The sequence below is a fragment of the Pseudomonas sp. NPDC099000 genome (assembly GCF_044759925.1).
In the GTDB taxonomy this organism is placed as follows: Bacteria; Pseudomonadota; Gammaproteobacteria; order Pseudomonadales; family Pseudomonadaceae; genus Aquipseudomonas.
The window spans coordinates 1-57,671 of sequence record NZ_JBIWAF010000027.1 but is presented as its reverse complement, the minus strand read 5'-3'; the positions used below and the strand labels follow the sequence as shown (position 1 = coordinate 57,671).

The 57,671-nt window shown below is 60.3% G+C and carries 47 protein-coding genes, 8 tRNA genes and 3 pseudogenes (1 of these 58 running past the window's edge); 13 read left to right on the top strand and 45 right to left on the bottom strand.

Annotation, left to right across the window (positions count from 1 at the left end; all coding sequences use genetic code 11):
- Together ACIQV9_RS24055 and ACIQV9_RS24050 are read right to left on the bottom strand one after the other, a co-directional pair.
- On the bottom strand, positions 1-842 hold the 5' portion of the coding sequence (locus ACIQV9_RS24055) for a sugar ABC transporter substrate-binding protein (RefSeq protein WP_403106805.1). Its footprint begins 115 nt before the window's first position; 842 of the gene's 957 nt are visible here — the first part of the coding sequence; its start codon is at positions 840-842; the stop codon falls past the left edge of the window.
- Between the two features lie 188 nt (positions 843-1,030).
- On the bottom strand, positions 1,031-1,468 hold the full coding sequence (locus ACIQV9_RS24050) for a hypothetical protein (protein WP_403106802.1): 438 nt from the start codon (positions 1,466-1,468) through the stop codon (positions 1,031-1,033).
- A 346-nt stretch (positions 1,469-1,814) separates the two neighbouring features.
- Between ACIQV9_RS24050 and ACIQV9_RS24045 the strand changes: the two genes are divergently transcribed.
- The 3 genes from ACIQV9_RS24045 to ACIQV9_RS24035 all read left to right on the top strand — a co-directional run bounded on the left by ACIQV9_RS24045 (position 1,815) and on the right by ACIQV9_RS24035 (position 4,056).
- Complete coding sequence (locus ACIQV9_RS24045; protein ID WP_403106799.1) at positions 1,815-2,903, top strand: asparaginase; 1,089 nt, start codon at positions 1,815-1,817, stop codon at positions 2,901-2,903.
- 168 nt (positions 2,904-3,071) lie between these two features.
- Complete coding sequence (locus tag ACIQV9_RS24040) at positions 3,072-3,362, top strand: DUF1654 domain-containing protein (RefSeq protein WP_403106796.1); 291 nt, start codon at positions 3,072-3,074, stop codon at positions 3,360-3,362.
- A 4-nt stretch (positions 3,363-3,366) separates the two neighbouring features.
- Positions 3,367-4,056, top strand: coding sequence for an endonuclease (locus ACIQV9_RS24035; protein WP_109633159.1), 690 nt, complete (start codon positions 3,367-3,369; stop codon positions 4,054-4,056).
- A gap of 58 nt (positions 4,057-4,114) precedes the next feature.
- On the opposite strand, the gene ACIQV9_RS24030 is transcribed toward ACIQV9_RS24035, so the two are convergent.
- Both ACIQV9_RS24030 and ACIQV9_RS24025 read right to left on the bottom strand, forming a co-directional pair.
- On the bottom strand, positions 4,115-5,026 hold the full coding sequence (locus tag ACIQV9_RS24030; protein WP_403106793.1) for a siderophore-interacting protein: 912 nt from the start codon (positions 5,024-5,026) through the stop codon (positions 4,115-4,117).
- 101 nt (positions 5,027-5,127) lie between these two features.
- On the bottom strand, positions 5,128-5,493 hold the full coding sequence (locus ACIQV9_RS24025) for an SPOR domain-containing protein (RefSeq protein ID WP_403106790.1): 366 nt from the start codon (positions 5,491-5,493) through the stop codon (positions 5,128-5,130).
- 250 nt (positions 5,494-5,743) lie between these two features.
- Between ACIQV9_RS24025 and csrA the strand changes: the two genes are divergently transcribed.
- The gene (gene csrA, locus ACIQV9_RS24020; RefSeq protein ID WP_007938114.1) at positions 5,744-5,938 is read left to right on the top strand and encodes a carbon storage regulator CsrA; all 195 of its coding nucleotides are present in this window, start codon (positions 5,744-5,746) and stop codon (positions 5,936-5,938) included.
- A 194-nt stretch (positions 5,939-6,132) separates the two neighbouring features.
- Here csrA and ACIQV9_RS24015 read toward each other — a convergent pair whose 3' ends face one another.
- From ACIQV9_RS24015 to ACIQV9_RS24000, 4 genes are all read right to left on the bottom strand, one after another.
- Positions 6,133-6,588 carry a DUF2214 family protein gene (locus tag ACIQV9_RS24015; protein WP_403106786.1) on the bottom strand — a complete coding sequence of 152 codons (456 nt, stop codon included), beginning with the start codon at positions 6,586-6,588 and terminating at the stop codon, positions 6,133-6,135.
- A 400-nt stretch (positions 6,589-6,988) separates the two neighbouring features.
- Entirely contained in the window at positions 6,989-7,183 is a 195-nt protein-coding gene (locus ACIQV9_RS24010; protein WP_403106784.1) for a hypothetical protein, read from the bottom strand.
- Between the two features lie 152 nt (positions 7,184-7,335).
- A complete protein-coding gene (locus ACIQV9_RS24005; protein ID WP_403106781.1) occupies positions 7,336-7,722 on the bottom strand; it encodes a hypothetical protein in 387 nt (128 codons plus the stop codon).
- A 169-nt stretch (positions 7,723-7,891) separates the two neighbouring features.
- Positions 7,892-7,968: transfer RNA gene (locus ACIQV9_RS24000), tRNA-Val, on the bottom strand.
- Between the two features lie 183 nt (positions 7,969-8,151).
- Between ACIQV9_RS24000 and ACIQV9_RS23995 the strand changes: the two genes are divergently transcribed.
- Entirely contained in the window at positions 8,152-9,435 is a 1,284-nt protein-coding gene (locus ACIQV9_RS23995; RefSeq protein WP_403106778.1) for an NAD(P)/FAD-dependent oxidoreductase, read from the top strand.
- A 118-nt stretch (positions 9,436-9,553) separates the two neighbouring features.
- Here the strand turns inward: ACIQV9_RS23995 and ACIQV9_RS23990 are convergent, their stop codons facing one another.
- From ACIQV9_RS23990 to ACIQV9_RS23970, 5 genes and pseudogenes are all read right to left on the bottom strand, one after another.
- Entirely contained in the window at positions 9,554-10,525 is a 972-nt protein-coding gene (locus tag ACIQV9_RS23990; RefSeq protein WP_403106775.1) for an XdhC family protein, read from the bottom strand.
- Between the two features lies 1 nt (position 10,526).
- Complete coding sequence (locus ACIQV9_RS23985) at positions 10,527-11,762, bottom strand: c-type cytochrome (RefSeq protein ID WP_403106772.1); 1,236 nt, start codon at positions 11,760-11,762, stop codon at positions 10,527-10,529.
- A 2-nt stretch (positions 11,763-11,764) separates the two neighbouring features.
- A complete protein-coding gene (locus ACIQV9_RS23980; protein ID WP_403106769.1) occupies positions 11,765-12,304 on the bottom strand; it encodes a (2Fe-2S)-binding protein in 540 nt (179 codons plus the stop codon).
- Positions 12,297-15,127: pseudogene (locus ACIQV9_RS23975) on the bottom strand (xanthine dehydrogenase family protein molybdopterin-binding subunit). Before ACIQV9_RS23975 ends, ACIQV9_RS23980 begins: the two are co-directional and overlap by 8 nt.
- 184 nt (positions 15,128-15,311) lie before the next feature.
- Positions 15,312-16,253: a LysR family transcriptional regulator gene (locus tag ACIQV9_RS23970; protein ID WP_403106766.1), complete on the bottom strand. Its 942-nt coding sequence runs from the start codon at positions 16,251-16,253 to the stop codon at positions 15,312-15,314.
- 125 nt (positions 16,254-16,378) lie between these two features.
- Here ACIQV9_RS23970 and ACIQV9_RS23965 point away from each other — a divergent pair, with 125 nt between their 5' ends.
- From ACIQV9_RS23965 to aldA, 4 genes are read left to right on the top strand one after another with little or no spacing between them, the layout of a single operon-like run.
- Entirely contained in the window at positions 16,379-17,674 is a 1,296-nt protein-coding gene (locus ACIQV9_RS23965) for an MFS transporter (protein ID WP_403106763.1), read from the top strand.
- Positions 17,675-17,690: 16 nt separating this feature from the next.
- Positions 17,691-18,875 (top strand): L-rhamnonate dehydratase, encoded by a 1,185-nt coding sequence (gene rhmD, locus ACIQV9_RS23960; protein ID WP_403106760.1) that lies wholly within the window; start codon positions 17,691-17,693, stop codon positions 18,873-18,875.
- Between the two features lie 14 nt (positions 18,876-18,889).
- Positions 18,890-19,690, top strand: coding sequence for an aldolase/citrate lyase family protein (locus tag ACIQV9_RS23955; protein WP_403106758.1), 801 nt, complete (start codon positions 18,890-18,892; stop codon positions 19,688-19,690).
- A gap of 19 nt (positions 19,691-19,709) precedes the next feature.
- Positions 19,710-21,143, top strand: a complete 1,434-nt coding sequence (aldA, locus tag ACIQV9_RS23950; RefSeq protein WP_403106755.1) for an aldehyde dehydrogenase — start codon at positions 19,710-19,712, stop codon at positions 21,141-21,143.
- A 142-nt stretch (positions 21,144-21,285) separates the two neighbouring features.
- On the opposite strand, the gene ACIQV9_RS23945 is transcribed toward aldA, so the two are convergent.
- The 22 genes from ACIQV9_RS23945 to leuC form a co-directional block, all read right to left on the bottom strand.
- A complete protein-coding gene (locus tag ACIQV9_RS23945) occupies positions 21,286-23,709 on the bottom strand; it encodes a TonB-dependent siderophore receptor (protein ID WP_403106752.1) in 2,424 nt (807 codons plus the stop codon).
- A gap of 67 nt (positions 23,710-23,776) precedes the next feature.
- Positions 23,777-24,727: a FecR domain-containing protein gene (locus tag ACIQV9_RS23940; protein WP_403106749.1), complete on the bottom strand. Its 951-nt coding sequence runs from the start codon at positions 24,725-24,727 to the stop codon at positions 23,777-23,779.
- Positions 24,724-25,233 (bottom strand): sigma-70 family RNA polymerase sigma factor, encoded by a 510-nt coding sequence (locus ACIQV9_RS23935; protein WP_403106746.1) that lies wholly within the window; start codon positions 25,231-25,233, stop codon positions 24,724-24,726. The genes ACIQV9_RS23940 and ACIQV9_RS23935 overlap by 4 nt, the downstream gene beginning before the upstream one ends.
- Before the next feature lie 248 nt (positions 25,234-25,481).
- A tRNA-Asp gene (locus ACIQV9_RS23930) sits at positions 25,482-25,558 on the bottom strand.
- Positions 25,559-25,651: 93 nt separating this feature from the next.
- Positions 25,652-25,728: transfer RNA gene (locus ACIQV9_RS23925), tRNA-Asp, on the bottom strand.
- A 55-nt stretch (positions 25,729-25,783) separates the two neighbouring features.
- A tRNA-Val gene (locus tag ACIQV9_RS23920) sits at positions 25,784-25,859 on the bottom strand.
- 184 nt (positions 25,860-26,043) lie between these two features.
- A complete protein-coding gene (locus ACIQV9_RS23915; protein WP_403106743.1) occupies positions 26,044-26,820 on the bottom strand; it encodes an SDR family oxidoreductase in 777 nt (258 codons plus the stop codon).
- Positions 26,817-28,028, bottom strand: a complete 1,212-nt coding sequence (locus tag ACIQV9_RS23910; RefSeq protein WP_403106740.1) for an O-succinylhomoserine sulfhydrylase — start codon at positions 28,026-28,028, stop codon at positions 26,817-26,819. Before ACIQV9_RS23910 ends, ACIQV9_RS23915 begins: the two co-directional genes overlap by 4 nt.
- 119 nt (positions 28,029-28,147) lie before the next feature.
- Positions 28,148-29,653 carry an amidophosphoribosyltransferase gene (gene purF, locus ACIQV9_RS23905; RefSeq protein ID WP_007905939.1) on the bottom strand — a complete coding sequence of 502 codons (1,506 nt, stop codon included), beginning with the start codon at positions 29,651-29,653 and terminating at the stop codon, positions 28,148-28,150.
- 41 nt (positions 29,654-29,694) lie between these two features.
- Entirely contained in the window at positions 29,695-30,255 is a 561-nt protein-coding gene (locus ACIQV9_RS23900; protein WP_403106736.1) for a CvpA family protein, read from the bottom strand.
- A gap of 98 nt (positions 30,256-30,353) precedes the next feature.
- Complete coding sequence (locus ACIQV9_RS23895) at positions 30,354-31,037, bottom strand: SPOR domain-containing protein (RefSeq protein ID WP_403106733.1); 684 nt, start codon at positions 31,035-31,037, stop codon at positions 30,354-30,356.
- The gene (folC, locus tag ACIQV9_RS23890; RefSeq protein WP_403106731.1) at positions 31,021-32,328 is read right to left on the bottom strand and encodes a bifunctional tetrahydrofolate synthase/dihydrofolate synthase; all 1,308 of its coding nucleotides are present in this window, start codon (positions 32,326-32,328) and stop codon (positions 31,021-31,023) included. The genes ACIQV9_RS23895 and folC overlap by 17 nt, the downstream gene beginning before the upstream one ends.
- Positions 32,325-33,245 carry an acetyl-CoA carboxylase, carboxyltransferase subunit beta gene (gene accD / locus ACIQV9_RS23885; protein ID WP_403106729.1) on the bottom strand — a complete coding sequence of 307 codons (921 nt, stop codon included), beginning with the start codon at positions 33,243-33,245 and terminating at the stop codon, positions 32,325-32,327. Before accD ends, folC begins: the two co-directional genes overlap by 4 nt.
- Positions 33,246-33,484: 239 nt before the next feature.
- A complete protein-coding gene (locus ACIQV9_RS23880) occupies positions 33,485-34,111 on the bottom strand; it encodes a phosphoribosylanthranilate isomerase (RefSeq protein ID WP_403106727.1) in 627 nt (208 codons plus the stop codon).
- A 63-nt stretch (positions 34,112-34,174) separates the two neighbouring features.
- A complete protein-coding gene (truA, locus tag ACIQV9_RS23875; RefSeq protein WP_403106832.1) occupies positions 34,175-34,999 on the bottom strand; it encodes a tRNA pseudouridine(38-40) synthase TruA in 825 nt (274 codons plus the stop codon).
- Between the two features lie 305 nt (positions 35,000-35,304).
- On the bottom strand, positions 35,305-37,935 hold the full coding sequence (locus ACIQV9_RS23870) for a FimV/HubP family polar landmark protein (protein ID WP_403106725.1): 2,631 nt from the start codon (positions 37,933-37,935) through the stop codon (positions 35,305-35,307).
- Between the two features lie 208 nt (positions 37,936-38,143).
- Positions 38,144-39,154, bottom strand: coding sequence for an aspartate-semialdehyde dehydrogenase (locus ACIQV9_RS23865; RefSeq protein WP_403106722.1), 1,011 nt, complete (start codon positions 39,152-39,154; stop codon positions 38,144-38,146).
- Positions 39,155-39,404: 250 nt separating this feature from the next.
- Positions 39,405-40,517 (bottom strand): aspartate-semialdehyde dehydrogenase, encoded by a 1,113-nt coding sequence (gene asd, locus ACIQV9_RS23860; RefSeq protein WP_054052925.1) that lies wholly within the window; start codon positions 40,515-40,517, stop codon positions 39,405-39,407.
- 69 nt (positions 40,518-40,586) lie between these two features.
- Entirely contained in the window at positions 40,587-41,669 is a 1,083-nt protein-coding gene (gene leuB, locus ACIQV9_RS23855; RefSeq protein WP_403106719.1) for a 3-isopropylmalate dehydrogenase, read from the bottom strand.
- A 65-nt stretch (positions 41,670-41,734) separates the two neighbouring features.
- A complete protein-coding gene (locus tag ACIQV9_RS23850; protein ID WP_403106716.1) occupies positions 41,735-42,502 on the bottom strand; it encodes a class I SAM-dependent methyltransferase in 768 nt (255 codons plus the stop codon).
- 139 nt (positions 42,503-42,641) lie between these two features.
- On the bottom strand, positions 42,642-43,286 hold the full coding sequence (gene leuD / locus ACIQV9_RS23845; RefSeq protein ID WP_403106714.1) for a 3-isopropylmalate dehydratase small subunit: 645 nt from the start codon (positions 43,284-43,286) through the stop codon (positions 42,642-42,644).
- A gap of 10 nt (positions 43,287-43,296) precedes the next feature.
- Complete coding sequence (gene leuC, locus ACIQV9_RS23840; protein ID WP_403106711.1) at positions 43,297-44,715, bottom strand: 3-isopropylmalate dehydratase large subunit; 1,419 nt, start codon at positions 44,713-44,715, stop codon at positions 43,297-43,299.
- A gap of 142 nt (positions 44,716-44,857) precedes the next feature.
- Here leuC and ACIQV9_RS23835 point away from each other — a divergent pair, with 142 nt between their 5' ends.
- Together ACIQV9_RS23835 and ACIQV9_RS23830 are read left to right on the top strand one after the other, a co-directional pair.
- Positions 44,858-45,748, top strand: a complete 891-nt coding sequence (locus tag ACIQV9_RS23835) for a LysR family transcriptional regulator (RefSeq protein ID WP_403106708.1) — start codon at positions 44,858-44,860, stop codon at positions 45,746-45,748.
- 65 nt (positions 45,749-45,813) lie between these two features.
- The gene (locus ACIQV9_RS23830) at positions 45,814-49,092 is read left to right on the top strand and encodes a PAS domain S-box protein (RefSeq protein WP_403106705.1); all 3,279 of its coding nucleotides are present in this window, start codon (positions 45,814-45,816) and stop codon (positions 49,090-49,092) included.
- A gap of 259 nt (positions 49,093-49,351) precedes the next feature.
- Here ACIQV9_RS23830 and ACIQV9_RS23825 read toward each other — a convergent pair whose 3' ends face one another.
- The 10 genes from ACIQV9_RS23825 to gltX form a co-directional block, all read right to left on the bottom strand.
- The gene (locus tag ACIQV9_RS23825) at positions 49,352-49,795 is read right to left on the bottom strand and encodes an Hsp20 family protein (RefSeq protein ID WP_131059532.1); all 444 of its coding nucleotides are present in this window, start codon (positions 49,793-49,795) and stop codon (positions 49,352-49,354) included.
- A 122-nt stretch (positions 49,796-49,917) separates the two neighbouring features.
- Positions 49,918-50,877 carry a tRNA dihydrouridine synthase gene (locus ACIQV9_RS23820; RefSeq protein WP_403106701.1) on the bottom strand — a complete coding sequence of 320 codons (960 nt, stop codon included), beginning with the start codon at positions 50,875-50,877 and terminating at the stop codon, positions 49,918-49,920.
- A 195-nt stretch (positions 50,878-51,072) separates the two neighbouring features.
- Positions 51,073-51,510, bottom strand: a complete 438-nt coding sequence (locus tag ACIQV9_RS23815; RefSeq protein ID WP_403106699.1) for an acyl-CoA thioesterase — start codon at positions 51,508-51,510, stop codon at positions 51,073-51,075.
- Positions 51,511-51,558: 48 nt separating this feature from the next.
- Positions 51,559-52,392: an alpha/beta fold hydrolase gene (locus tag ACIQV9_RS23810; protein WP_403106697.1), complete on the bottom strand. Its 834-nt coding sequence runs from the start codon at positions 52,390-52,392 to the stop codon at positions 51,559-51,561.
- 31 nt (positions 52,393-52,423) lie between these two features.
- Positions 52,424-52,963 carry a TetR/AcrR family transcriptional regulator gene (locus tag ACIQV9_RS23805; protein ID WP_008151286.1) on the bottom strand — a complete coding sequence of 180 codons (540 nt, stop codon included), beginning with the start codon at positions 52,961-52,963 and terminating at the stop codon, positions 52,424-52,426.
- A 183-nt stretch (positions 52,964-53,146) separates the two neighbouring features.
- Positions 53,147-53,222, bottom strand: a tRNA-Glu gene (locus tag ACIQV9_RS23800).
- 80 nt (positions 53,223-53,302) lie between these two features.
- Positions 53,303-53,378 (bottom strand) — tRNA-Ala (locus tag ACIQV9_RS23795).
- Between the two features lie 53 nt (positions 53,379-53,431).
- Positions 53,432-53,507 (bottom strand) — tRNA-Glu (locus tag ACIQV9_RS23790).
- A 79-nt stretch (positions 53,508-53,586) separates the two neighbouring features.
- Positions 53,587-53,662, bottom strand: a tRNA-Ala gene (locus tag ACIQV9_RS23785).
- A gap of 284 nt (positions 53,663-53,946) precedes the next feature.
- Positions 53,947-55,428: a glutamate--tRNA ligase gene (gltX, locus tag ACIQV9_RS23780; protein ID WP_403106694.1), complete on the bottom strand. Its 1,482-nt coding sequence runs from the start codon at positions 55,426-55,428 to the stop codon at positions 53,947-53,949.
- 220 nt (positions 55,429-55,648) lie between these two features.
- Between gltX and ACIQV9_RS23775 the strand changes: the two are divergent.
- Both ACIQV9_RS23775 and ACIQV9_RS23770 read left to right on the top strand, forming a co-directional pair.
- Positions 55,649-56,314, top strand: a pseudogene (locus tag ACIQV9_RS23775) (HlyD family secretion protein); the annotation flags it as partial.
- Positions 56,310-57,482: pseudogene (locus ACIQV9_RS23770) on the top strand (DHA2 family efflux MFS transporter permease subunit); the annotation flags it as partial. The pseudogenes ACIQV9_RS23775 and ACIQV9_RS23770, both read left to right, overlap by 5 nt.
- Positions 57,483-57,671: the final 189 nt, after the last annotated feature.

The window sequence follows — 57,671 nt, the reverse complement described above, 5'->3', positions numbered from 1 at the left end:
GCAAACTGGTCAGCGGTGGCCAGGACCCGGCCGTCTTTCAACATCGGCTTGATGGCGTTGATGTTGTCATAACCGACCACTTGAACCTTGCCGGCCTTGCCTGCCGCACGCACGGCGGAAACGGCACCGACGGCCATGCTGTCGTTGCCGGCCAGCAGGGCTTTGACTTCCGGGTATTCGCTGAGAATCGAGGCGGCAACCTTGTTGCCCTTGTCGATCTCCCAGTCACCGGACTGCAACGAGACGACCTTGATCTGCGCCGCTTCCATTGCATCCTTGAAGCCTGCGGTGCGGGCCTGGGCGTTGGTGGTGGTGGACACGCCTTCGATGATGCCGACTTCGTCACCGGCCTTCAGCTGCTTGGCCAGGTACTCGCCAACCAGGCGTGCGCCTTTGCGGTTATCCGGGCCTACGAACGGAACATTGATGTTTTTGCTTTTGACCACGGCCGGGTCCAGCTGGTTATCGATGTTGATCACGGTGATACCGGCATCGATGGCTTTCTTGATCACCGGAACCATGGCCTTGGAGTCGGCCGGCGCGATGACCAGCGCATTGACCTTGGCCAGAATCATTTGCTCGACGATGCGCGTCTGACCCGCAGTATCCGTTTCGTCCTTGATGCCGTTGGAGATCAGCTCGAAATCGCCGGAATGGTCTTTTTGATACGCCTTGGCGCCATCTTCCATGGTCAGGAAGAACTCGTTGGCCAGGGACTTCATGACCAGCGCGACTTTGGGTTTTTCAGGGGTCTCGGCGAATGCCGAAGAGACAGGCAGCGCGGCGGATGCGGCAGCCAGCATAGCGACAGCAAGAAGACGTCCAGCGAATGGCAGCTTCATGGGTTCACTCCGATCTTATGATTATTGTGAGCAACGCTTGCGCTGGCGTGAGCTTCATTGGGTCCGCCAATGGACCGAGCCATCAAGAACAGCGCGCAAACGTTTGCGTAGACCGAACTATGCGAACCCTGCTGTGATTTGTCAACGACCTGTTTTGTGTCTCGGTTGGCAAAAACCAACCCTCCACATCACGCGGTCGTGCTGACCAGACCACCCGTACTGGAGTCCTTGGCCAGTTCTTTCACCAAGTTCCCGGTGACTTGCGCCAGTGCGCCATTGGTTTCGGCGATCTGCCCCTGGATCGACATGACGGCTGTGGCTTTGGCCTCCTCGGTTGGATAAGACGCTGCCTGAGCGGCCGCCAATTGCTGCTGTTGTTCGCGCAGCTGCTGTTGCAGTTCTTGCATGCGCTTGAGCAACACCTGAACCGCAATACTTTGGCTGCTTTTGCTCTCGGATTTGCTTTCGTCCTGAGCAGCCCCCCCGGTTCTGACCTGGTTTTCTTCCTTTCCAGTCAGCTGTGTCGACGCCTCTTCCGTCGCTTCGCTCAAGGCATTGATCGTCGACGGAGTCTTGCCACCGATGGTGATTGCGCCCGCATTTGGAAAACCGACAGAAAAAGACATGTGCACTCCCGAAAAAAAATCCCTTGAAGGGGCATCGACCTGGGCGCGGGTTTCTTTAGCACTGATTTTCTATCTGGCAAGGCGATGTGTTCACCGGAGGTCGTAGGCCTTTTCGGAGAGCCGAACGCGAAACGTCAACTTATTCGGAAACCCGGACACAAGGCTGTTTAACGCTGGTAGTCCAATGAATAAATATTGATATAAATCATCATGTTAAAAGTTTTTCTCACTCAACGTATCGCTGGTACAGATCCTGCTCTTCACCTAGACCCCAAGCGTTCAGATCTGCCTGGGGCGTATCTAGATGAACTTGCATCAGCACCGTCTCACTACTAGAGAGAAAATAATGAAATCTGCCATCAACACCTTTATTCCGGGCGCTTTGGCCCTCCTGCTACTCCTGCCTTCTGCCGTTCAGGCAAAAGAAGTCGAAACCCAACAGAAGCTGGCCAACGTGGTGATCCTCGCCACCGGCGGCACCATTGCCGGCGCCGGCGCGAGCGCCGCTAACAGCGCAACCTACCAGGCGGCGAAAGTCGGTATCGAGCAGCTGATTGCCGGGGTTCCGGAGCTCAGCCAACTGGCCAACGTTCGCGGCGAACAGGTCATGCAGATCGCCTCGGAAAGCATCACCAACGACAACCTGCTGCAACTGGGTCGTCGCGTCGCCGAACTGGCCGACAGCAAAGACGTGGATGGCATCGTGATCACCCACGGCACCGACACCCTGGAAGAAACCGCCTACTTCCTCAACCTGGTGGAAAAAACCGACAAGCCAATCATCGTCGTCGGCTCCATGCGCCCGGGCACCGCAATGTCGGCTGACGGCATGCTGAACCTGTACAACGCCGTCGCCGTGGCCAGCAGCAAAGACGCCCGTGGCAAAGGCGTGCTGGTGACCATGAACGATGAGATCCAGTCGGGTCGCGACGTCAGCAAAATGATCAATATCAAAACCGAGGCGTTCAAAAGTGCCTGGGGCCCACTCGGCATGGTGGTTGAAGGCAAATCCTACTGGTTCCGTCTGCCGGCCAAGCGCCACACCATGGATTCGGAATTCGACATCAAAACCATCAAGAGCCTGCCTGACGTCGAAATCGCCTATTCCTACGGCAACGTCAGCGACACGGCCTACAAGGCACTGGCTCAGTCCGGCGCCAAAGCGATCATCCATGCCGGCACCGGCAACGGTTCGGTCTCCTCGCGTGTGGTCCCTACCTTGCAGGCCCTGCGCAAGGACGGCGTGCAGATCATTCGTTCGTCCCACGTCAATGCCGGCGGTTTCGTCCTGCGTAACGCCGAACAACCTGACGACAAGTACGACTGGGTCGTGGCACACGACCTGAACCCGCAAAAAGCCCGCATCCTGGCCATGGTCGCGCTGACCAAGACCAACGACAGCAAAGAGCTGCAGCGGATGTTCTGGGAATACTGATTTGCCCTCGCCCGACCGATTCCGGTCGGGCACTGCGTTCACCACTCGCCAGCTTTGGCGAGTGGTTCACACCCCCTCCGATATTCCGATAAAAATTTCCCTTCGTCCTACACCAAACGGAAAAAACTGCTGTCAGAGGATTTTCTTGAATTTTAAGCAGTTGCGAAAATGCCTACAGTTAAATACTGTATGCACGTACAGCTTAATAAGGATAATTCCGTGGCCACAACCTCTGCCTCTCCTGATGCCTATCAACGCATGGGCATGCGCGTCCAGAAAATCATCAATTCCCCCACCGCTCAGAAAGCCAAAGCCGCACTGATCTTCCGACTACCGGACGAACCCGTGGATGAGTGGGAGCAATTGCTGGAAGAAATCGATGAGAACGACAACGTCACACTCGCCTATCGCGACGATGGCGGTGTGCAGGTTTTCTGGGTTGTGCCGAAGGAAGATTGAGTCAATGAGTGTCCGCTGGTTTGCTTTGCTGTTTCTGTTCATCACCCTCGGCGCCCAGGCTGGCGCCCCACGCACCTTCAACGAAGCCAAGAAAGTCGCCTGGAAGCTGTACGCACCGCAATCCACCGAGTTCTATTGCGGCTGCAAATACACTGGCAACAAGGTCAACCTCGCAGCCTGTGGGTATGTGCCGCGCAAGAACGCCAAGCGCGCCGCCCGCATCGAGTGGGAGCACATTGTGCCGGCCTGGCAGATCGGCCATCAGCGCCAGTGCTGGCAGGAAGGCGGGCGCAAGAACTGCACGCGCTACGATCCGACCTATCAAAAGGCCGAGGCTGACCTGCATAACCTGGTGCCCAGCATCGGCGAGGTGAACGGCGATCGCAGTAACTTCAGTTTCGGTTGGCTGCCGGTGCAATCGGGTCAATATGGCTCGTGCCTGACCCAGGTCGACTTCAAGGCGAAGAAGGTCATGCCCCGCCCTTCCATTCGCGGCATGATCGCCCGGACGTATTTCTACATGAGCAAACAGTACGGTTTGCGCCTGTCGAAACAGGATCGGCAACTGTACGACGCGTGGAACAAGACCTATCCGGTTGAAGCCTGGGAGCGTCAGCGCAACCAGAGCGTGGCGTGCGTGATGGGTCGCGGCAACGAGTTTGTAGGGCCCGTGGACATGAAAGCCTGCGGCTGATCGACCGCAGAAAACCAAAAAGGCCTCGGGTGTTTATGCCCGAGGCCTTTTTTCGTTTCTATCCGCCGCCTTTGTTGTAGCGCCAGTAGCCCATCAGATTGAGTGACTCCCGGGCAATGCCGCGCTCCTTGATCAAGTGCTTGCGCAGGCTCATCACGGCCACCGTTTCCCCAGCGATCCAACCGTAGAAACCATCACCGGTCGAGCCGGCGGTTTCCCAGAGAATCTCTTCGTCGACATCGACTTCCGTCAGCTCCACTGCTTCATGAACCTGCGAAGAAGTGACCGGCAATTCCGCCTGGCGGACCGCTTCAACCATCAGCGCACCAGCGGCCTTTCCGCTGGAATGATCCCGGACCAGCCACTGCACCGACAGACCCGGCCAATCAGGAACTGGCAATGCGTCTTCTGCACTGTCCACTTCGAAAAATGCCTGAGTCATCGGCGGCTCAGCCAAGACGGCCGTCTCGTCCAGGATACCGAGAGCAGCGGGCAATGCAGTGGCGTCGGCCACCAGCAACAGATGCTTGAGGGTGTGAGGCGGCTTCCATTCGAAACCGCCCGCGTCTTGCGCTGAAAACTGGCGATCCGGGGCGACGATCTGGATAGGCTCGCCCGCCACCGCACGAATTGCCCAGCGGGAGGCCGGACCGGTTTCGCCGTGCAATACGAAGTCGATGTCCACTTCGCCTTGCTCGGCCCGCAAATGCCGGATGGTGTAAGTGCGCATTGCCGGACGCTGGTTGGCCGGCATTGAACGGTAGCGCGCATACCAATGCTGGTCATGAGCCAGCCTGGCAGGCGACCCGTCTTCGGCTGGGAAGAACAGTTTGACGCGCTGATCCGGCGCCCAGGTGGCCATTTCGTTGACCATCGGGCCGGCCAGGGTCACGCGCATTAAATGCGGGCTGAGGTTTTTTTTGTGCGCAAGGACCGCGTCGAATAGTTTGTAAGGGGTGGCGGAGGCCATGGAGAGCTCCTTCTGGGAATCGACAGTGACTACGCTTAGAGACGAGTCAATGTGGATCCCCTTTAAGGTGCTTCGACAAAAGGCTCCCGCGAAAAGAACTGTTACTGGGCTACGGGACGCTCAAGCACCAGCAACTCGATGTTCTGTTTCTTGGCTCGGGTAAGCGCTGCAGCCACCTCGGCCTGTTTGGCCTCGGCCTCGGCTTTCGAACTGAATGGCCCGACCAGAATGCGAGCCTTGCCGTTTTCCATGACGACGCTGGGCACAAAGCTGTGCTCGATCAACCAGCCGCTCAGGTCGCTGACAGCCTGGGGTGTCTCGCCTCGCACTTCGACATCCCATTGCGGCCCGGTGACGGCCGCAGGTGCGGAAACGACTGCCGGCTTCGGCTTTTGAGCGTCAACGCCCTTACCTTGATCGCACCCAACCAACGCCAGTACTGCGATTACCAAGACCATTTTGCGCACAACGTGTCCCTCTGAATGCTGAAAGCGGCGATTTTAGCATTCATGAATACTTCCCGAGTGCCGCAAAATGGGCGCAAAACAACGAGAATGATGGTTGCGGCCTCTGTATAGTTACGCCTTGGGAATTAATGCAGCATCTGCGCGTCAGAAAGAGGCACCCAAACCGTGAGACTTCGCACTAATCTATACATACCACCGACCTCTGCACTGTTCGAATCAGGTGCCCTACAAAGCAATCAAGGAGAAGACCATGCTGATACTCACCCGCAAAGTCGGTGAAAGCATAAATATCGGTGACGACATTACGATCACCATTCTGGGCGTGAGCGGCCAGCAAGTCCGGATCGGCATCAACGCGCCGAAAGACGTCGCAGTGCATCGCGAAGAAATCTACCAACGCATTCAGGCTGGCCTTACCGCTCCAGACAAGCCACAAACTCCCTGAATCCTGTTGCAGTCAGTAGCCAGCCCGTTCAACCCCGGACAACGGCTGGCTAAAGATTCAAGCGTCGTGCCGCCATCCGTTCATCTGTTCGCCCCTTCCTGCCAAAAACGTGAAGCCGATATTAACTGCACGTCCCCTGCCCTGACTGTCAGACGTTTCGGATTAACCCCGAGGAAGAACGTGATCAGATCCGGCTAACCAAACGTCACGCCGCGCGCCATGCCCGTGGCAGCCACGACCATCAACAACACCAGCAGCCCTTCGACATGACTGATCCGCGCAAACAGCTTCGAGCGCCCGGTGTTGATCGCCGCGCCACGGCTCAGTGCGATCCGCCATTTGATCAGCGTGATCATTGGCGCAACCTCAAGCAGCAGGATCAGCACGAAGAGCGTCATCTTGAGATGGAACAAAGGCTGGTGAAGGTAGTAATCCGTACCTTTTTCGTACCCGCCGAAGGCCCGCATCCCACCTGTGATCAGGAGGAGGACGGCAGAGATACCCCACAGGTTATCGGCCATCAACACACGACGAGCCTCCCCCGCCCCGGCTGCCAGACGGCTGAATGCCGTGCCCCGCGTCAGTACAGCCCAAAACCCCAGGGCAAAAGCCAACAGGTGAATTGCCGCAAGAAACCAATGAACCAGCATCGATTTGCCCCCATCTGACAGACTTTGAGATTGCCAGTCAGTAGTAGTCTAAAAAACCGGGATGCGCTTGATTTGGAGACGGTGCTTTCGGGGTAGAGGAGGAACAGCGAAGGGACACTTAAACGGCGGGGACAAATTTCAGGCAAAAAAAAGCCCAAGCAGCTGATGGAAGCTTGGACCTTAAAAATGCATAAACCGTGGTGGTGAACGCGAAGCAATCTTACCTAAAACCGACACTTGTAACAATATATTTTGAGGACCGTTCGGTTAATTAATTTTCTAAGTGATTAAATATCCACACTATTTCTGTGGACCTTGGTCAAATCACTCTATATCAATACGTAGCTGACATTTTTTCAAAGCGCCAAACAGAAAGCCCAGCACGATGGCTGGGCTATGGTTATTTTCTGCTTTCCATCATTTTGTCAGCGAGCGCCTTGGCTCTTTCGATCAACAGGTTTTGCCTGTCCTCGTGAGTAGCCCCTCCTACAACCGGGGCCGTCAGGTTGCTTTCCGCAATCAACGCAGCGCAGAAGTATTGATCCCAAACAGCCTTGTCCTCGGACGCCTGTTTGTTCATTTGGTCAGCGATCATATGCGGCTCCTTTTGGTGAGGTAGCTCCGCCAGTTTACGCCTGAATTGCTGGTTTCCACGTCACTGAAAACTTGCGGACCGCCGTGAGCTTTGCTGCCAGGAAAAGATGACAGAGCCCAAGGGTCATCGAGAGAGCAGGCATGCACAATTGATCAATCCGGCTTTTTAAACCAGTAATCCGCTCGCTTCCCCGGGTTCGCCACGATTTCATCGCATTTAGCCGAGTATTTCTTTATCAAATTCGACCATTTCACGGCGTCACCATTGACCTCTTCAAGCATTGATTTGATCGCCTTTTCCGTTTTGACTCGAATCATGTCCTCATTAATGAGCTCTTTGGCAAAAGCTAAAGCACTGACCGCCGCCTGTTTTTTCTGCTCAGCCAGTTCCGGTTGCGCCCGAACGGACCTGGATGAGATCAAATAGAAGCCGGCGCAGTCAGTAAGCTCATTCGAGAAACTGTTTATTGCGGGATCGGTCTCGAACGCAGACGCTGAGCCTAGCGGAAGCAACAAAACAAAAAAAAGATATCGACCCACAGCGAAGCGTCCTTTCAACGGCTTGAGATGTGCGGGCTTTGTAGCACACCCCTAATGGGACGGCATTTCGAGTTGGCGTTTTGAGTGGGGTTTTGCAAATCGCAGACAACAAAAAAGGGCTCACCTTTCGGTGAGCCCTTCTAGACCGCCCAGCAGAGCGGATTTTGTTTGGTAGGCGCGATTGGACTCGAACCAACGACCCCCACCATGTCAAGGTGGTGCTCTAACCAACTGAGCTACGTGCCTGCTGTGAGGCGGCATTCTACGGAATTCCGGATGGGTGTCAACACCTTTTTTCGAGCTAACCCTATGAATATGCAAAATATTTAATTTCGCGGCGGTTAAGAAGATTTTCCGGTGGCTGGCGGTCGATTTTTAACTCGGGTAGGATCGATGCACTCGTAAAATATATTAAACAGAGGCAGCCGGATGGCGAACACCCCCTACCCCGAATCCTATTACGCCGCGTCAGCCAATGCGGTTCCACCGCGCCCGGCGTTGCAGGATGACGTAGAGACTGATGTCTGTGTGATCGGCGCCGGCTACACCGGTCTGTCCTCTGCCCTGTTTTTGCTGGAGAACGGTTTCAAGGTAATGGTACTGGAAGCCTCCAAGGTGGGTTTTGGTGCGTCGGGCCGTAACGGCGGCCAGATCGTTAACAGTTATAGCCGCGACATTGATGTGATCGAGCGCAGTGTCGGTCCCAAGCAGGCTCAGTTGCTGGGGCAAATGGCGTTTGAGGGCGGGCGGATCATTCGTGAGCGGGTCGCCAAATATAATATCCAGTGCGACTTGAAGGACGGTGGCGTGTTCGCCGCCATCACTGCCAAGCAGTTGGGCCATCTGGAATCGCAGAAACGCCTGTGGGAACGTTTTGGTCATACGCAGCTTGAGTTGCTGGATCAAAAGCGTATCCGTGAAGTGGTGGCCTGCGATCAATACGTCGGCGGCATGCTCGACATGAGCGGTGGGCACATTCATCCGCTCAACCTGGCGTTGGGCGAAGCGGCGGCGGTCGAATCGCTGGGCGGCACGATTTATGAGCAGTCGCCGGCGGTCCGCATTGAGCGCGGCGCGAATCCGGTGGTGCATACGCCACAGGGCAAGGTCAGGGCCAAGTTCATTATTGTGGCCGGCAATGCTTATCTCGGTAATCTGGTGCCGGAGCTGGCCGCCAAGTCGATGCCCTGCGGAACCCAGGTGATTACCACCGAGCCGTTAGGCGATGAATTGGCCAAGCGCCTGTTACCGCAGGATTACTGCGTCGAGGACTGCAATTACCTGCTCGATTACTACCGCCTGACCGGCGACAAGCGCCTGGTCTTCGGCGGCGGTGTTGTCTATGGCGCGCGGGATCCGGCGAACATCGAAGCGATCATCCGGCCGAAGATGCTCAAGGCGTTCCCTCAGCTCAAGGACGTGAAGATCGATTACGCCTGGACCGGCAATTTCCTGCTGACCCTGTCGCGCCTTCCTCAAGTCGGACGGATCGGCGACAACATCTACTATTCCCAGGGTTGCAGCGGCCACGGCGTAACGTACACGCACTTGGCGGGCAAGGTGCTGGCCGAAGCGCTGCGTGGCCAGGCTGAGCGTTTCGACGCGTTTGCGGACCTGCCGCACTACCCGTTCCCGGGTGGGCAATTACTGCGTACACCGTTTGCTGCGCTGGGTGCGTGGTACTACGGGTTGCGGGACAAGTTCGGGTACTGACCGACACTGCAAAACGATTGCGGGTGCTCGCGATCGCGGAGGGTCAGTCAACACAGATATCGAATGTGATGGCCTCATCGCGGGCAAGCCCGGCTCCCACAGGGATCAGCGCATGGCTTTAGAGCCGATCCCGCGCTATGCCGCTACGGATTCGCAGGATGTCGGCGAGTACGGCGAGGGCAATTTCCGCTGGGGTCTTGCTGCCAAGGTTCAACCCGATGGGCGCATGAATCCGCGCCAACTCCGCGTCTCCCAGACCACCAATCCTGCGCAACCGCTCGAAGCGCTTCTGCGAGGTCTGCATCGAGCCCATCACCCCGATGTAAAACGCCTCGGTGCGCACGGCTTCCATCATCGCCAGGTCATCGATGCGCGGATCGTGAGTCAAGGCCACTACCGCGGTGTCGCTGTGGCAGCCGCCGTCAGCAATGAACACCGAGGGCAATTGACGACGAATCTCGACGTTCTCCAGCACGACCCCTTCCAGCACTTCGTCGCGCGGATCACAGAGAATCACCTCGAACCCCAGGCCAACCGCAAACTCTGCACACGCCTGGGCGACGCTGGAATACCCCGCCAACAGCAATCGCTGAGCCGCGCCGATCCGCATGCGTACCCGATCAATCTCACGTTCGATACGCACGCCCTGCTCACGGTCAGCGAACAGGCTACGCGCACCGCTGGCCAGATCGACCTCGCGGATCAGCCGACGCTGGCCGAGCAACGCCGACGCCAGTTCCCGCAGATGAGCTTGAACCTCACATCCAGATTCCAGCTTCTCCACCAACACATCGAGCACGCCGCCACAGGGCAGGCTCACCCGCGAACGCGGATCATCGCCTTCGCCATATCGAACGACGCTGACCGCATCGAGGAACACCCCCTCGGCGACGCGTTCGAGAAAGTCTTCCTCGACGCAACCGCCGGACAGCGAGCCAATCCAATGCCCGCCGCTGTTCACCGCCAGCAATGAGCCCGGCGCGCGCGGCGCCGAGCCATAAGTGGCGAGCACCGTGCACAGCCAGATGCGCTGGCCGGCCATCGACCATTCCAGCGCCCGTCGCACGACTTGCAGATCGAGATGCTGCATGTCAGTGCGCCTTGTGCTCGAGCGGCGGCGCATCGGCCCGCAACGTCTGCACGTCGCTCACCGCCAGATCACCCGACTGTCCACCCCAGCCCTGACGCAGGTAGTTCAGCAAATCGGTGAGTTGCTCGTGGCTGAGCTTCTCGGCGAACCCCGGCATCGGTTGCATGTGTTCGAACCCGGCAAATTTCTGCTCGCCGATGCCGTCGTCGATCACCCGCACCAGGTTGCGCGGATCTTCCAGGCGCAGCGTGGTGTTGCCGCGCATGGCCACGGCAATGTGCGGCTTGCCCTCGCCGCCGACCGCGTGGCATCCGGCGCAGACGTTCAGGTAATCCTGACGACCGCGTTGGGCGCTGGCACTGAGCTTGTCCAACGGCACATCGGTCAGCACCTTGGCCGCTGGCGGTTGATCGCCGAGCAGGAAGGTCGCCATCGCCGCCAGGTCCGGGTCATTGAGGCCTTGGGTGCTGTTGTGGAACACCGGGAACATCTCGTTGAACATCGTGCCCTGGGCGCTCATGCCATGCTTGAGGAACGAGCTCAGGTCCTGATGATTCCAGCCGCGCGCGGCCAGGTCATTGGCCAGCAAGCTTGGCGCCAGGTAGCCGTTGAGCAGGCCGCCGGTCATGCGCTTGTCCTGCTGCATCGCGCCCGGCAAGCCGCGCGGGGTGTGGCATTCGCCGCAGTGACCGAGCACGTCGACCATATATTGGCCACGCTTCCAGGCTTCGCTTTTGCCTTCGGCCGATTCCAGCTTCACGTCCTTGCCGTAGAGCGTGTTCCAGCCCATCAAGCCCAGGCGCACGTTGAACGGAAAGCTCAGGCTCGTGACCGGTGCTGCCCGCTCGATCGGCTCAACGGTTTTCAGGTAGGCGTGAATCGCGTCGGAATCTGCGCGCGGCATCAGGTGATACGAGGTGTAAGGCATCGCCGGATACAGGTTCGCGCCATCGCGACGCTTGCCCTCGGTGAGCGCGGCGAAGAATTCGTCATCGTTGTACAAACCGATGCCGTGCTCTTTGCTCGGGGTGATATTGGTGCCGTAGATCGTGCCGAACGGCGAGACGATCGGCAGCCCACCCGCATACGGTGCGCCACCCGGCGCGGTGTGGCAGGCCACGCAATCGGCGGCGCGGGCGAGATAAGCACCACGAACCACCTGATCATCCGCATGTGCCAGCAACACAGGCGCAGCCAGACCAACCGCCAACGTCAGGCGGGACAGTAAATGCTTCATGCTTAACCCTCCTTGACCAGACCGAGATCGGTCAGCACGTTGCGCGTCGCGCTGTAATACCGCACGTAGCCGGTGCAGCGGCAAATGTGGTGACCGAGGCTGTCCTCAATGACTTTTTCCAGATGGCTTTTGACGATGGGCTGACGTTGCAGCTTCTCCACCAACACCGTCGCTGCGTTCACAAAACCCGGCGCGCAGTAGCTGCACTGGAAGGCGAATTCATCGACAAAGCGCTGTTGAATCGGATTGAGTTCGATGACCTGGCCCTGCTCATCGCGGGTCGCGTGGCCTTCAATGGTCCGCACTTTTTTGCCTTCAAAATAATGCGCGCCGGTGATGCAGGTGCGCACTTCTTCGCTGGTGCCGTCGGGGTTATCGACGATCACCACGCAGGCGTGGCAGATGCCTTGGCCGCAGCCCAGACGCGAGCCGGTGAGGTTTTTGTATTCGTGCAGGTAGTCGATCATCGGCAGGTCATCAGGGATGTCCACCGGGCCGACGGATTGACCGTTGAGGGTCAGTTGAAGCGGACGGTTAGGCATTGAGGGCCTCCTTGATGCGTGCAGAAGTGATAGGCAGGTCGCGGACCCGTTTTCCGATGGCGTGCGCCACGGCGTTACCGATGGCGCCGACCACCGGGATCATCACCACTTCGGCGATGCCCTTGGATGGATCGCTCGGCGACAGCGGCGGGAGGATCTCGGCCGTCTGCGTCCAGACCGCCACGTGCCGCGCCATCGGCAAGCGGTAGCGGTTGAAATTCCAGTCGCCCTCCCCCGGCCCGCCTTCGTACAGCGGCATCTCTTCCATCAGCGCATGGCCGATGCCCATGGCGATCCCGCCTTCGAGCTGGCCCTTGACCAGCTCTTCCACCAGCACCCGACCGCACTCGACCCACGAGTGGTGGTTGAGCACTTGCACTTCGGCGGACCCCTTGTTCACTTTCAATTCCACCAGCGTCGCGACCGGGCTGTAGTAAGTCACCGCCGCGTTGTTCAACTGGGTGTCCGGGTAATGCACGCTCTGGCGATCCAGCAAATGGAAACCGGCGCTTTTCATCTGCGCCTTTTTCACGCTCGGAGCGCCGTCACCGTACTTGACCGCCAGGCCATCCAGCGGCAGACGTTCGCGCACGCCGTCGATGCTGAACTCGGCCTCGGCCCAGCTCCAGCGGTTGAAACCGTGCACGGTCGCGCCGGTCACCAGGCCTTTTTCGTGTGCATGCTTGGCCAGCTGTTCGAAGCTCAGCGGCTGCATGCCGTTGGCGGTGAGTCTGCCGTCGACCCAATGCGCATCTTCGCGGCGCACCACATACGGGTTGGCCTGGCCGCCGTAAGGGCCCTGGCCCCAGATCTGCAATGCCGCCGGCCACAATCCGTGGTTGAACAGCACACGCGCCGCTTCACGGGTGGCGTGGCTGAAGTAGTAGGCGGAGTTGGTCGCCGACGAGGCCGACGCGAGCTTGCCGACCCAGCGCGGATTGCGCAGAAAATTGTCCTGTTCGGCCTGGCTCATGATGTACGGGTTGCCGCCGGTGATCAGCTGCAACTCTTTCCATTCGGTCTCGCCGGTCTTCACTTCAGTCGCCGGGACGCCGAGAAAATCGGCCACGACCAAGGCCTGCGAGGTGGACATGCCGGTGCCGATTTCGATGCCAATGTGGCGCAGGGTGATGTGCCCATCAACGGTGAATTCGATGCTGGCCATCGGCGCTTCGGAACCGGTGCCGAAGTCTTTCTGGCAGATGGCAAAACCAACGCCGTACCAGTTATCCGGGTCTTGGGCTTCGCGCTGTTTCTTGATTGCGTCGCGGTTTTTCCAGACTTCGTGCACGGCCGCCTTGTCGAGAATCTCGTGCAGGCGCAGGGCACCTGCCGGCACCGCGCCCTGGGTGTTTTTCATCCCCGAGCGCATGGCGTTTTTCTTGCGCAGATCGATGGCGTCGATGCCGAGGCGACCGGCGATTTCATCGACCATCATCTCGGTCGAGGCCATGCTTTGCAGCGTGCCGTAACCGCGCATCGACCCGGCTTCAACGGCGCGGGAATGGTAGGCGGTGACCTGCAGTCGTTCTGCGGCATGTAGTAGATCGACTGCGCCGCCGTGGCACCAACCGCTGCTACGGAAGGGCTGTAGTTGATCCGCCCGCCGCCGTCGACGTTCATCTCGGCGCGGAAAATCTTGAAGCTGTGATCAGTCTTGTCCACCGCCAGTTGGTAGCGGATGTCGAACGGATGGCGCTTGATGCCGCTCTGGAACTGCTCGTAGCGATCGTTGGCCAGACGCACCGGCACACCGGCACCGTACAACGCCGCAAGCGCCGCGTAGTACACGAAAATGTTGTGGTCTTTGGAGCCATAACCGACGGTGTAGCCCGGGTGCATGTTCAAGTTGGCCAGGCCGAAACGCGACGGCGCGATCATCTTCGCGGTCTCGGTCGCGGTTTCCAGCGGGCACTGGGTGGCAACGACGAAATGCAAGGTCTTGGTCGCCGGGTCGTACCAGCCGTTGCCGTTGTCCGGCTCCATGGCGGCGGGTTCGATCGAAGGGGTTTTGTAACGCTCGTCGAACACCAGCCAGTTGTCTGGCGGCGTGTCGATCTGCTGCTTCATGCGCTCGGCGTAAAACAGCCCGCGCTCGGTCAGGTTGCCGTGCAGGTTCGGCTGGGAATTCCATACCGGACGCCGATTGCGCAGCATCGGAAACAGGATCGAATCCTTGAGGCTGGCGAATTCGTCTTCGTCCGCCGAGGTCGCGCCGCCCACCCGAACATAGCGGAAGCTGCCGTAGGGGTCGCCTTCGTAGAAAGGCACCTGGGCGCCGTAACGAATCGCTTTGTCATTGAATTTGAGCTTGGCCTTGGCTTGGCGGAAGCGTTCGAAGTCGTTCCAGATCAGGATCGCCACCGGGTGCCCGATGAACATTGGCACCTTGCCTTCCGGCAGCAGCGGATCGGGCGCGTGTTCTTCCGGGAAGACGATGCCGTCCTTGTCCAGGTCAGCGGCGGTGACGATGCGGTCCGGCTGCAACTCGGCGCCGAGCCACGTCAGGTCGTAACCGGCATAAATGCGATCGGCCTTGGTGGTTTTCAGCAACATGGCGTGGCCTTGTTGCTGCGGCCAGCCCGGCATGTCCTTGGCACGGATGTCACGGGCAAAGACTTTGCTGCCGCAGACCTTGGACAAGGCATCGTTACGCGAGCGCGCCTTGCCGTTGTTGCCGAGCCATTGCTCGGACGGCACGGTCACGCTGTTTTCCATCAAGGCCGCCAGCGCCTGACTGCTGAGCGGCGTGAGCGTCACGCTCACACCCGCCACCAGCCCGCCCTGAAGGAACGAGCGCCGGGATATTTCACGGTTGGACATGGATCATCCTCTGGGCGGTTATGGGTCCGCCCTTCTGGTTATGTTCTGGGGATCTCGAGTCTTGCAGAAGCCCTTTTTGACGAGGCAAAGGGCTGTGTTGACAGTGCAAAGCTGACCGAAAGGTTAACTTTATAGATTTATGTTCTTTTAGAAAACAACCGGTAACAAAAATCTGACCAAAGAATCAAAAAGCCGCCGCTTTTCGGCGGAGTAAATCGATAAACAAACCCAACTCCCGGCTGATGTGTTCGCCCTTGCGCAGCAACAATCCGAACGGTGCCAGTTGCACATCCAGCTCCACCGGCAGCGCCACCACCAGACCCATTTTCAGGTAGTCGCGCAACGCGGTTTCCGAGAGCACCATGATTGCGTCGGTCAGTTGAATCAGTTGCTGCATCGAATACACCGAACTGCATTCGATGATGTCGGCGGGTGTCGGCAAGGCCAGGCGCTGCAAGGCCTGATCCAGCCCGATGCGCGCCGGACTGGTTTCCGGCTGCAGGATCCACGGCCAGCCGCTGACCAGTTCCGAGAGTTCGAGTGTTTCCCGTTGCACCAAGGGATGACCCGCGTGAACCACGACCAGCAGCCGTTCGTTACCCAGCTGTTCAAACTCGTAATGTTCACTGTCGGTGGCAGCGTTGCGGCGGGCGATGGCGAGGTCGATGCGGCCCTGTTCCAGGAGCTGGATCACCTGGTCGCTGGTGTCGCCCATGATGCGAATGCGCAACTGCGGATTGAGCGCCTTGATTTCGGCAATCGAATCCATCACCAGGTCCGGTGCGGCGCCCATGATGGTGCCGATGGACAGATAACCGTAACCGCCCTGCTGCCGCGCGATCAGGTCTTCGGCGCAGCGGTCGAGGCCGCTGAGGGCGGATTCGGCGAAACGAATCAACTCACTGCCCAGCGCCGTCGGCCGCATGCCGCGCGGCAGGCGCTCGAACAGATCGCAGCCGAACATGTCTTCAATCTCATGGAGCATTCGGGTCGCCGCCGGTTGCGACATGTTCAGGCTTTGCGAGGCGCGGTGCAGGTTCTGACTGCTGCTCAGCGTCACCAGCATGTGCAAATGCTTGTAGCGCAGGCGGTTGAGCAGGCTGCGGGAGATGATCGGCGTGGTCATGACGGGCCTTTTGTATCGATACCCTAAGGGTATCAGTTGTGAGCTAGATTCGATTTGTAACGCATCGATCCCCGGCCGTACAGTCTTTCCCATAAGAACAAATGCCCTACCAAAGGAAAACTGCGATGAAGACTCTACCTGCGCCTCTGCTCGCCAAAATTTCCTGGCGGCTGCTCCCCTTCCTGCTGCTGATGTACATCATGGCCTTCCTCGACCGCGCCAACGTCGGGTTCGCCAAGCAAGCCTTTCAAGCCGACACCAACATCAGCGACGCTGCCTTTGCCTTTGGCGCCGGGGTGTTCTTCGTCGGGTACGCGCTGCTTGAAGTGCCGAGCAATCTGATCCTGCACCGCGTCGGCGCCCGCCTCTGGATGTGCCGGATCATGGTCACCTGGGGCCTGGTCTCCGCCGCCATGGTCTTCGCCCACAACGAAACCACTTTCTACGTCCTGCGCTTTTTGCTGGGCGTAGCCGAAGCCGGTTTCTTCCCCGGGGTCATCCTCTACCTCACCTACTGGTTCCCCAGCGCCGCGCGCGGCAAAGCCATGGGCTTCTTTTACTTCGGCGCGCCGCTGGCGTTCATCTTCGGCAGCCCGCTGTCCGGTCTGCTGCTGGAAATGGATGGCTTTGCCGGTTTCCACGGCTGGCAGTGGCTGTTTGCGGTGGAAGGTTTGATGGCGACTGCTGTGGGCGTCTGGGCCTATTGGTATCTGGACAATCGCCCGGCCGATGCGAAGTGGCTGACGGTTGAAGAACGCCAGCAAGTGCAAGGCATCCTCGATCAAGAAGACAGCCACAAACAGAACCACGGCCGCAGCCTGCTTAACGTGCTGTGCCAACCCTCAGTCCTGTACTTGTGCCTGATTTATCTGCTGATTCAGGCCAGCGTCTACGGCGTGGTGTTTTATCTGCCGACCCAAGTCGGCGGACTGTTGGGCACCAAGGTCGGGCTGATGGTCGGACTGGTCACGGCGATTCCATGGATCTGCGCGATAGTCGCGGCGTACCTGATCCCCGGCTACAGCGACCGCACCGGCGAACGTCGCCGCACCGCCTGCCTGACGTTGCTGATGTCGGCAGCCGGGATCGCCTGCTCGGTGACCTTCGCCAGCCCCTTCCTCGGCATCGTCGCCCTGTGCTTCGCCGCTTCCGGCTTCATCGCCGTGCAACCGGTGTTCTGGACCTTCCCTTCCAGCTACCTCGCCGGCAGCGCCGCTGCAGCCGGGATCGCCTTGATCAACTCATTCGGCGCCCTCGGCGGCTTCATCGCCCCGGTCCTGAAGAACTGGGCCGAAGGCGCCTTCCATTCACCGGCCGCAGGCTTGTACGTGCTGGCCGGCACCACCGTCATCGCCGCGTTGCTGGTCCTGGGCATTCGCTCACCCGTCCAGAAGCCTTCCAACACACCGGCCACCGTTTAACCTGAGGAGTCACACCATGGGCATTCCAACCATCAAGCACGTCCGCGCCTTCACGTTGAGAGGCGGCGGCGCGGATTATCACGATCAGGCGGACGGTCACTGGATCGACGATCACATTGCCACGCCGATGAGCAAATACCCCGAGTACCGTCAGAGCCGCCGCACCTTCGGCATTAACGTGCTCGGCACGCTGGTGGTCGAGATCGAAGCCAGTGACGGCACGGTCGGTTTTGCCGTGACCACCGGTGGCGAGCCTGCCGCCTATATCGTTGAGAAGCATCTGGCGCGTTTCCTCGAAGGCGCACGGGTTACCGACATCGAAAAAATCTGGGACCAGATGTACCAATCGACGCTGTATTACGGTCGCAAAGGCATCGTGATCAATACGATCTCCGGCGTCGACCTGGCGTTGTGGGACTTGCTCGGCAAGATCCGCAAAGAGCCGGTGCACCAATTGCTCGGCGGTGCGGTGCGCGACGAATTACAGTTCTACGCCACCGGCGCCCGTCCGGACCTGGCGCAGAAAATGGGTTTCATTGGCGGCAAGATGCCGTTGCACCACGGCCCGGCCGAAGGTGAGGAAGGCCTGCGCAAGAACCTCGAAGAACTGGCGACCATGCGCGAACGCGTCGGCCCGGACTTCTGGCTGATGCTCGATTGCTGGATGAGCCTGGACCTCAACTACGCGACCAAGCTGGCGGTCGGCGCCCACGAATATGGCTTGAAGTGGATCGAAGAAGCCCTGCCGCCGGACGATTACTGGGGCTACGCGGCCCTGCGCAACAACGTGCCCAAAGGCATGCTGGTGACCACCGGTGAGCACGAAGCCACCCGCTGGGGCTTCCGCATGCTTCTGGAAATGGGCTGCTGCGACATCATCCAGCCAGACGTTGGCTGGTGCGGCGGGATCACCGAGCTGGTGAAGATTTCCGCCCTGGCCGACGCGCACAACGCCCTGGTCATTCCCCACGGATCTTCGGTCTACAGCTATCACTTCGTCGCCACCCGGCATAACAGCCCGTGCGCCGAGTTCCTGATGATGGCGCCGAAGGCCGATGAAGTGGTGCCGATGTTCCATCCGCAATTGCTCGGCGAACCGGTGCCGGTGAACGGTCGCATGCGCCTGTCGGCACTCGACCAGCCAGGTTTCGGCGTGACGCTCAACCCGGAATGCCAACTGCATCGGCCGTATAACCGCTGAGAAAGGACCCTGCCATGAACACGCCTCACAACGCTTTCAAGGCCGCGCTGAAAAACCCTGCGACCCAGTACGGTATCTGGGCCGGTTTCGCCACCGGCTACGCCGCCGAGATCGTCGCCACCACCGGTTACGACTGGATGCTGATCGACGGTGAACACGCACCGAACACCGTGCCCGGCGTGCTCGCGCAATTGCAGGCGGTGGCGCCCTACGCCACTGCGCCTGTCGTGCGTGCGGTGACGGGCGATGCCAACCTGATCAAGCAACTGCTGGATATCGGCGCGCAAACCTTGATGATCCCGATGGTCGAAACCGCCGAGCAGGCGGCAGCGCTGGTACGCGCGATGCGCTATCCGCCGCACGGCATTCGTGGCGTCGGTGGCGGTTTGACCCGCGCCACGCGCTGGGACGGCGTGCCGGACTACCTGAACACCGCCCATGAGCAGCTGTGCCTGATCGTCCAAGTGGAATCGCGCACGGGTGTGGAAAACGTCGAAGCAATCGCCGCCGTCGAAGGTGTCGACGCGGTGTTTATCGGCCCGGCGGATTTGTCCATCGGCCTCGGGCATGCCGGCAACCCGGGTCATCCTGAGGTTCAAGAACGCATCCAGCACGCGGTGAAAGCGACGCTCGCAGCCGGCAAGGCTTGCGGCATTCTCGCGCCGAACGAAGAGGACGCGCGCCGCTATCAGAGCTGGGGTTGCCAGTTCATTGCGGTGGCCATCGACATCAGCCTGCTGCGCCAAAGCGCCATGGCCACCCTCGCGCGCTATCGCACACCGACCACCGAGCACGCGCCGTCGCGCACCTATTGATCAGCCAAGGAGTCGCCCCATGTCGTCCGTGCCTGTCTACGAAAACTTCATCAACGGCCAGTTCGTGGCCAGCGCTGCCCATCTTGACGTGATCAACCCGGCCACCGGTGTCGTGCTGTCGAAAGTCCCGGCCTCGACGGCCGAAGACGTCGACCGCGGCCTCGCCGCCGCGCGCGCCGCGCAAAAAGACTGGTCGCGCAAACCGGCGATTGAACGCGCCGGGCATCTGCGCCGGATCGCCGCCAAACTGCGGGAGAACGTCCAGCACTTGGCGCGCACCATCACCCTGGAACAAGGCAAGGTCAGCGGTCTGGCGGAGGTGGAAGTCAATTTCACCGCCGACTACCTCGACTACATGGCCGAGTGGGCCCGGCGCATCGAAGGCGAAATCATCACCAGTGACCGGCAGAACGAAAACATCTTTCTGTTCCGCAAACCGCTGGGCGTAGTCGCCGGGATTCTGCCGTGGAATTTTCCGTTCTTCCTGATCGCCCGCAAGATGGCCCCGGCCCTGCTGACCGGCAATACCATCGTGATCAAACCCAGTGAAGAAACCCCGAACAACTGCTTCGAATTCGCCCGGCTGGTGGCCGAAACCGATCTGCCGCCCGGCGTGTTCAACGTGGTTTGCGGCGACGGCCGAGTGGGTGCGGCGCTCAGTGCGCACAAGGGCGTGGACATGATCAGCTTCACCGGCAGCGTCGACACCGGTTCGCGAATCATGGCCGCCGCTGCGCCGAACATCACCAAACTCAACCTGGAACTGGGCGGCAAGGCGCCGGCCATTGTGCTGGCGGATGCCGATCTGGACCTGGCGGTAAAAGCCATCCGCGATTCGCGGATCATCAACAGCGGCCAGGTGTGCAACTGCGCCGAGCGGGTGTACGTCGAACGCAAGGTCGCCGATCAGTTTATCGAACGCATCGCAGCGGCAATGAGCGCGACCCGTTATGGCGATCCGATTGCTCAGCCAGATGTGGAAATGGGGCCGTTGATCAACCGCCAGGGCCTGGACAGCGTCAACCGCAAGGTGCGCACGGCGTTGAGCCAGGGCGCGAATTTGATCAGCGGTGGGCAGATTGCCGATCTACCGAACGGCTTTCACTTCCAGCCCACGGTATTGGCCGGGTGCAGCGCCGACATGGAAATCATGCGCGAAGAGATTTTCGGCCCGGTGCTGCCGATCCAGATTATCGACGACCTCGACGAGGCCATCGCCCTGGCCAACGATTGCGACTATGGCCTGACCTCGTCGATCTACACCCGCGACTTGAGTAAAACCATGCAGGCGATGCGCGAGCTGGATTTTGGCGAGACTTACGTCAACCGGGAGAACTTCGAGGCCATGCAGGGTTTCCATGCCGGGGTGCGTAAATCCGGGATTGGCGGTGCGGATGGCAAGCATGGGCTTTACGAGTACACCCATACGCATGCGGTTTACTTGCAAAGCTAAGCCTGGCGGTGTTGCTGACGCCGCCATCGCGGGCAAGCCCGCTCCCACAGGGTTCTTGGTGTTCACTCAATTTGTGGAACAACACAGATCATTGTGGGAGCGGGCTTGCCCGCGATGGCGTCATGTCAGTCAAAGCTATCCGTCATAAATCCACGGTCGCAGAAAGCAGGTAGGTCCGAGGTGTCGAAAGCGTCAACCCGGGCTCGCTGTCATCCGACGCACCGGCCGAACTCCAGTAGCGCTTGTCAGCCACGTTCTCGATATTGGCGCGCAATGTGATGTTCTTTTCCTCGACCTTGAACGCGTAGCGAGCGCCCACGTCGAAACGCTCCCAGGAATCGATTTCCTTGTTGTTGGACTGATCCAGGTATTGCGAGCTGGAATAGATGCCGCGGCTGGTGAGGGTCAGGCCCTGCACGGTCGGCACGTCCCACTCCGCGCCCAGGTTGACGTTGTATTTCGGCGTGGCCGGCGCCCGGTTGCCGTCGAAGGTGCCATTGGCGGTGTTGGTCAACTCGCTGTCGATGTACATGACGCCGCCGAGCAGGCGGAAACCCTCGAGCGGTTCACCGAACACACTCAGTTCCACACCTGTGTTCTCACGCTTGCCGTTCGGGCCGAAGACCCGCGTTGTGGCGTTGGTTTCGTAAGCCGGCTGCTTGATCCGGAACACCGCGGCGGTCACGGCGAACGCGCCGGCGTCATACTTGGCGCCGACCTCGACCTGGCGGCTGATGAACGGCGGGAAAATCTCGTCTTCGTTGATCGAGGTCGACGGCGCGATCTTGCCCTGGCTCAAGCCTTCCATGTAGTTGGCGTACAGCGACAGCTTATCGGTGGCCTTGAACAGGATGCCACCTGACGGCGAAACCTTTTCCTCGTCGTAGGCGGTGTCGCCTTTGACATTATCCGACCAGTCGTCAACCTTCACCCGCTGCCAGCGAGCGCCGAGGGTCAGCAACAGTCGGTCATCGAAGAACCCCAGGGTGTCGGACAACGCCACGCCGCTGAAGCGGTTCTCGGTATAGACCTTCGGGTCTTGTCGCGTCGGTCTTACCGGCGTGGGAGTTTCCACAGGGTTGTAGAGGTTGCTGGGGGCGGCCGCGTAACGTGCACCGCCATTCTCGAAGTCCATGTAGAAATAGCTGGCCGCCAGGTTGACCTCATGGCTCACCGGACCGGTATGAAACCAGTTGCGCACCCCCGCCGTGGCCGTCCGGACATTTTCATCGCGGGTGAAATCACGCGGTTGAACGCTGAAATCGCCCGCGTTGTTAGTGACCGCAACGGCATGCCGGAGGAAGTCATGATTGCTTTTGCGCGCCCCCACACCGCCGTACAGCATGACGGAATCGCTGACATCAAATTCGCCGTTCACCGTGCCGAACGTGTCGTTGGTGCTCGCCTTGCTCCACGGCTGCGCATAGTTGTGGCGCACATCGCTGGCACGCGGAACCTGCGCGTTGGCGTTGACCTGCACACGTTCCTGCGGGGCGTCGGTGTCACGCTCGGTGCGGCCGATGTCCGTCGAGAGACGCAGGCGTTCACCGCGAAAATCCAGGCCCAGCACGGCCATCTCGCGGTCGACATTCTGCTGATCCCACTCAGTGTCGCCGGACTGCTTCACGCCGTTGAAACGAATACCGAATTTGTTGTCTTCACCAAAACGCCGGCCGACATCCACGGCACCGCCGACCTGGCTGTCGGACGCGTAGCTGCCGGTGAACGAAGTGATCGGTTTGTCGGTGGCGCGCTTGGGCACCACATTGATCCCGCCACCCACGCTGCCCCGCGGCGAGATGCCGTTGATCAGCTGGCTCGGACCCTTGAGCACGTCGACGCGATCGGCCATTTCCATGTCGATTGTGTAGGTCGGCAGGACGCCGTAGAGACCGTTGTAGGCGACATCACTGTTGAACAGGCTGAGCCCGCGAATGGTGAATTGCTCGTAGCGCCCACCCGCCGGGTTGGTGGCGCGAACCGACGGATCGTTGGCGATCAGGTCGCCCAAGGTGCGCGCCTGCTGGTTTTTGACCACATCGCTGGTGTAGGTGGTCATGCTGAACGGCGTTTCCATAAAGTCCTTGGAGCCGAGCAAGCCTTGCGAACCACGGCGCGCGACCTGGCCGCCGGCATACGGATCGCCGTCCACTGGGTCGATGGAACCGAAAATCGAGGTGGCGCCCAGTTGCAGGCCGCTGCCTTCTGGTGCCGGGGTCAGGATGTAGGCCTGCTCGCCCACCGGTTGCAGTTGCAGGCCGGAACCCTGCAACAGCCGGGCAAAGCCCTCCTCCACGGCGAATTCGCCGGACAGACCGGGGCTGTTACGACCGCTCACCAGCGCCGGGTCAACCGAAAGGTTGACGCCCGCCAGACCGGCGAAACGGGTGAGTGCTGCGCTGAGGCTGCCTGCCGGCACCTGATAACTGCGTCGAGGCGCGTCTTCGGCCCAACCGGCGGTGATAAACAACGGACAGGCACTGAGGCTCAGCAACAGGCTCAAGTGCATTAACGGGCGCAGGCGGGATGAAGCCAGACGCGGACTGGATGGGAACACTGCGGGCATTGAAGAAGCTCTCTTATTTCGTTCACTTGCCTTGGATGACAAGCGACGCGAAAAAAGGGGACACACTTCAAACACTATTTTTACGCGGCAGCAGCGTGACCCAATAACGCGTACGCGAATGCACCTCCAGCGGCAAGCTGGCCGCCAGCAGTGCCAGGATACGATCGGTGTCTTCAAGGCGAAAACTGCCGGTGACACGCAGGGATTCCAGCTCCGGCTCCCAACGCAGCACGCCTGGACGATAGGTGCTGAGTTCACGCAGGAAATCCCCTAGCGGCTGGTTCTGCGCCATCAGCACACCGTCACGCCAACCTGGGGCGAGCACGTCGAAGGGCTCCACGGCGCCGGAACCCGCGACCTGAAGATTGACTTGCTGGCCTGCGCGCAACGAAAAGACCGGTCCGTGCAAAGGCTGCAACTGCACCGCACCGTTGAGCACCGACACCCTGCACCCCGTCTGCCTCTGACGAACACACACTTCGCTTTGACTGACGACCACCTGGCCGAAGTGCGTCTGGATCGTCAGCGGCGAGGTGCCGGGGACTTTCAGGGCTATTTCGCCCTCCACGAGCTTCAGTAGACGGTTGTTCAGATCGATATCGACGGCGCTCGCGGTGTTCAATTGCAGTGAGCTGCCATCGGCCAACCGAACTTTCTTGCCCTCACCGGTCGCCGTCCGCAGGTCGGCGCCCCAGACATCCAACGGCAACTGCCGACTGATCAGCCAGGCAGTCGGGACCAACGCCACCGCTCCGACGGCGCGCTTGAGCACCGTGCGGCGGCTCGGCTGCGGCCGATCGAGACTGGCCATCGCCAAGGCTGATGGGAGGTCGGCAAAGCGTTGACGCAAGAGTTGCGCTTTCTGCCAGGCCTGTTCGTGGCTGGAATGGCTGTCGCGCCAGCTCTGCAACTCGACTCGGTCCCGCTCATTGGCAGTGCCAGATTCCATAAGCGTCAGCCATTGCGCGGCAGCCCGTATGACTTGGCGGGCGTCGGCCGACGGTGCGGATCTGCTCACAGCGCCACCAACAGGCAATGTTCGTATGCTTGGGCCATGTAGCGCTTGATCGTGCGCTCCGAGACTTGCAGGCGCTCGGCGATTTCCTGGTAACCCAGGCCTTCCAGTTGGCTCCAGAGAAATGCCCGTCGTACTGGGGCCGGCAATCCATCGAGCAACTCGTCGAGGGCTTGCAGGGTTTCCAGCAGGATCCAGCGCTGCTCGGGGGACGGCACGCAGTCTTCAGGCAGCAGCGCCAGGGCGTTGAGGTAAGCCTGCTCGAGGCTGCGGCGCTTGTAGAAGTTGGTCAGCAGCCGTTTGCCCACGGTCGCCAGGTAGGCGCGGGGTTCTTGCAGATCAGCAATATGCTGGGAGCTGGCGAGCACGCGCACAAACGTATCCTGGCTCAGGTCCGCAGCATCATGACCATTGCTCATGCGTCGTCTCAACCAGCTTTCGAGCCAGCCGCGATGGTCGCGGTACAAGTCATGGAAGGTTTGCTCCTCCGGCATCGCTGCATCGCTCATTTCAAGAAGCCCTGTGCCAAGGAGTTATCGTAAATGAGAGTGATTCTAATTAATGTCGGGCGTATGAAGGAAGCGCTTTATGCATCGGAGAGCAGAAAGGTTCAATTGGGAGGGCATGAAGGGAGGAAAAGCCAAATCGCAGACACAAAAAACCCCGGTCTTTCGACCAGGGTCTTTGCTATCGACTCGAAGACAGCCAGCGGCTTTCTTCGTAGCTCCAAGGCGTTCAGTGGGCCTTGAGGCAGATATGGCGCAGCGGACGGGACTCGAACCCGCGACCCCCGGCGTGACAGGCCGGTATTCTAACCGACTGAACTACCGCTGCGTATCGCTTTGGACTTGCGTCCAAGTAACTCGTCTGACTGAAAGCTTCGAGGCTTTCAATCTCGAACCAGAATAAATTCTGACTCGGAAAATATGGCGCAGCGGACGGGACTCGAACCCGCGACCCCCGGCGTGACAGGCCGGTATTCTAACCGACTGAACTACCGCTGCGCGTCGGTGGAGGCTTTTAAAAGCTTCCATCTTGCTTTCGCAAGACTCTCGGAAGTGGTGGGTGATGACGGGATCGAACCGCCGACATTCTGCTTGTAAGGCAGACGCTCTCCCAGCTGAGCTAATCACCCGTTTGCATCTCCGAGGCCGCGAAATTTACGCAGGTAGCGAACCTAAGTCAATAGCAGGATTGAAGTTTTTCTGAAAAAGACAGAATCGTGTCATTCGGCACCGGTGTTGCAAACCGTCAGGCCGCCTGCTCGCGAAGGCAGCGGCACACTCAACCTCAATGCCGAAGACAGCCCCCCTGCCCCGTCACTCGCTGTAAATCATCTTCTTGGTCATGCCGCCATCAACCACAAACTCCTGGCCCGTGACGAAACCGGCATTCTTCGACAGCAGCCACGCCACCATTGCCGCGACGTCTTCGACGGTCCCGACCCTGCCCGCCGGATGCTGGGCATGGTCGGCATCGGTCAGGGGTTCGGCACGTCGTGCCGCCGGGTCCCGCGCATCGATCCAGCCAGGACTGACCGCGTTGACGCGAATTTCCGGCCCAAGGCTGATGGCCAACGCGTGAGTCAAAGCCAACAGGCCGCCCTTGCTCGCCGCGTAAGCCTCTGTGTCCGGCTCGGACTGCCCGGCGCGGGTCGAGGCCAGGTTGACGATCGCACCGCTGTGAGCGCGCAGATACGGCGCACAGTGTTTGGCCAACAGCATCGGCCCACTGAGATTGACCGCCAGCACCCGGTTCCAGTAAGCCAGGTCGAGGCTTTCCAGGGTGATGTTGTGCGGGTCGGCCACCGCTGCGTTACACACCAGCGCATCCAGGCGCCCGAATTGCCCCAGCACTTCGGCGACGCCCAGCGCCACTTGCCCTTCGTTCGAGACGTCCATGGCGATGAACCAGGCGTTTTCACCCAGCACCTTCGCCACTTTGGAGCCGCGCTCCCGATCGAGGTCGCTCAGCACCACCTGCCAGCCTTCGCTGATCAGCCAGGCCGCGATTCCCAGGCCAATGCCGCGTGCAGCACCGGTGACCAGGGCGACGCGGCCATGGGTGCCGGTGCCTGGCGTCGGCAACTCGATCACAAGGCAGCCAACCCGCGCGCCAGATCGGCTTGCAGGTCAGCGACATCTTCCAGGCCGACCGCGATGCGGATCAGGCTGTCACGAATGCCCGCCGCTTCACGCTCTTGCGGCGCCAGACGGCCGTGGGAGGTGGTGCTCGGGTGCGTGATCGTGGTTTTGCTGTCGCCCAGGTTGGCGGTGATGGAAATCAGACGGGTCGCATCGATAAAGCGCCAGGCGCCCTCTTTGCCGCCCTTGACCTCGAAACTCACGACCGCACCAAAGCCTTTTTGCTGACGCAGGGCCAACTCGTGCTGCGGATGGCTCTTGAGACCGGCGTAATGGACCTTCTCGATGCCGTCCTGCTGCTCCAGCCACTCGGCCAGTTGCTGGGCGTTGGCGCAATGCGCCTTCATGCGCAGGCTCAGGGTTTCCAGGCCCTTGAGGAAGATCCAGGCGTTGAACGGGCTCAAGGTCGGCCCGGCGGTACGCAGGAAGCCGACAACTTCTTTCATCTGCTCGCTGCGACCGGCGACAACACCGCCCATGCAACGACCCTGACCGTCGATGAACTTGGTCGCCGAGTGCACGACGATGTCCGCGCCCATCTTCAGCGGCTGTTGCAACGCAGGGGTGCAGAAGCAGTTGTCGACCACCAGCATCGCGCCTTTGGCGTGAGCGATTTTCGCCAGCTCGGCGATGTCCACCAGCCTTGCCAATGGGTTGGACGGCGACTCGACGAACAGCAATTTGGTGTTGGCCTTGATCGCCGCGTCCCAACCGGACAGGTCCGCCAGGGGCACATAATCGACTTCGATGCCAAAGCGTTTGAAGTATTTTTCGAACAGGCTGATGGTCGAGCCAAACACGCTGCGTGACACCAGCACATGATCGCCGGCGCTGCACAGGCTCATGACTACTGCCATGATCGCCGCCATGCCGGTGGCCGTGGCCACCGCTTGTTCAGCGCTTTCCAGCGCGGCAATGCGCTCTTCGAACGCACGTACGGTCGGGTTGGTGTAGCGCGAGTAAACGTTGCCCGGCACTTCACCGGCAAAGCGAGCGGCCGCGTCGGCGGCGGTACGGAATACGTAGCTGGAGGTGAAGAACATCGGATCACCGTGTTCGCCTTCCGGCGTGCGGTGCTGACCGGCGCGTACGGCCAGGGTATCGAACGCTACGCCTTCGAGGTCGCTGTCCAGCCGACCGGCATCCCAATCCTGACTCATGCTGTCACTCCTTGCCTTGTTCTTTGTTGGTCGATACAAAACCGGTCTGTAGGAGCGTGGCTTGCCCGCGAAGGCGTCTTTGGAATCGCCAAAAGCTTCGCGGGCAAGCCTCGCTCCTACTAGTTGTTGTACAGATCAATGATCGCGCTGACTGCCTGCGTCTTGACCTTGGAGGCATCGTTACGTGCCTGTTCGATCTTGTTCAGGTATGCCTCGTCGACATCGCCGGTGACGTACTGGCCATCGAACACCGCACAATCGAACTTCTCGATCTTGATCTTGCCGCCACCCACCGCTTCGATCAAGTCAGGCAGGTCCTGATAGATCAACCAGTCGGCGCCGATCAGGTCGGCAACGTCCTGGGTCGAACGATTGTGGGCGATCAGCTCGTGAGCGCTCGGCATGTCGATGCCGTAGACGTTCGGGTAGCGAACGGCCGGGGCCGCAGAGCAGAAGTAGACGTTTTTCGCGCCTGCTTCACGGGCCATCTGGATGATCTGCTTGCAGGTGGTGCCGCGAACGATCGAGTCGTCCACCAGCATCACGTTTTTGCCGCGGAATTCCAGTTCGATGGCGTTGAGCTTCTGGCGCACGGATTTTTTCCGCGCAGCCTGGCCCGGCATGATGAAGGTCCGGCCGATGTAGCGGTTCTTCACGAAGCCTTCGCGGAACTTGACGCCCAAATGGTTCGCCAGCTCCAGGGCCGCGGTGCGGCTGGTGTCCGGGATCGGGATGACCACGTCGATGTCGTGATCCGGACGCTCGCGCAAGATCTTCTCGGCGAGTTTCTCACCCATGCGCAGACGGGCCTTGTAGACCGACACGCCGTCGATGATCGAGTCCGGACGCGCCAGGTAGACGTGTTCGAAGATGCACGGGGTCAGGGACGGGTTGGTCGCGCACTGACGGGTGTGCAGCTTGCCGTCTTCAGTGATGTAGACCGCTTCGCCCGGTGCCAGGTCGCGAATCAGGGTGAAACCCAGCACGTCCAGGGAAACGCTTTCGGAGGCGATCATGTACTCGACGCCTTCGTCGGTGTGACGCTGACCGAAGACAATCGGGCGGATGCCGTGCGGGTCGCGGAAACCGACGATGCCGTAACCGGTCACCATCGCCACGACCGCGTAACCACCGACGCAACGGTTGTGCACGTCAGTGACGGCCGCGAACACGTCTTCTTCGGTTGGCTGCAACTTGCCGCGCTGGGCCAGTTCGTGTGCGAACACGTTGAGCAGCACTTCCGAATCGGAGTTGGTGTTGACGTGGCGCAGGTCAGATTCGTAAATCTCCTTGGCCAGCTGTTCAACGTTGGTCAGGTTACCGTTGTGCGCCAGGGTGATGCCATAAGGCGAGTTGACGTAAAACGGTTGGGCTTCGGCCGAAGTCGAGCTGCCCGCGGTCGGGTAACGCACATGGCCAATGCCCATGTGGCCGACCAGGCGCTGCATGTGACGCTGATGGAACACGTCACGCACCAGGCCATTGTCCTTGCGCAGGAATAACCGGCCATCATGGCTGGTCACGATACCGGCAGCGTCCTGGCCGCGGTGCTGGAGGACGGTTAGCGCGTCATACAGCGCCTGATTGACGTTCGACTTACCGACGATACCGACGATGCCACACATGCGACGCAACCCCTACTTAATGGATCTGAACTGAACACAACTCACTGAGGCGTTTTGGCCATCGGCAAGAGGTGCTCCTTGAACGGTATCTCAGCGGGTACGCTGATACCGCTGGCAAGCCACTGACTGCTCCACCCGAGGATCAGGTTTTTGGACCAGTCTGCGACCAATAGAAATTTTGGCACGAGCTGTGACTGTTGCCACCACCCGTCCTGCTGTACCGGCCCCAGACTCAACAGCCCGACCGCCACGACCACCAGCAACACGCCACGCGCAGCGCCGAAGGCCATGCCGAGGAATCGATCGGTCCCGGACAACCCGGTGACGCGAACCAACTCGCCGATAAGGTAATTGATCATTGCGCCTACGATTAACGTGGCGACAAACATGATGGCACAGCCCGTGATCACACGAGCCGATGGCGTTTCGATGTATCCGGCGAGGTACTCGGACAATGAACCACCGAACATCCAGGCGACGACTCCTGCGATGATCCAGGTCACCAGCGATAATGCTTCTTTGACGAAGCCGCGGCTCAGACTGATCAATGCGGAGATGGCGACGATTGCAACGATCGCCCAGTCAACCCAGGTAAATGGCACAGTGCAGCCTACAGACGGATAAGGCGGCGCATTTTAGCAGAGCCCATGGCTATCGGTAAGCTGCGATTGTCAGTGCATTTCAAATCGGGGTGATAGTTTTAGTTGCGCTCAGGCTGAAAACGCACCACAAAACCCTTGAGGTTCTTCTGGCGGCCCAATAAGTCGCGCAGACGATCGGCTTCGGCACGTTCGATCAGCGGCCCGACAAACACCCGATTCTTGCCATCGGCTGTACGGATGTAGGCGTTATAGCCCTGACTACGCAGGTCTTTTTGCAGACTTTCGGCACTGGCACGGCTCGACAGGCTGGCCAGTTGCACTGACCAGCTGACCGACAGGCCATTGGCATCGACGCGGCTTTGAGTCGTGTCAGGTTTGCCCGACGCAGCAGAGATTGGTTGAGATGGCGCAGTTGCAGGCTTGGCAGCCAAAGCAGGCACCGGAGCTGGCGCGGCCGGTTTAGCGACAGGTGCAGGTGCCGGCGCCACTGGCGCACTCGGTGCAATCGGTGCAATCGGCGTCGACGGTGCTGCTTCTTGCTGAGCGATTTCGTCATCACTCGGCACAGGTTCCTGAGGCAGCGCTTGCGGCTCAGGCACGACCACCGGTTCGACCTGAACTTGCGGCACCGCAGGCGCTTGCGGCGCAGCCGGGGCTTCGACCGTCACTTGACGCTGCTCATCCTGGCGGGAAAACAGCATCGGCAGGAAAATCACCGCCAGCGCCACCAGAACCAGGGCGCCAACCATGCGCTGTTTGTATGCCTTATCCAGCAATGCCATTTGCCGCTTCCTCCGTGGAGCGCCGAGCCAGCCATTCAAGGGCCTCGGCGACACAATAAAATGATCCGAACAACAGAATCTCGTCGTCGCACGTCGCCAGCGCGCACTGCCCTTCCAGGGCGGCGGCCACGCTGTCATAGGACGTTACCGCGGCGCCAAGGTTCTGCAACGCTGCCTGCAAATCGGCCACCGGGCGCGCACGCGGTGAATCCAGCGGCGCGACAGCCCATTGCTGGACACTAGCATTCAATTCACTGACAACACCATCCAGATCCTTGTCCGCCAACAATCCAAACACTGCCAGACGCTTGCCGACCGGCGGACGGCTGGCCAGACGGCGCGCGAGATACTCGGCCGCATGCGGGTTATGACCCACATCCAGCAACAGGTTCAGACGTTTGCCCTGCCAGTCGAACTGACGGCGATCAAGACGACCGACCACCCGCGTCGCTTTCAGGGCTTCAATAATCTGTGCATCCACCCACGGCAAACCGAGCAACAGGTAAGCCTGCAAGGCCAGTGCGGCGTTTTCCATCGGCAGATCGAGCAACGGCAAATCGTGCAGCTCGACCACACGCCCTTGAGCGTCAAGACCGCGCCATTGCCAATTGTGATCGGTCACTCCGAGGTCAAAATCGCGCCCACGCAGGAAGAACGGGCAAGCCAGCTCGCGCGCTTTATCCAGCAGAGGTTGCGGAGGATTCAGGTCGCCACAGAGCGCAGGCGCGCCCTGACGGAAGATGCCGGCTTTCTCAAAGGCCACGGATTCACGGGTATCGCCCAGATAATCGACGTGATCAACACCGATGCTGGTGACCAGCGCCATGTCGGCATCGACCACGTTGACCGTGTCCAGACGCCCGCCCAAGCCGACTTCCAGCACCACGGCATCAAGCCCTGCCTGTTGAAACAGCCAGAACGCCGCCAGGGTGCCCATTTCGAAGTACGTCAGGGACGTGTCGCCACGGCCTGCCTCGACCGCAGCAAAGGCTTCGCACAGCGCGGCATCAGTCGCTTCGACGCCGTTGACCTGCACCCGCTCGTTGTAACGCAACAGGTGCGGAGAATTGTAGACACCAACGTTCAGGCCCTGCGCCCGCAGCAATGAAGCCACGAATGCACAGGTAGAACCCTTGCCGTTGGTGCCGGTGACCGTGATCACCCGAGGCGCCGGCTTGCCCAGCCCCATGCGGGACGCTACCTGTTGCGAGCGCTCAAGGCCCATGTCGATGGCCGAAGGGTGCAACTGCTCAAGGTAGGCGAGCCACTCGCCAAGGGTACGTTCGGTCATAGGTTGGCAGGTACCGGTGGAACCACGATCGGTTCGATCGGTGCGGCAACGAATTTTGGCGTCGGCAGACCCATCATTTGTGCCAGCAGGTTGCCCAGGCGCGGACGCAGTTCCTGACGGTGAATGATCATGTCGATTGCACCGTGCTCCAGCAGGAACTCGCTGCGCTGGAAGCCTTCCGGCAGTTTTTCACGCACGGTTTGCTCGATCACGCGCGGACCGGCGAAGCCGATCAGGGCTTTCGGCTCGCCGACAATCACGTCGCCCAGCATGGCCAGGCTGGCGGAAACACCGCCGTAGACCGGGTCGGTCAGCACGGAGATGAACGGAATGCCTTCTTCACGCAGACGCGCCAGTACCGCAGAGGTCTTGGCCATTTGCATCAGGGAGATCAGGGCTTCCTGCATCCGCGCACCACCGGAGGCGGCGAAGCAGATCATCGGGCAACGGTTTTCCAGCGCGTAGTTGGCGGCGCGGACAAAACGCTCACCGACGATGGCGCCCATCGAACCACCCATGAAGGAGAACTCGAAGGCCGAGACCACCACCGGCATGCCCAGCAGGGAGCCGCTCATGGAGATCAGTGCATCTTTTTCGCCGGTCTGCTTCTGGGCAGCGGTCAGGCGATCCTTGTACTTCTTGCCGTCACGGAACTTCAGACGGTCAACCGGCTCCAGGTCCGCGCCCAGTTCGGTACGGCCTTCGGCGTCGAGGAAGATGTCGATGCGCGCACGGGCGCCGATACGCATGTGGTGGTTGCACTTGGGGCAAACGTCCAGGGTCTTTTCCAGCTCCGGACGATACAGCACAGCCTCGCAAGACGGGCATTTGTGCCACAGACCTTCAGGCACCGAGCTCTTCTTGACCTCGGAACGCATGATCGAAGGGATCAGTTTGTCTACTAACCAGTTGCTCATGCTTTCTTTCTCCAGTACCGGCGGCCCGAACGCTCTGGTTCGCAGCCCCGCGTATGCCCTTGAGCTAAATTCATGTTTGTGTGGCGATGATCGATGGGTTGCCACGGTCAGCGTAAAACGTGACCTGCGTACAACGCATAAATCCTCAGCCATGCCTGCTTTGTGCAAGTGCAGTTATGGACGGCGGCAGTCTGCCAGCCGTCACATCAACGCCAGGATCAAAAGATCGCAGCCTCGTTTCACTCGACAGCTCCTACAACCGCCTTGATGAATGCCTGAATTTTTGCGTGATCCTTGATGCCCTTGCTCGCCTCTACCCCACCGCTGACATCCACCGCGTATGGCCGAACCCGGGCGATTGCCTCAGCCACGTTATCCGGCGTCAGGCCGCCGGCAAGGATGATCGGTTTGCTCAAGCCTTGCGGTATCAGAGACCAGTCGAACGCTTCACCGGTTCCGCCGGGAACGCCTTCGACATAGGCATCGAGCAGAATACCGCTGGCACTTGGAAACGCATTGCATGCCGCCGCGATGTCATCGCCGGCCTTGACCCGCAGCGCCTTGATGTACGGGCGGTGCCAGCCCTCACAGTCGGCTGCGGTTTCGTCGCCATGGAACTGCAACAGGTCCAGCGGCACGGCGTCGAGCAGTTCGCCCAACTCGCAGCGGCTGCTGTTGACGAACAATCCCACGGTGGTCACGAACGGCGGCAGCGCCTTGATAATGTCTCGCGCCTGCTGGAACGTCACTGCCCGCGGGCTCTTGGCGTAAAACACGAATCCGATGGCATCCGCCCCGGCCTCGACCGCCGCCAACGCATCTTCTATGCGGGTAATCCCACAAATCTTGCTGCGAACGGCTGACATGTCGATAAAACCCCAGGGCAAATCCGAGAAAGTCCCGGATGGTAACAAATGCGTTCGAGGGCGTCAGCCGTCAAGTTCAGAGAAGCCGGTGAGGAAGTGTGGGCCGATGTAACGCTCAGGCAATTCGAACTCGTCGCGATACTCGACCTGCACCAGGTACAGACCGTAGGGATGCGCCGTCACCCCGCCAGAACGACGGATCCGGCTCTCCAGCACTTCTTTCATCCACTCCACCGGACGCTCGCCGGCACCGATGGTCATCAATACACCGGCGATGTTGCGCACCATGTGGTGCAGGAAGGCACTGGCGCGAATATCCAGCACGATCATCTTGCCGTGGCGCGTGACCCGCAGGTGATGCAGTTCCTTGATCGGCGACTTGGCCTGGCACTGACCGGCGCGAAAAGCGCTGAAATCATGGGTGCCGACCAGATACTGGGCGGCCTCGGCCATGCGCTCGACGTCGAGCGGACGGTGGTTCCAGGTGATTTCTTCGTTGAGGTGCGCCGGGCGGATCTGATCGTTGTAGATCACGTAGCGATAGCGCCGGGCGATGGCCTTGAAGCGCGCATGAAAGTGAGCCGGCATGACCTTGGCCCAGCTGACGCTGACGTCGTGGGGCAAGTTGATATTGGCGCCCATGACCCAGGCCTTCATCGAACGCTCGACCTGCGTATCGAAATGCACCACTTGGCCGCACGCATGCACGCCCGCGTCAGTACGCCCGGCGCAGAGCAGCGACACCGGTGAATCGGCGACTTTGGACAAGGCCTTTTCGAGGGTTTCCTGCACGGTCAGTACGCCGGAGGCCTGGCGCTGCCAGCCGCGATAGCGCGAGCCTTTGTATTCAACGCCCAACGCGATCCGGAAAAAGCCGTCGGCTGCCATTTCGGCGGCCGGGTTATCTATATTTGCCAAGGAGTAACAGCCTGCTGATGTGCGCAAAGGCGGGCATTATAAGGCCGCCGCACCGGGATGCCAGAGGCGGGTGGTTTTTGGAGCTTGTCAGAGTCGGGATTTGTACCGAGGCCAAGGGCCTCATCGCGGCCAAGCCCGCTCCCACATTGGAATGCGGTCAACCTGTGGGAGCGGGCTTGCCCGCGATGGCGATCTGACAGACGCCGTCGCGCCACCGCTGAAACAAAAACGGCAGCCTCACCGGGCTGCCGTTTTGTTTATTGCCTACCGATCATTCAAGCCAGGCGAGAAAGCATTTCCTTGGCTTCGCTCTTCTGACCGGCATCGCCTTCACTTACCACCTCATTGAGGATGTCCCGAGCGCCGTCGGCGTCGCCCATGTCGATGTAGGCCTGGGCCAGATCGAGCTTGGTGGCGACTTCATCGGTGCCGGACAGAAAGTCGAAATCCGGCTCGTCCGCCGCAGAAGCCATAGCGTCTTCTGCGGTAAAGGTCGGTTCGCCCATGCTCTGGGACAGACGATCCAGCTCGGCGTTGACCTCATCCAGTTCCGCTGCAAAGGCGTCCGGAACATCAGGTTCGGTCGGTGTCGCGTCCATTTCGTCGGCCAGCGACAAGTCGAAATCGGCGGGCAACTCCAGATCATCCTGCGGAACTTCAGGTTTCACAGGCTCAACAGGCAAATCCTTCACGCCTTCGTCGAGATCCAGCAGGAAATCGTCTTCCTCGAGCATCGCCGGCGACGGGTCTCCCCCCAAATCCATGTCCAGATCGAAGTCCGACAGGTCGTCGAGGTTTTCCTTGATTTCGGTCTGTTCCTTCAACACCGACTCGAAGCTCAGGTCGTCGTCCAGCGGGAACTCTTCAAGGTCAGCGACAGATTCCGGCTCTGGCTCAACCACCGCCGGAGAAGCGGCTTCCAGATCATCCAGGCTCAAGTCGAAGGCACTGTCCAAGTCATCGGCCGGTGCTTGCGGCTCGTCCAGCAACAGGTCCTTGACGTACTGCGCGTCCAGCTCGGCGGCGATGGCGGCAGCGGCGAGACCACCGGCAGCGGCGATAGCCATGGCCGGGAAGCGGGTTTTCAGCTTTTCGACCTGGGCGAAGTTGTCACCGTTGGCCACCAGCTGGCGCTCCTGAGCCACAAATGCATCGCGATCGCCCTGCTGACCGTAGACTTCCATCAGTTTCAGGCGCAGGTCGCTGCGTTGCGGTTCTTGCTTGATGCCGTCCTCGAGCAACGCGGCAGCCTGGTTCAAACGACCGGCGGCGATGTGCGACTGGGCCTTGGTCAGTACGTCGTCATCGCGGTCGGCCGCTGGCGATACCAGTGGCGCAGCGATCGGCGTCGTCATTACGTCCGGGGCTGGGACTGGCGCTGGCGCAGGTGGTGGCGTTGGTATCGGCGCGGGAGCGAGCGTCACGCTCGGCGGCGGAACTTCCAGGCCTTCGAAGCTGCTCTCCGGCAGTTCCTGCTCGGCAGAGAATTCCTTCTCTTCTTCCAGGGCACGCGCCATGCGCAAGTGTTTCTCGGCTTCTTGCTGGGCCTTGCGGCGACGTGCCAGCAACAGCAGCAGAAGTAGCAGAACCACTGCACCGCCGCCCACCAGCCCCAGAAGGACCGGATTGGTCAGCAGCTCGTTGAATGTCTGATCTTCAGAGGCAACTGGCGTCGGCTCGACTGCCGGTTCAGCAGGCACTGGTGCCGGAGCGGCCTCAGGTGCCGCCGCCTCGGGCGCAGGCGCTACCGGAGCAGGAACCACTTCAGTCGGTGCCGCCGCAGGGTTGGCGGCCAGTTCAGCAGACATTGCCGGAGCGGTCGCCGCTGGAGCCGGCGATCCGACCGCGCCTTCGGCCTGCAACTTGGCCAATTGATTGTTCTTCAGCTCGATCAGGCGCTGCAGCTTTTCCATCTGACTTTGCAGATCGGTCATGCGACTTTTCAGTTCGGCGTTGTCACGACGGGTCGTGTCGAGGCTTTCCTGGGTCACTGCCAGTTTGTTACCCAAGGCTTTTGCATCGCCTGCAGGGCCTTTGCCCCGGCCTTTGCCGGTTTCGGCAGAAACCAAACTCAGGTTGTCTTTCGCCGCCTGCGTCGGAGCAGCGTCAGCGCGGCCACGCTTGGTGGCATCGAGTTGTTGCTGCCCGGTGCCAGGCTTCGCCACATAACGACGCCCCTGGCGCCATGCGGTGTTCTGCGCAGCGACTTCAGCGATTGCCTTGGTTTGCGGCAGGCTGGTGCTCTGCGTCTGATCCGGCATGCGCAGCACCTGACCGGTTTTCAGCCGGTTGATGTTGCCGTCGATGAAGGCATCCGGGTTCAGTGCCTGGATGGCCAGCATGGTTTGCTGGACCGACCCGCCATTACGCGCCTTCGCGGCGATTTCCCACAGGGTATCGCGCGGCGTGGTGGTGTATTGGGACGGCGTGGTGGCACCGGTCACCGGCGCAGTAACCGCCTGGGTCGGTGCAGGCTGCGCAGCCGCTTCAGCGGTCTGCGGGGAGAATTTGGACGGATCGAGCAGCACGCTGTAATCGCGCAGCAGACGACCGTTGGGCCACATCACCTGAACCAGGAATTTCACCATCGGTTCGGACAGGGGTTTGCTGGACGTCACACGCAGGATGCTTTTGCCGCTGGCGTTGAGCACGGGCGTGAAGGTCAGGTCGTTGAGAAACGCCTGGCGATCGACGCCTGCCTTGGCGAAATCTTCCGGCGAAGCCAGGCTCGGCACCACTTCCGCGGCGGTGAGGTCCTTGACGTCGAGCAGCTCGATTTCCGCCACCAGAGGTTGGTTCAGCGTCGACTTCAGGGTCAATTCCCCGAGCCCGAGGGCATGCGCCATACCGGAGGACAGCGCCGAGGCGGCCGCTATTGCTAACACCAGTTTGCGAACTTGAACCATAGCCTCTTCCTTTGTTTGAACATTCCTCGGCCAGCGAGAAGGTGTTGATAGCCGCTGCCGTAAGGCATTGCGCGCGGCGACGAAGGGTCGTCACGCGCGATCATTTCATTAATGCCCCGGAAAGCCCCGAAGGGTGGCTCGCCATCAGCAATCCGGCCAAGCATAGCGCTCGACCGGACTCATTCGAAAAATTGTTGCCAAGTATCTTTTACAGCAGGTCTTTTATCAACAATTCAGCCACCTGCACAGCATTGAGCGCGGCGCCTTTGCGTACGTTATCTGACGTCAGCCACAAATTAAGTTCCGACGGGTCGTCGATACCCTGGCGAACCCGACCAACGTAGACCACGTCCTGCCCTACCGCATCGCCCACCGCTGTCGGGTAATCACCGGCTTCCACCAGTTCGATACCCGGTGCGTCTTCCAGCGCCGCGTTGACTTTCGCCAGGTCCACAGCGCTCGCCGATTGCAAGGTCACGCTAAAGCTATCGCCAAAAAACACCGGGGCTTGAATGCAAGTGACGGAAATCTTTAATAAAGGCAGCGCCATGACCTGTCGCAACTCACGCACCAGGCGTTTTTCCAGCAGCGTATGGCCCTGCTCATCAGGCTTGCCGACCTGAGCCAACAGGTTGAAAGCCATCTGCCGATCGAAGAAGGTCGGCTCCAGCGGACGCACATTGAGCAGCTCGGCGGTTTGCCGGGCCAGCTCGGTAACGGCTTCGCGACCTTGGGCGGAGACGGCCAGGCTGGCGGTCAGGTTGATGCGCTGCAGGTCGAGCAAACCAAGCAACGGCGCCAATACCACGGCCAGCGTGGTGGCCGACGGGCTTGGGCTGCTGACCTGGAACGGTTTTTTCAAACCGGCCAAAATGTCGGCGTTGGCTTCCGGTACCACTTGCGGCGCCTGATCGGCCGGCAAGGCACCGGACAGGTCGATCAGCGAGCAACCGGCGGCGGTGGCGCGCGAGGCGAAACTCAGGGTCACTGCCGGACCGGCGGCGAAGAACACCAACTGAACCTTGCTGAAATCGAATTCGTCGACTTCACGCACCCGCACGTTCTTGCCGCGAAACGGCACCGAATGCCCGGCGGATTCGCTGCTGGCCAGCAGGTGCAGGTTGCCGACCGGGAAATCGCGCTCTTCGAGAATCTGCACGAGCGTTTCGCCGACAGTACCGGTGGCGCCGATCACGGCAATATCAAAGGACTGGCTCATGGTTTTACCTCAGGCGAAACGGGGGGAGCGGCACTTTACCGGGTGGTGGGCATGCAGGCAATTCGGCTGGGGATTCCGATCGTACCCACGCTCTGCGTGGGAATGCCGCCAGGGACGCTCCGCGTTCCGCTTCTGAATGTGACGCGGAGCGTCACGGGATGCATTCCCACGCGGAGCGTGGGAATGATCGGTGGGAATAAAAAAACCCGCACCTCTTTCAAGGCACGGGCTCTTTGATTACTTCAGTCGATCAACGCTCAAGCAGGATCCGCAGCATGCGACGCAGCGGCTCGGCCGCGCCCCACAACAGTTGGTCGCCGACGGTGAACGCGCCGACGTACTGCGTGCCCATGTTCAGCTTGCGCAGACGGCCAACCGGTACGTTCAGGGTGCCGGTGACTTTCGTCGGGCTCAGTTCCTGAATGCTGGCTTCGCGATTGTTCGGCACCAGCTTGACCCAAGGGTTGTGCTGGCTGATCAGCCCTTCGATGTCGGCAATCGGCACGTCTTTGTTCAGCTTGATGGTCAGCGCCTGGCTGTGGCAGCGCATGGCGCCGATGCGCACGCAGATGCCATCGACCGGGATCGGGCTCTTGAAGCGACCGAGGATCTTGTTGGTCTCGGCCTGGGCCTTCCACTCTTCGCGGCTCTGACCGTTCGGCAGTTCCTTGTCGATCCACGGGATCAGGCTGCCGGCCAGCGGAACGCCGAAGTTTTCGGTCGGGTACGCGTCGCTGCGCATGGCTTCGGCCACACGGCGGTCGATGTCGAGGATGGCGCTGGCCGGGTCGGCCAGTTGATCGGCGACAGCGGCGTGGGTCGCGCCCATTTGCTTGATCAGTTCACGCATGTTCTGCGCGCCGGCACCGGAGGCCGCCTGATAAGTCATGGCGCTCATCCACTCGACCAGACCGGCTTCAAACAGACCGCCCAGGCCCATCAGCATCAGGCTGACGGTGCAGTTGCCGCCGATGTAGTTCTTGGTGCCCGCGTCGAGCTGCTGGTCGATGACCTTGCGGTTCACCGGGTCGAGCACGATCACCGCGTCATCCTGCATGCGCAGGCTGGAAGCGGCGTCGATCCAGTAACCCTGCCAACCGGCTTCGCGCAGTTTCGGGAACACTTCGCTGGTGTAGTCGCCACCCTGGCAGGTCAGAATCACGTCGAGGGTTTTCAGCTCTTCAATGCTGTAAGCGTCCTTGAGCGGAGCAATGTCCTTGCCCACGGACGGGCCTTGGCCACCGACATTGGAAGTGGTGAAAAACACCGGCTCAATAAGATCGAAATCCTGCTCTTCCAGCATCCGCTGCATGAGCACGGAACCGACCATACCGCGCCAACCGATCAGACCTACACGTTTCATCGCAACTACACCTTCTTTAAAAAGTGGGCCGCTGCTTTCATGGGTGAAAGTGGCAGCGGGCCCGAGAGATTACAGATTCCGCAGCGCGGCGACTACTGCGTCGCCCATTTCCTGCGTACCGACTTTAGTGCAACCGGCCGACCAGATGTCGCCCGTGCGCAGGCCCTGGTCCAACACCAGACTGACGGCCTTCTCGATCGCATCGGCCGCATCCTGCAGGTTGAAGCTGTAACGCAGCATCATCGACACCGACAAAATGGTCGCCAACGGGTTGGCAATGCCCTTGCCAGCGATGTCCGGCGCCGAACCGTGGCACGGTTCGTACATGCCCTTGTTGTGGGTATCCAGGGAGGCCGACGGCAGCATGCCGATGGAACCGGTGAGCATTGAGGCCTGGTCAGACAGAATGTCGCCGAACAGGTTGTCGGTGACGATCACGTCAAATTGCTTCGGTGCGCGCACCAGCTGCATGGCGGCGTTGTCGACGTACATGTGGCTCAGTTCGACTTCAGGGTAATCCTTGGCCACTTGCTCGACGATTTCACGCCACAGCTGACTGGACGCCAGTACGTTGGCCTTGTCCACCGAGCACAGCTTCTTGCCGCGCACCATGGCCATGTCGAAACCGACACGGGCGATGCGGCGGATTTCGCTTTCGCTGTACGGCAGGGTGTCGTAAGCCTGGCGCTCGCCGTTTTCCAGAGTGCGGGTGCCGCGTGGCGCGCCGAAGTAGATGCCGCCGGTCAGTTCACGGACGATCAGGATGTCCAGGCCCGAAACGATTTCCGGCTTCAGGCTCGACGCCTCGGCCAGTTGCGGATAGAGGATCGCCGGGCGCAGGTTGCCGAACAGGCCCAGTTGCGCACGGATTTTCAGCAGGCCGCGCTCAGGGCGGATGTCACGCTCGATGGTGTCCCATTTCGGGCCACCCACGGCGCCCAGCAGCACCGCGTCGGCGGCGCGGGCACGCTCCAGGGTTTCGTCGGCCAATGGCACGCCGTGCTTGTCGATGGCCGCGCCGCCAATCACGTCGTGGCTCAGCTCGAAGCCCAGGCTGTACTTGTCGTTTGCCAGCTCCAGCACCTTGACCGCTTCGGCCATGATTTCCGGGCCAATACCGTCGCCTGGGAGAATCAGAATCTGCTTGCTCATGCTTTCCTCATATCATCAGTCGGCGCGCCCAGGGGCGCACCCGGAAAAATTCTATCGTCCGGAGCCTATCGTTCTGCAATCAGCACCAGCACATCTGTACTGAACGAACCATCGGCCTCAATCTCAAAATATTCGCGTACTTCATTGCCCATCGACTGCTGCAACTCGCGGATCGCTGCGCGCATCACTTCTGGCGTGCGCATGCGCTCGACCCAGGAGGTGTACTCCAGCCGCAACCGTTGACGCGTGGCGCTACGGGTGTACAACCCCGCTTCACTGACCTGGCGCAACCACTCGCCGGCGGAATAATCGCGCACATGGCTGGTGTCGCGCAGCACTTCGACGCTTTGCAGGTAAGTGTCAAACAACGGACTGCCCGGTGACAACACGTCGATGAACGCCGCCACCCCACCCGGTTTCAGCACCCGGCGCACTTCGCGCAGGGCCAGGCCGAGGTCGCTCCAGTGGTGCGCCGAGTAACGACTGAAGACGAAGTCGAACTCACCATCGGCGAACGGCAGGCGTTCAGCGGCACCGTTGACCGTGGTCACATTGCTCAAACCTCGGTCGACGGCGGCTGCGGCGACCACATCAAGCATCTGTTGGGACAGGTCGTAGGCCACCACTTCCTTGACCAGCGAAGCCACGTGAAAACTGACGTGACCGGCGCCGCAACCCAGATCGAGTACCCGTGCATCGCCCTGCCCGGCCAGCTCGGCCTGTAGCAGCGCGAATTCGGTGCCTTGAGCGTGTACGGCACTGCTCAGGTAGGCCGCGGCCTGTTCACCGAATTGCTTTTGGACGACCTGGCTGTGCTGGGCGGTGCGGGTCATGGGGGACTTCCTTTTGGGGTTTAGCCTTGTGTTGTCTGGGCGGGCCTCTTCGCGGGCAAGCCTCGCTCCTACAGGGAGACGTATTTCAGCCGTAGGAGCGAGGCTTGCCCGCGAAGGCGTCATCACGCCTTACGCAAACTTACGCGTCGCGAAACAACCAAGGCTGGCTCGCCCGGTGCTTGGCTTCAAACGTCGCAATCGCCTCATGGTCCATCAACGTCAGGCCAATATCGTCCAAGCCGTTGAGCAGGCAGTGCTTACGGAAGGCGTCGATTTCAAAGCTCAACACCTTGCCATCCGGACGGGTCACGGTCTGCGCATCCAGATCGACCTGCAACTGATAACCCGGCGTCGCTTCAACCTGCTGAAACAGCTCATCCACTTCAGCGTCGCTCAAGATGATCGGCAGCAAGCCGTTCTTGAAGCTGTTGTTGAAGAAGATGTCGGCGTAGCTCGGCGCGATGATGCTGCGGAAACCGTATTCTTCCAGGGCCCACGGCGCGTGTTCACGGCTGGAGCCGCAACCGAAGTTCTCACGGGCCAGCAAGACGCTGGCGCCTTGATAACGCTCGGCGTTGAGCACGAAGTCCTTGTTCAGCGGGCGTTTGGAGTTGTCCTGATACGGCTGCCCGACATCCAGGTAGCGCCACTCATCGAACAGGTTCGGGCCGAAACCCGTGCGCTTGATCGACTTCAAGAACTGCTTCGGGATGATCTGGTCGGTGTCGACGTTGGCACGATCCAAAGGCGCGACAAGACCAGTGTGCTGGGTAAAAGCTTTCATGCTGCGCTCCTTAGATCAATTCACGGACGTCGACGAAACGACCGTTCACAGCGGCGGCGGCGGCCATGGCCGGGCTCACGAGGTGGGTACGGCCACCGGCGCCCTGACGGCCTTCGAAGTTGCGGTTGGAGGTCGAGGCGCAATGCTCGCCCGACTCCAAACGGTCCGGGTTCATCGCCAGGCACATCGAGCAGCCCGGTTCACGCCATTCGAAACCGGCGTCGAGGAAAATCTTGTCCAGGCCTTCCGATTCAGCCTGGGCCTTCACCAGACCCGAGCCCGGCACCACAATGGCCTGCTTGATGGTCGAAGCCACTTTGCGGCCCTTGGCGATCACGGCGGCAGCACGCAAATCTTCGATCCGCGAGTTGGTGCAGGAACCGATGAACACGCGGTCCAGCTGGATATCGGTGATCGCCTGATTGGCGGTCAAACCCATGTATTTCAAGGCTCGCTCGATGGAACCGCGTTTGACCAGGTCCATTTCCTTCGCAGGGTCCGGCACGTTCTGATCCACGGCCAACACCATCTCAGGCGAAGTGCCCCAGCTGACTTGTGGCTTGATCTGAGTGGCATCGAGCTCGACGACGGTGTCGAATTTGGCATCCGCGTCGGAGACCAGGTCTTTCCAGGTCTCGACGGCCAAGTCCCATTCCGCGCCTTTCGGAGCGAATGGACGGCCCTTCACGTAGGCCACGGTTTTTTCGTCAGCGGCCACCAGGCCTACGCGAGCGCCGGCCTCGATGGACATGTTGCAAATGGTCATGCGGCCTTCGACCGACAGATCACGAATCGCGCTGCCGGCGAACTCGATGGCATGGCCGTTACCGCCGGCCGTGCCGATCTTGCCGATCACGGCCAGGACGATGTCCTTGGCAGTCACGCCGAACGGCAATTTGCCTTCGACCGACACCCGCATATTCTTCATCTTTTTGGCGACCAGGCACTGGGTGGCGAGAACGTGCTCGACCTCAGAGGTGCCGATACCGTGAGCCAGCGCACCAAACGCGCCGTGTGTCGAAGTGTGGGAATCGCCGCAGACCACGGTCATGCCCGGCAGGGTGGCGCCCTGCTCAGGGCCGATGACGTGGACGATGCCTTGGCGCACGTCGTTCATCTTGAACTCGACGATGCCGTATTCATCACAGTTGTCGTCGAGGGTCTGAACCTGCAAACGCGAGACCTGGTCGGCAATGGCTTCGATGCCGCCCTTGCGCTCCGGGGTAGTCGGTACGTTGTGGTCCGGGGTCGCGATGTTGGCATCGATGCGCCAAGGCTTGCGCCCGGCCAGACGCAGGCCTTCAAAGGCTTGCGGCGACGTCACTTCGTGAATGATGTGACGATCGATGTAAATCAGCGCGGAGCCATCGTCGCGCTGTTTGACCAAGTGCGAATCCCAGAGCTTGTCGTAGAGCGTTTTGCCGGCCATCAGACGGTTTCCTCATCAGCTTGTTTCTATGCCCCGGGCCGTTTGTATAACCCTTTGGCTTGTGAGGTCGATCCTAGGGGGTTACATTAAATAACTCAAATTCATATTTTTCATGCTTTGGATAACCAACTGGAATACAGCAATGGACCTGGCCAACCTCAATGCTTTCATCGCCATTGCCGAGACCGGAAGCTTCTCCGGGGCGGGTGAACGGTTGCACCTGACGCAACCGGCGATCAGCAAGCGCATCGCCGGGCTGGAACAGCAATTGAAGGTGCGGCTGTTCGATCGCCTGGGTCGTGAAGTCGGCCTGACCGAGGCCGGTCGCGCCCTGTTGCCTCGGGCTTATCAGATACTCAATGTGCTGGATGACACCCGCCGCGCCTTGACCAACCTGACCGGCGAAGTGACCGGGCGCCTGACGCTGGCCACCAGTCACCACATTGGCCTGCACCGTTTACCGCCCTTATTAAGGGAGTTCACCCGACGCTACCCACAAGTGGCGCTGGATATTCAGTTCCTCGATTCGGAAGTGGCCTACGAAGAAATCCTCCATGGCCGCGCGGAACTGGCGGTGATCACTCTCGCTCCGGAACCTCACACCTTGGTCAAAGCCACGCCGGTGTGGGACGACCCGCTGGATTTCGTGGTCGCCCCGGAGCATTCGCTGATCAACAACGGCCCGGTCAGCCTGGCGGACATTGCTCTGCATCCGGCAGTGTTTCCCGGCGGCAACACCTTTACTCATCACATCGTTCAGCGCCTGTTCGAGGCTCAGGGATTGACGCCGAACATCGCCATGAGCACGAATTATCTGGAAACCATCAAGATGATGGTCTCCATCGGCCTGGCCTGGAGCGTTTTGCCGCGAACGATGCTCGACGATCAAGTTGCGCGAATACCCTTGCCGGGCATACAACTGACTCGCCAGCTAGGCTATATCCTGCACACCGATCGGACGTTGTCGAATGCGGCACGAGCCTTCATGGCCTTGCTGGATGCGCAAATCGATCTGCCAGGGACTCTCGGCTAAGCTGTGCTACTTCTATAGAGCCTCGAGTCACTGAACCTGACACCTCACTCAGCCAAGGCTTGCCAATGCCGAAATCTGTTGACCGTATTCCGCCGATGCCACGTATACAGGCGCTTGACCCGAAACGGTCCGAGCAGAGCTGGGAAAGCGCGCCGCAGTTGCTGGCGGCCCTTAACGGCGCGCGTCTGGGCGCCTGGTATTGGGACATCGAGCGCGGGCAGATCAGCTGGTCGCGGGGCACCCAGGCGTTGTTCGGCTTCGATCCCCGGCAACCGTTGCCGGCCGATCTGGAATACCTCGACTTGCTGCCCCAGGAGGATCGGGCCAAAACCATCCGCGCCTTTCATGCCGTGATTGCCGGCGCCCCGCTGGAACAGGCAATGCACCACCGCATCCGCTGGCCCGACGGCAGCCTTCACTGGCTGGAGATCAACGGCAGCCTGCTGCCGGACAAACACGGCCGGCCACGGATGATTGGGGTCATTCGCGAAATCACCCACCAGCGCCAGCGCGAACAGGCGCTGAGCAGCTCGGAAAAACGCTTTGCCACGCTGTTTCACCTGTGCCCGAACATGGTGCTGCTGACCCGCCAGGAAGATGGCCTGATTACCGAAGCCAACCAGTATTTCGAAAGCCTGTTCGGCTGGCCGGTGCAGGACGCGATTGGCCGAACCACGGTGGAACTGGGCCTCTGGGTGCACCCGGAACAACGGGACCTGCTGGTCAAGGCGACCAAGGCCAAGGGCGAACTGATCAGCATGGAGGTGCAGTTTCGCGCCAGCAATGGCCAGATCCACGACGGCATCCTCAGCGCACAAAAGGTCGAACTCGAAGGCCAGCCGTACTTGCTGAGCACTTTCCTCGACACCACGGAACGCAAAGCCGCCGAACACGCGCTGAAAGACAGTCAGGAACGCCTCGACCTGGCGCTGGATTCGGCGCAACTCGGCACCTGGGACTGGCACATTCCCAGCGGCATGCTTTATGGCTCGGCGCGGGCCGCGCAGTTGCACGGGCTGGAGGCCATACCCTTCCATGAGTCCTTCGACGCGTTTTTCGAAGGTGTGCCCAACGAAGAGCGCGGCAGCATGCGCGACGCTTACCGCAGCCTGCGCGAAGGGCCGGCCGGCAATTATCAACTGACCTATCGCGTGCAGCTATCGGACGGCAGTTCACGCTACCTGGAAAGCCGCGCCCGCCTCTACCGCGATGAAAACGGCACCCCGCTGCGCATGGCCGGCACCTTGCTGGACATCACCGATCAAGTGGAACGCGAACAACGGCTGGTGGCCTCCGAAGAGAAATTCGCCACGCTGTTCCAGGTCAGTCCTGACCCGATTTGCGTCACGCGCCAGGACACTGGCCAGTTCATCGAGATCAACTCCAGCTTTACCCAGACGTTTGGCTGGAGCGCCACTGATGTGATTGGCCGCAGCGCGGACGAGATTGGTCTGTGGGATGCGTCGGCGAAAAGCCTGCAACGGATCGAACAAGTCATCCGCGAACAGGGACTGAACAATGTCGCGATCGTCGCCCAGCACAAAGACGGGCAGCCCCTGACCTGCGTGATTTCGAGCCGGCAGATCAGCGTCGGCGACCAGCCGTGCATCGTCACGACCCTGCGCGACATCACCCAGCAGCAACGCTCCGAAGCGGCACTGAAGGCCAGCGAAGAGAAGTTTGCCAAGGCGTTCCACTCAAGCCCCGATGCGATCACCATCACCGAGCGCGACACCGGGCGCTACCTGGAGGTCAACGATGGCTTCTGCCGCCTGACCGGCTACCGCGCCGACGAAGTGGTCGGCCGCACGGTGTACCAGGTCGGCATCTGGGCTGAAGAAAAACAACGCTCGGCGCTGCTGGCCGAGCTGCAGCTCAAGGGTCGGGTGCACCATCAGGAAATGCTCGGCCGCAATAAACGCGGCGAACTGCTGACCGTCGAAGTCTCGGTGGAGCCGATCACCCTCAACGAGACCGCATGCCTGCTGCTGACCGCCCGGGACGTCAGCCTGCTGAAAAATGCCGAAGCGCAGATCCGCCATCTGGCCTACCACGACCCGCTGACCAACCTGCCGAACCGCGCGCTGTTGATGGATCGCCTGAGCCAGCAGATCGCGCTGCTCAAGCGCCATAACCTGCGCGGTGCGCTGCTGTTCCTCGACCTGGATCACTTCAAGCACATCAACGATTCCCTCGGTCACCCGGTGGGCGACACGGTGCTGAAAATCATCACGGCCCGCCTTGAAGCCAGCGTGCGCATGGAGGACACCGTCGCGCGCCTGGGTGGCGACGAATTTGTGGTGCTGCTCAGCGGCCTCGAGGGCTCGCGTAACGAAGTCAGCGCCCAGGTCCGGGACTTGGCCGACACCTTGCGCGAACTGTTGTCGGAGCCGATGTTCCTCGACGGCCAGCGCCTGCAAGTGACGCCGAGCATCGGCATCGCGCTGATTCCCGACCACGGTTCGACCCCGACCGACCTGCTCAAACGCGCCGACATCGCGCTTTACCGCGCCAAGGACTCGGGCCGCAATACCGCGCAGATGTATCACAACACCATGCAGAAGGCCGCCAGCGAACGCCTGCGCATGGAAACCGACCTGCGCCTGGCTCTTTCCCGGGGCGAGTTTCATGTGCATTACCAACCCCAGGTCGACGCCCGAGGCAACCGCATTGTCGGTGCCGAAGCACTGGTGCGCTGGGACCACCCGGAACTCGGCCCGCAATCGCCCAACGAGTTCATCAAGGTGCTGGAGGACAGCGGGCTGATTCTGGAAGTCGGCACCTGGATCATCGACGAAGCCTGCGAGGCCTTCAAAAAGCTTGTTGCCAAAGGCCTGGTGAACCCGCTCAGCTTCAGCCTGTGCGTGAACATCAGCCCGAGGCAATTTCGTCAAAACGACTTCGTCGAACGCATCGAACACAGCCTCGGCAGTCACGGCCTGCCCTGCTCGCTGCTGAAACTGGAAATAACCGAAGGTATCGTCATCCAGAACCTGGAAGACACCATCAACAAAATGCGCCGCCTGAAAAAACTCGGCGTGAGCTTTGCGATGGATGACTTCGGCACCGGCTACTCCTCGCTGACCTACCTCAAGCGCCTGCCGGTCGACACGCTGAAAATCGACCAGTCGTTCATCCGCGACGCCACCACTGACCCCAACGACGCCGAAATCATCCGCGCCATCGTGGCCATGGCCCGTAGCCTGGAACTGAAAGTGATCGCCGAAGGGGTGGAAACGCCGGAGCAGCTGGAGTTTTTACAGGGGCTGGGGTGCCATTTTTATCAGGGGTATTTGCACAGTCGGCCGCTGCCGGTGGAGGAGTTTCAGAAACTCCTGAAATAACGCGCCTTCCTGTAGCAGCTGCCGAGCAGCGCCCTGTGGCGAGGGGGCTTGCCCCCGTTGGGTTGCGAAGCAGCCCCAAACTCCTGAGTGATTCCGAAATATTGCCAGTGTCCGAAATATTGCCAGTGCTGCGCACTGGAACGGGGGCAAGCCCCCTCGCCACAGGGCGCTGCTCGGCAGCTGCTACGCATCGTGCGGAAGATTGGAGATTGCTTAAAAAAAGGGCGCCAAATGGCGCCCTTCCCATTGCTCTGACTGGTTATTGCAGAGCGGGTTTTTGCGTCCCGTTGATCGGGATGCGTTTGGCTTTCGCCTCTTCCGGCACGATGCGTAGCAGGTCGATACTCAACAGACCGTTACGCAGGTCAGCGGCCTTGATCTCAATGTGATCGGCCAGGCGGAACGACAGCTTGAACGCACGCTGGGCGATGCCTTGATGCAGGAAGGTCACGCCTTCGGTCGCGTCGCGTTTGCCGCCACTGATGGTCAACACACCCTTCTCGACTTGCAGGTCCAGGTCTTCTTCCTGGAAACCGGCCGCAGCCACGACGATGCGGTATTGATCGTCGCCGTGTTTTTCAACGTTGTAGGGTGGGTAGGTGCTGCCTGGCTCGTTGCGCAGGGCGGTTTCGAACAGGTCGTTGAAACGGTCGAAGCCAACCGAGGAACGGAACAGTGGGGCCAGGGAAAATGCAGTAGTCATGGTTCAAATCTCCTGAAAACAATCAGCAAGGTTTTTTATCTCCGCGACCCGAATTCGGCATCGCGTAATCCCTAGATAGGGATCGCCGATTGCATTTCAAGAGATTATTTTCAGATTTTTTCTCAGGCCGCTTCCGACACCTGCAATCCCAGCAATCGGGAAACCTGATCCAGTTCGGTCTCTCGACGCAACACGGTAAATAGCTCCACCGCCTCAGGATAATTGCGGGTCAGCATCGCCAGCCATTGCTTCAAACGGCCCGGCGATTGGCGTGCTGTCATCTGCGCCTTGGCTTGCAGCCAGAAGTCCTGAATCAGTGGCAGCAACTCGGCCCACGTCATCTCGACCACTGCTTCACCGGCCCGTGCCGCTGCGATTTGCCGGGCCAGGTCCGGACGCGACACCAGGCCGCGACCGAGCATGATGTCCTCCACGCCGCTGATTTCACGGCAACGGTGCCAATCTTCAACGCTCCAGATGTCACCATTGGCAAACACCGGAACCTTGACCACTTCCTGCACGCGGGGGATCCATTCCCAGTGAGCAGGCGGCTTGTAACCGTCGGTTTTGGTCCGCGCATGAACCACGATATGCGCCGCGCCGCCTTCGGCCAAGGCCGTTGCGCACACCAGCGAACCGTCGGGGCTGTCGAAACCCAGACGCATTTTTGCCGTGACCGGAATGTGCGCCGGCACAGCGCGGCGGACGTGTTCAACGATTTCGTTGAGCAGTTCAGGCTCTTTAAGCAGGACGGCGCCGCCACGGGACTTGTTGACGGTCTTGGCCGGGCAGCCGAAGTTCAGGTCGATGACCTCGGAACCCAGCTCGCAGGCCAGCGCGGCGTTTTCAGCCAGGCACACCGGATCTGAACCGAGCAACTGCACGCGCAGTGGCACACCGGACGCGGTGCGGGCGCCGGTCAACAATTCCGGCCCGAACTTGTGGTAATAGGCAGGCGTGAGCAGTTGATCGTTGATCCGAATGAACTCGGTCACACACCAATCGATACCGCCCACACGGGTCAGCACGTCCCGCAGGATGTTGTCGACCAACCCCTCCATGGGCGCCAAAGCAATTTGCATGAAAAACACACTCGACGAAAAACGTGCGGCAGTTTACTGGTTTCGGCGGCTAGAAGGTATTTCGTCAGGCCGGACGGTGTTGATTGTGCGGACGCATTCGCGGGCAAGCCTCGCTCCCACAGGTTATGCGTCGTTCACATAATGGGTGAACGACGCATAACCTGTGGGAGCGAGGCTTGCCCGCGAAGGGATCGCTTAGATCGCGATTTGCAATGCCGGCCCGTAACCTTCGATAAATTCGGCAGGCATGCGCTTGGGCTTGCCGGTGGACAGTTCGATGCAGACGAAGGTGGTTTGTGCGCGCAGCAACGTGGTGTTGTCGCTGGGTCGCTTCAACTGGAAGTGGCGGGTCATTTTCAGGCGCTGATCCCAATCGACAATCCAGGTTGCCAATTGCAATCCATCGCCCTCATAGGCGGCGGCCAGGTAATCGATCTCGTGCCGCACCACCGCCATCGCCCGATCCAGCCGACGATATTCGACCAGGTCCAGGCCCAGCCGCTGCGAGTGGCGCCAGGCGCAGCGTTCAAGCCAGGTCACGTATACCGCGTTGTTCGCGTGCCCCAGCCCGTCGATGTCCTCGGCGCCGACTTCCAGATCAATGATAAATGGCGTTGCCCGATCCCAGCCCATGCCCCACTCCCGGTCAGATGATTTCGACCGGGGCAGTGTAACGGATGCTTAGGCCGATTGGCGCGATTGCAGACTGCGACCGGCCAGCAGTGATAACACGCCATCAATCACCCGAGGATCGGCCAGCACGCGTTGATGCCCGCCCTCCTCCAGGCGTAACAGCCGGCTGTCGAACCAGGCCTCGTTGATCAGCTGCGATTCCTTGACCGGAACAAAGCAATCATCTTCGGCGTGGACGATCAGCCCAGGCATGTCGAGCTGATAGTGCGCAACATCCAGCGTTGCAGCGCGCATGCCGACGTCTCTCTCGACCTGGCGAATAAACGCCGAACGCGCTTTGGGCGGCAGCCGCACATACCGGGCGAAACCGCGCAGCACGCCGAGAATCCGCGCCGGTGCGGCGATGGTGACCAGGGTTTCGGTGCGCAAGCCCAGCTGCACGGCGAGCATCGCACTGGCGCCGCCCATGGAGTGGCCAATGACGGCTTGCAGCGGCGGCAACTCGGCGGCCGCTTCGAGCATGGCCCGAGCAAACAGCACGACATTCGCTTCGCTGCCCGGTGAGCGACCATGCGCCGGACCGTCCAGCGCTACGACGGTGTAGCCGGCATCGACCAGCGCCGTGATGAGACTCGCAAACTGCGTCGGCCGCCCTTCCCAACCGTGCATCAGCAACACGGCCGGACCTTGCCCCCAGCGCAGCGCCGAGAGGCCGAAGCGCAAGGTGATCCGTTCGGATTTCGCCAGCAGCGGCAATTCCCAGTCACGCGGTGGCAGCTCTCGCGGCGTCATGAACGCCAGTCGCATTTTGCTCGCGACCAGTTTCGGTGCGAACCAGCCCAAGGTGCCATTAACGCCACGAACCCACTTCAACGTGCTCATCGCTCTCACTCCTCAGGCCAATGCCTTCAGGTCATAGCACCGCCGACTTGGCGGCGCGCAGCAATCGATCGGACAACTCTCCTGGCCCCAGCGCCCGTGCCAGAGCCAGACCACCGACCATCAAGGCCATGTCGGCCAAGGCTTTGTCGGTGTCTTCCGGGCTGGCCGCCAACTGCGCGACCATCATTTCCACATGCTCATTCAACGCCACGCGAAACGCGTCCGGCAGGCGACCCAGCTCACCGACAGACGCCGGGATCGGGCACGCTGAATCAGAGGAATCACGGTGTTTGCGTGACAGGTAAAACGCAGCCACCAACGCGCGACGCTCTTCGCCGGTCAACTCGGCGTCCATGTCGGCGATCAAGCCACGGCGGTGACCGAGCAGTTGCTTGAACGCTTCCAGCATCATGGCGTCCTTGCTTTCGAAGTGCGCATAGAAGCCACCAACCGTGAGGCCGGCTGCGCCCATCACTTCGCCCACGCTCGGTTCGGCCGGGCCGCGCTGAATCAGCGCTGCGCTGGCGGCCTTGAGAATGCGTTCGCGGGTTTGAGCTTTTTTATCGTTCATCGTTGCCTCCGAATATTACGACTAGAATATTATTCTCATAATAATTTTCCGCAAGTCGTGGATGTGACCGCTGGTCTGAAGAACAGTTTGAAAGAAATGGGGGATTTGGCCAAACGCCAGACAAACAAAAGGGCCATTCAATAATTGAATGACCCTTATAAAATCCCGCAGAGCGGGTAATCGTGGCGTCCCCTAGGGGACTCGAACCCCTGTTACCGCCGTGAAAGGGCGGTGTCCTAGGCCACTAGACGAAGGGGACGCAAAACCTTCTATACAACTGATCAGTGCTGAGATCTGATCGATTCAAGGCCGGTGTGGCCAGACCTTGAACTGTAAAATTGGTGGAGCTAAGCGGGATCGAACCGCTGACCTCCTGCATGCCATGCAGGCGCTCTCCCAGCTGAGCTATAGCCCCGGATTTTTCGCCTCGCGGCGGAGCGACATCTTGCAACATCGCTTCTGTAAAACTGGCGTCCCCTAGGGGACTCGAACCCCTGTTACCGCCGTGAAAGGGCGGTGTCCTAGGCCACTAGACGAAGGGGACGCAAACCCTTCTATACAACAGATCAACGCTGAGTGTTGATCGCTTCAAGGCCGGTGTGGCCAGACCTTGAAGTGTAAATTGGTGGAGCTAGACGGGATCGAACCGTCGACCTCTTGCATGCCATGCAAGCGCTCTCCCAGCTGAGCTATAGCCCCTCATCGCTGAGGACGGGGCGAATCTTAATGGCGCTTCGGAAAGGTGTCAAACTTATTTTTAACAATTTCCAAAATTTTTTGTCGCCATAACAATCACTTACCGCCCTCGCCCGTAAATCCGGGGTGTGACCCGTCCCTGTAGCAGCTGCCGCAGGCTGCGTTCGAGTGCGCAGCGCTCGCGATTCAGCCACCCTGCCCTTTCAGACAGATTGTGTTGCTGCCATAAGGGGCTGCTGCGCAGCCCAACGCAGCCTTCGGCAGCTGCTACAGGGGAATGGTGGGAATCAGGCGATGTTGCCCAAGAGTTTTTCCCACTCCTTGTTTTCCTTCTTCGACACGCCGCCCAGCAGGTCGATGGCCTGACGCAGACGGAAACGGGTCAGGTCCGGACCGAGGATTTCCATCGCATCCAGCACCGAAACCGAGCTGGCCTGGCCAGTGATCGCGGCGAACATCAGCGGCATGGCGTCACGCAGCTTCAACTCGAGAGATTCGACCACCGCCTGAATTGTTGCGGTGATGCTGTCCTTCTCCCACTGACGCAGGCTTTCCAGCTTCCACAGAATCAGTTGCATGAGCTGACGCACCTGGTCGCCCGAAAGCTTCTTCGATTCGAACAGCTTGGCATCCGGGTTCACGCCACCGGCAAAGAAGAAACCGGCCAGCGGTGCAACCTGGCTGAAGGTTTCGACCCGGCCCTGTACGTGTGGCGCGATCTTCATCATGTATTCAGGGTTCAAGGCCCAGGTTTTCAGGCGCGAAGCGAACTCTTCCACCGGCAAATCACGCAGCCATTGGCCGTTGAGCCACGACAGCTTTTCGATGTCGAAAATCGGCCCGCCGAGGGACACGCGGCTCAGGTCGAAGTTATCGACCATTTCCTGCAGCGAGAACTTCTCGCGCTCGTCCGGCATCGACCAGCCCATGCGACCGAGGTAGTTGAGCATCGCTTCCGGCATGAAGCCCATGCGCTCGTAGAACGTCACCGAGGTCGGGTTCTTGCGCTTGGACAGCTTGCTCTTGTCCGGGTTACGCAGCAGCGGCATGTAGCACAGCTCCGGTTGTTCCCAGCCGAAGTATTCATAAAGCAGGATCAGTTTCGGCGCCGATGGCAGCCACTCTTCACCACGCAGAACGTGGGTGATGCCCATCAAGTGATCATCGACCACGTTGGCCAGGAAGTACGTCGGCAGGCCGTCGGTCTTCATCAACACCTGCATGTCCATGCGATCCCACGGGATCTCGACGTCGCCACGCAGCATGTCCGGCACTACGCAAACGCCTTCGCTCGGCACTTTCATGCGAATCACGTGCGGCTCGCCAGCGGCCAGGCGGCGCGCGACTTCTTCTTTCGAAAGCAACAGCGCACGGCCGTCGTAACGCGGGGTTTCGCCACGGGCCATTTGCTCGGCGCGCATCTGGTCCAGCTCTTCGGCGGTGCAGAAGCACGGGAAGGCGTGGCCCATCTCGACCAGCTGCTGGCAGTACTTCTGATAGATGTCGCCGCGTTCGCTTTGACGATACGGACCGTGCGGGCCGCCAACGTCCGGACCTTCGCTCCAGTCGATGCCCAACCAGCGTAAGGCGTCGAAAATCTGCTGTTCGGACTCGCGGGTCGAGCGCAATTGGTCGGTGTCTTCGATCCGCAGGATGAACTCACCGCCATGCTGCTTGGCAAAGCAGTAGTTGAACAAAGCGATGTAAGCGGTACCTACGTGGGGGTCCCCGGTAGGCGATGGCGCGATGCGCGTGCGGACGGTGGTCATGGCAAGTCTCGAAATGAAGATAAAACAAAGGGCGAATGGTAACAGGCGATACCCGCCCGGCTCCAGTCAGCAGGGCATTTAAGCCAAGGTTGCGTCTACAACGGGCCTGAGCCGCGATGAATGATCGATTATCAACCGATGGCATTTACCCACTATCGACTGTATGCCAGATTCACCTGCTGATAACTTTCCTTACAATTTCTCGACTACAGTTTGCCCCATGCCTGCCCAACTCAAGCGTCGCCTGTTCATTTTCCTGCTAATCGTCCTGCTGATTGCCGGGGGCTTTTTTGCCCAATGGTTCTTCAAGGGACGGTTTTATGAAAGCACCGACAACGCCTATGTCCAGGGCGAGATCACCCGTGTCTCGAGCCAACTGGGCGCGCGCATCGATCAGGTGTTGGTGCAGGACAACCAGCACGTCGAGAAAGGCCAGTTGCTGATCAAGCTCGAAGGCGATGACTTCCACCTCGCCGTCGACCGCGCCAATGCCGCCCTCGCTACCCGACAAGCCGAACGTTTGCAGGCACAAAGCTAACTGACCCAGTAAGCCAGCCTGATCGCCGCCAGTGACGCGCAAGTGGCCTCCAGCCAGGCCAGCCTTGGGCGTTCGCAAATCGACTTGTCCCGCGCGCAAACCCTGCGCAAACCCGGTTACGTCTCGGAAGAACGGGTGACCACCCTCTCCGCCGACAACCACATCGCCCGCTCGCAAGTGACCAAGGCCCAGGCCGACGCACAAAGTCAGCGCCAGCAAGTGAACTCCCTGAGCGCCGAGATCAAGCGCCTCGACGCGATGATCGCCAATGCCAAAACCGACCTCGCCCAAGCCGAACTGAACCTGACCCGCAGCGAAATCCACGCACCCATCAGCGGCCTGACTGGCGTTCACCCTCACGCTTATCAAACTCCCGGAACACCACCGTGCCAAAGGCATGGCGATGTTTGCCATGACCGCGACGTTCGCACCCTCCATCGGCCCGACGCTGGGCGGCTGGCTGACGGAAAACTGGGGCTGGGAATACATTTTCTATATCAACATACCGCCGGGCCTGATCATGATCGCCGGTCTGATGTACGGCCTGGAGAAGAAAGAAGCCCATTGGGAATTGCTCAAAAGCACCGACTACACGGGCATCGTCACGCTGGGCGTCGGCCTCGGTTGTTTGCAGGTATTCCTGGAGGAAGGCCATCGCAAGGACTGGCTCGAGTCGAACCTGATCGTGACCCTGGGCAGCATTGCGCTGGTGAGCCTGATCACCTTTGTGATCGTGCAGTTTTCCAAGCCCAATCCGCTGATCAACCTCGGCATCCTGGGTAATCGCAACTTCGGTTTATCGAGTATTTCCAGCCTCGGGATGGGCGTCGGCTTGTACGGCTCGATCTTCCTGTTGCCGCTGTACCTGGCGCAGATCCAGAACTACAGCGCCCTGCAGATTGGCGAAGTGATCATGTGGATGGGCGTGCCGCAGCTGTTCCTGATTCCGCTGGTGCCGAAGCTGATGAAATACGTGTCGCCGAAATGGCTGTGCACGCTGGGGTTCGGGCTATTCGGGTTGGCGAGTTTTTCGTCGGGGGTGCTGAACCCGGACTTTGCCGGGCCGCAGTTCAATCAGATCCAGATTATCCGGGCGCTAGGCCAGCCGCTGATCATGGTGACCATCTCGCTGATCGCCACCGCGTACATCCTGCCCCAGGACGCAGGGTCGGCGTCGAGCCTGTTCAACATCCTGCGCAACCTCGGCGGCGCAATTGGCATCGCCCTCCTCGCCACGTTGCTGGATGCGCGGACCAAGACGTACTTTGATTATTTGCGGGAATCCATCGTGCCGAGCAACCCACAGGTGGCGGAGCGAATGGCGTCGCTGACGGACCGGTTTGGCAGTGAGACGGCGGCGCTGGGTAAGCTGAGCGAGATTGCGCATCAGCAGGCGTCAATCATGGCGTACAACGATGCGTTTCACTTTGTCGGGATTGCGCTGGGGATCAGCATGCTGGCGGTGTTGTTGACCAAGGCGTTGCCGGCTGGGCTCAAGGCTGGCGAGGCGCATTAACCACCGCCGATCATTCCCATGCTCCGCGTGGGAATGCAGCCCCGTACGCTCCGCGTCCGCTGTGACGCGGAGCGTCACTGGATTCATTCCCACACAGAGTGGTGTGCACCCCAAAAGTTGGACACGACCGATGGGGTGTTTCATGGGAAAGTACACGATTCAAGCGAAGCTATCAGCGGTACAGGATTA

Excerpts from the sequence above, each read along its gene's own strand:
- ACIQV9_RS24050 (WP_403106802.1), bottom strand. The coding sequence starts at position 1,468 with ATGTCTTTTTCTGTCGGTTTTCCAAATGCGGGCGCAATCACCATCGGT.
- ACIQV9_RS24045 (WP_403106799.1), top strand. The coding sequence starts at position 1,815 with ATGAAATCTGCCATCAACACCTTTATTCCGGGCGCTTTGGCCCTCCTG.
- ACIQV9_RS24040 (WP_403106796.1), top strand. The coding sequence starts at position 3,072 with ATGCCTACAGTTAAATACTGTATGCACGTACAGCTTAATAAGGATAAT.
- ACIQV9_RS24035 (WP_109633159.1), top strand. The coding sequence starts at position 3,367 with ATGAGTGTCCGCTGGTTTGCTTTGCTGTTTCTGTTCATCACCCTCGGC.
- ACIQV9_RS24030 (WP_403106793.1), bottom strand. The coding sequence starts at position 5,026 with ATGGCCTCCGCCACCCCTTACAAACTATTCGACGCGGTCCTTGCGCAC.
- csrA (WP_007938114.1), top strand. The coding sequence starts at position 5,744 with ATGCTGATACTCACCCGCAAAGTCGGTGAAAGCATAAATATCGGTGAC.
- ACIQV9_RS24015 (WP_403106786.1), bottom strand. The coding sequence starts at position 6,588 with ATGCTGGTTCATTGGTTTCTTGCGGCAATTCACCTGTTGGCTTTTGCC.
- ACIQV9_RS24010 (WP_403106784.1), bottom strand. The coding sequence starts at position 7,183 with ATGATCGCTGACCAAATGAACAAACAGGCGTCCGAGGACAAGGCTGTT.
- ACIQV9_RS23995 (WP_403106778.1), top strand. The coding sequence starts at position 8,152 with ATGGCGAACACCCCCTACCCCGAATCCTATTACGCCGCGTCAGCCAAT.
- ACIQV9_RS23990 (WP_403106775.1), bottom strand. The coding sequence starts at position 10,525 with ATGCAGCATCTCGATCTGCAAGTCGTGCGACGGGCGCTGGAATGGTCG.
- ACIQV9_RS23985 (WP_403106772.1), bottom strand. The coding sequence starts at position 11,762 with ATGAAGCATTTACTGTCCCGCCTGACGTTGGCGGTTGGTCTGGCTGCG.
- ACIQV9_RS23980 (WP_403106769.1), bottom strand. The coding sequence starts at position 12,304 with ATGCCTAACCGTCCGCTTCAACTGACCCTCAACGGTCAATCCGTCGGC.
- ACIQV9_RS23970 (WP_403106766.1), bottom strand. The coding sequence starts at position 16,253 with ATGACCACGCCGATCATCTCCCGCAGCCTGCTCAACCGCCTGCGCTAC.
- ACIQV9_RS23965 (WP_403106763.1), top strand. The coding sequence starts at position 16,379 with ATGAAGACTCTACCTGCGCCTCTGCTCGCCAAAATTTCCTGGCGGCTG.
- rhmD (WP_403106760.1), top strand. The coding sequence starts at position 17,691 with ATGGGCATTCCAACCATCAAGCACGTCCGCGCCTTCACGTTGAGAGGC.
- ACIQV9_RS23955 (WP_403106758.1), top strand. The coding sequence starts at position 18,890 with ATGAACACGCCTCACAACGCTTTCAAGGCCGCGCTGAAAAACCCTGCG.
- aldA (WP_403106755.1), top strand. The coding sequence starts at position 19,710 with ATGTCGTCCGTGCCTGTCTACGAAAACTTCATCAACGGCCAGTTCGTG.
- ACIQV9_RS23945 (WP_403106752.1), bottom strand. The coding sequence starts at position 23,709 with ATGCCCGCAGTGTTCCCATCCAGTCCGCGTCTGGCTTCATCCCGCCTG.
- ACIQV9_RS23935 (WP_403106746.1), bottom strand. The coding sequence starts at position 25,233 with ATGAGCGATGCAGCGATGCCGGAGGAGCAAACCTTCCATGACTTGTAC.
- ACIQV9_RS23910 (WP_403106740.1), bottom strand. The coding sequence starts at position 28,028 with ATGAGTCAGGATTGGGATGCCGGTCGGCTGGACAGCGACCTCGAAGGC.
- purF (WP_007905939.1), bottom strand. The coding sequence starts at position 29,653 with ATGTGTGGCATCGTCGGTATCGTCGGTAAGTCGAACGTCAATCAGGCG.
- ACIQV9_RS23895 (WP_403106733.1), bottom strand. The coding sequence starts at position 31,037 with ATGGCATTGCTGGATAAGGCATACAAACAGCGCATGGTTGGCGCCCTG.
- folC (WP_403106731.1), bottom strand. The coding sequence starts at position 32,328 with ATGACCGAACGTACCCTTGGCGAGTGGCTCGCCTACCTTGAGCAGTTG.
- accD (WP_403106729.1), bottom strand. The coding sequence starts at position 33,245 with ATGAGCAACTGGTTAGTAGACAAACTGATCCCTTCGATCATGCGTTCC.
- ACIQV9_RS23880 (WP_403106727.1), bottom strand. The coding sequence starts at position 34,111 with ATGTCAGCCGTTCGCAGCAAGATTTGTGGGATTACCCGCATAGAAGAT.
- truA (WP_403106832.1), bottom strand. The coding sequence starts at position 34,999 with ATGGCAGCCGACGGCTTTTTCCGGATCGCGTTGGGCGTTGAATACAAA.
- ACIQV9_RS23870 (WP_403106725.1), bottom strand. The coding sequence starts at position 37,935 with ATGGTTCAAGTTCGCAAACTGGTGTTAGCAATAGCGGCCGCCTCGGCG.
- ACIQV9_RS23865 (WP_403106722.1), bottom strand. The coding sequence starts at position 39,154 with ATGAGCCAGTCCTTTGATATTGCCGTGATCGGCGCCACCGGTACTGTC.
- asd (WP_054052925.1), bottom strand. The coding sequence starts at position 40,517 with ATGAAACGTGTAGGTCTGATCGGTTGGCGCGGTATGGTCGGTTCCGTG.
- leuB (WP_403106719.1), bottom strand. The coding sequence starts at position 41,669 with ATGAGCAAGCAGATTCTGATTCTCCCAGGCGACGGTATTGGCCCGGAA.
- ACIQV9_RS23850 (WP_403106716.1), bottom strand. The coding sequence starts at position 42,502 with ATGACCCGCACCGCCCAGCACAGCCAGGTCGTCCAAAAGCAATTCGGT.
- leuD (WP_403106714.1), bottom strand. The coding sequence starts at position 43,286 with ATGAAAGCTTTTACCCAGCACACTGGTCTTGTCGCGCCTTTGGATCGT.
- leuC (WP_403106711.1), bottom strand. The coding sequence starts at position 44,715 with ATGGCCGGCAAAACGCTCTACGACAAGCTCTGGGATTCGCACTTGGTC.
- ACIQV9_RS23835 (WP_403106708.1), top strand. The coding sequence starts at position 44,858 with ATGGACCTGGCCAACCTCAATGCTTTCATCGCCATTGCCGAGACCGGA.
- ACIQV9_RS23830 (WP_403106705.1), top strand. The coding sequence starts at position 45,814 with ATGCCGAAATCTGTTGACCGTATTCCGCCGATGCCACGTATACAGGCG.
- ACIQV9_RS23825 (WP_131059532.1), bottom strand. The coding sequence starts at position 49,795 with ATGACTACTGCATTTTCCCTGGCCCCACTGTTCCGTTCCTCGGTTGGC.
- ACIQV9_RS23820 (WP_403106701.1), bottom strand. The coding sequence starts at position 50,877 with ATGCAAATTGCTTTGGCGCCCATGGAGGGGTTGGTCGACAACATCCTG.
- ACIQV9_RS23815 (WP_403106699.1), bottom strand. The coding sequence starts at position 51,510 with ATGGGCTGGGATCGGGCAACGCCATTTATCATTGATCTGGAAGTCGGC.
- ACIQV9_RS23810 (WP_403106697.1), bottom strand. The coding sequence starts at position 52,392 with ATGAGCACGTTGAAGTGGGTTCGTGGCGTTAATGGCACCTTGGGCTGG.
- ACIQV9_RS23805 (WP_008151286.1), bottom strand. The coding sequence starts at position 52,963 with ATGAACGATAAAAAAGCTCAAACCCGCGAACGCATTCTCAAGGCCGCC.
- gltX (WP_403106694.1), bottom strand. The coding sequence starts at position 55,428 with ATGACCACCGTCCGCACGCGCATCGCGCCATCGCCTACCGGGGACCCC.